35 protein-coding genes, 4 tRNA genes and 1 pseudogene are annotated in these 43,758 nt (G+C 75.4%); 10 read left to right on the top strand and 30 right to left on the bottom strand.

Translation table 11 applies throughout. The annotated features are described in order from the left end of the window. Together ACGFZ2_RS33060 and ACGFZ2_RS33055 are read left to right on the top strand one after the other, a co-directional pair. Positions 1-162 (top strand): annotated as a pseudogene (locus tag ACGFZ2_RS33060) (AAA family ATPase); the annotation flags it as partial. Further along, entirely contained in the window at positions 159-1,697 is a 1,539-nt protein-coding gene (locus tag ACGFZ2_RS33055; protein WP_393460656.1) for an ABC transporter substrate-binding protein, read from the top strand. The pseudogene ACGFZ2_RS33060 and the gene ACGFZ2_RS33055, both read left to right, overlap by 4 nt. Before the next feature lie 213 nt (positions 1,698-1,910). Here ACGFZ2_RS33055 and ACGFZ2_RS33050 read toward each other — a convergent pair whose 3' ends face one another. From ACGFZ2_RS33050 to ACGFZ2_RS33035, 4 genes are all read right to left on the bottom strand, one after another. Then, positions 1,911-3,170, bottom strand: a complete 1,260-nt coding sequence (locus ACGFZ2_RS33050) for an ABC1 kinase family protein (RefSeq protein ID WP_393460653.1) — start codon at positions 3,168-3,170, stop codon at positions 1,911-1,913. Positions 3,171-3,316: 146 nt separating this feature from the next. Next, the gene (locus ACGFZ2_RS33045) at positions 3,317-3,952 is read right to left on the bottom strand and encodes a hypothetical protein (protein ID WP_393460650.1); all 636 of its coding nucleotides are present in this window, start codon (positions 3,950-3,952) and stop codon (positions 3,317-3,319) included. Continuing rightward, positions 3,949-4,842 carry a methyltransferase domain-containing protein gene (locus ACGFZ2_RS33040; protein ID WP_357464251.1) on the bottom strand — a complete coding sequence of 298 codons (894 nt, stop codon included), beginning with the start codon at positions 4,840-4,842 and terminating at the stop codon, positions 3,949-3,951. The genes ACGFZ2_RS33045 and ACGFZ2_RS33040 overlap by 4 nt, the downstream gene beginning before the upstream one ends. Positions 4,843-4,917: 75 nt before the next feature. Further along, a complete protein-coding gene (locus tag ACGFZ2_RS33035; RefSeq protein WP_393460647.1) occupies positions 4,918-6,783 on the bottom strand; it encodes a BTAD domain-containing putative transcriptional regulator in 1,866 nt (621 codons plus the stop codon). A gap of 287 nt (positions 6,784-7,070) precedes the next feature. On the opposite strand from ACGFZ2_RS33035, the gene ACGFZ2_RS33030 reads away from it, so the two are divergent. Beyond that, the gene (locus ACGFZ2_RS33030; protein ID WP_393460644.1) at positions 7,071-7,853 is read left to right on the top strand and encodes an NADPH-dependent F420 reductase; all 783 of its coding nucleotides are present in this window, start codon (positions 7,071-7,073) and stop codon (positions 7,851-7,853) included. Here ACGFZ2_RS33030 and ACGFZ2_RS33025 read toward each other — a convergent pair. After that, a complete protein-coding gene (locus tag ACGFZ2_RS33025; protein WP_393460641.1) occupies positions 7,781-8,494 on the bottom strand; it encodes a winged helix-turn-helix transcriptional regulator in 714 nt (237 codons plus the stop codon). The two genes, ACGFZ2_RS33030 and ACGFZ2_RS33025, sit on opposite strands and share 73 nt — an antisense overlap. 156 nt (positions 8,495-8,650) lie before the next feature. On the opposite strand from ACGFZ2_RS33025, the gene add reads away from it, so the two are divergent. Next, the gene (gene add / locus ACGFZ2_RS33020) at positions 8,651-9,715 is read left to right on the top strand and encodes an adenosine deaminase (RefSeq protein ID WP_393460638.1); all 1,065 of its coding nucleotides are present in this window, start codon (positions 8,651-8,653) and stop codon (positions 9,713-9,715) included. Between the two features lie 10 nt (positions 9,716-9,725). On the opposite strand, the gene ACGFZ2_RS33015 is transcribed toward add, so the two are convergent. The 4 genes from ACGFZ2_RS33015 to rfbD form a co-directional block, all read right to left on the bottom strand. Continuing rightward, positions 9,726-10,640: a homocysteine S-methyltransferase family protein gene (locus ACGFZ2_RS33015; protein WP_393460635.1), complete on the bottom strand. Its 915-nt coding sequence runs from the start codon at positions 10,638-10,640 to the stop codon at positions 9,726-9,728. 173 nt (positions 10,641-10,813) lie between these two features. After that, complete coding sequence (locus tag ACGFZ2_RS33010; protein WP_393460632.1) at positions 10,814-11,983, bottom strand: aminotransferase class V-fold PLP-dependent enzyme; 1,170 nt, start codon at positions 11,981-11,983, stop codon at positions 10,814-10,816. 643 nt (positions 11,984-12,626) lie between these two features. Beyond that, on the bottom strand, positions 12,627-13,655 hold the full coding sequence (gene rfbB, locus ACGFZ2_RS33005; RefSeq protein WP_393460629.1) for a dTDP-glucose 4,6-dehydratase: 1,029 nt from the start codon (positions 13,653-13,655) through the stop codon (positions 12,627-12,629). Next, positions 13,652-14,569, bottom strand: coding sequence for a dTDP-4-dehydrorhamnose reductase (rfbD, locus tag ACGFZ2_RS33000; RefSeq protein WP_393460626.1), 918 nt, complete (start codon positions 14,567-14,569; stop codon positions 13,652-13,654). Before rfbD ends, rfbB (ACGFZ2_RS33005) begins: the two co-directional genes overlap by 4 nt. Before the next feature lie 170 nt (positions 14,570-14,739). Here rfbD and ACGFZ2_RS32995 point away from each other — a divergent pair, with 170 nt between their 5' ends. After that, the gene (locus ACGFZ2_RS32995; RefSeq protein WP_393460623.1) at positions 14,740-15,312 is read left to right on the top strand and encodes a dTDP-4-dehydrorhamnose 3,5-epimerase family protein; all 573 of its coding nucleotides are present in this window, start codon (positions 14,740-14,742) and stop codon (positions 15,310-15,312) included. 221 nt (positions 15,313-15,533) lie between these two features. On the opposite strand, the gene ACGFZ2_RS32990 is transcribed toward ACGFZ2_RS32995, so the two are convergent. Further along, positions 15,534-16,469: a hypothetical protein gene (locus ACGFZ2_RS32990; protein WP_393460620.1), complete on the bottom strand. Its 936-nt coding sequence runs from the start codon at positions 16,467-16,469 to the stop codon at positions 15,534-15,536. A 161-nt stretch (positions 16,470-16,630) separates the two neighbouring features. On the opposite strand from ACGFZ2_RS32990, the gene ACGFZ2_RS32985 reads away from it, so the two are divergent. Next, positions 16,631-17,251, top strand: coding sequence for a TetR family transcriptional regulator (locus ACGFZ2_RS32985; RefSeq protein ID WP_393460617.1), 621 nt, complete (start codon positions 16,631-16,633; stop codon positions 17,249-17,251). Between the two features lie 69 nt (positions 17,252-17,320). Beyond that, positions 17,321-18,910 (top strand): MDR family MFS transporter, encoded by a 1,590-nt coding sequence (locus ACGFZ2_RS32980; RefSeq protein ID WP_393460614.1) that lies wholly within the window; start codon positions 17,321-17,323, stop codon positions 18,908-18,910. A 133-nt stretch (positions 18,911-19,043) separates the two neighbouring features. Here ACGFZ2_RS32980 and ACGFZ2_RS32975 read toward each other — a convergent pair whose 3' ends face one another. From ACGFZ2_RS32975 to ACGFZ2_RS32950, 6 genes are read right to left on the bottom strand one after another with little or no spacing between them, the layout of a single operon-like run. Beyond that, positions 19,044-19,940, bottom strand: coding sequence for an STM4011 family radical SAM protein (locus ACGFZ2_RS32975; RefSeq protein ID WP_393270861.1), 897 nt, complete (start codon positions 19,938-19,940; stop codon positions 19,044-19,046). Next, entirely contained in the window at positions 19,937-21,262 is a 1,326-nt protein-coding gene (locus tag ACGFZ2_RS32970; RefSeq protein WP_393460611.1) for an STM4012 family radical SAM protein, read from the bottom strand. Before ACGFZ2_RS32970 ends, ACGFZ2_RS32975 begins: the two co-directional genes overlap by 4 nt. Continuing rightward, entirely contained in the window at positions 21,259-22,062 is an 804-nt protein-coding gene (locus tag ACGFZ2_RS32965; protein ID WP_393460608.1) for an STM4013/SEN3800 family hydrolase, read from the bottom strand. The genes ACGFZ2_RS32970 and ACGFZ2_RS32965 overlap by 4 nt, the downstream gene beginning before the upstream one ends. Beyond that, on the bottom strand, positions 22,050-23,159 hold the full coding sequence (locus ACGFZ2_RS32960; RefSeq protein WP_393460605.1) for an STM4014 family protein: 1,110 nt from the start codon (positions 23,157-23,159) through the stop codon (positions 22,050-22,052). The genes ACGFZ2_RS32965 and ACGFZ2_RS32960 overlap by 13 nt, the downstream gene beginning before the upstream one ends. Position 23,160: 1 nt before the next feature. Continuing rightward, positions 23,161-24,108 (bottom strand): STM4015 family protein, encoded by a 948-nt coding sequence (locus ACGFZ2_RS32955; RefSeq protein WP_393460602.1) that lies wholly within the window; start codon positions 24,106-24,108, stop codon positions 23,161-23,163. A gap of 6 nt (positions 24,109-24,114) precedes the next feature. After that, a complete protein-coding gene (locus ACGFZ2_RS32950) occupies positions 24,115-25,047 on the bottom strand; it encodes an STM4015 family protein (RefSeq protein WP_393460599.1) in 933 nt (310 codons plus the stop codon). A gap of 292 nt (positions 25,048-25,339) precedes the next feature. Here ACGFZ2_RS32950 and ACGFZ2_RS32945 point away from each other — a divergent pair, with 292 nt between their 5' ends. From ACGFZ2_RS32945 to ACGFZ2_RS32935, 3 genes are all read left to right on the top strand, one after another. After that, a complete protein-coding gene (locus ACGFZ2_RS32945; protein WP_393460596.1) occupies positions 25,340-26,149 on the top strand; it encodes a SigB/SigF/SigG family RNA polymerase sigma factor in 810 nt (269 codons plus the stop codon). Between the two features lie 350 nt (positions 26,150-26,499). Beyond that, positions 26,500-27,510, top strand: a complete 1,011-nt coding sequence (gene rfbB / locus ACGFZ2_RS32940; RefSeq protein ID WP_393460593.1) for a dTDP-glucose 4,6-dehydratase — start codon at positions 26,500-26,502, stop codon at positions 27,508-27,510. Positions 27,511-27,710: 200 nt separating this feature from the next. After that, the gene (locus ACGFZ2_RS32935; RefSeq protein WP_393460590.1) at positions 27,711-29,897 is read left to right on the top strand and encodes a heavy metal translocating P-type ATPase; all 2,187 of its coding nucleotides are present in this window, start codon (positions 27,711-27,713) and stop codon (positions 29,895-29,897) included. Here the strand turns inward: ACGFZ2_RS32935 and ACGFZ2_RS32930 are convergent. From ACGFZ2_RS32930 to ACGFZ2_RS32865, 14 genes are all read right to left on the bottom strand, one after another. Then, positions 29,848-30,525 carry a lysoplasmalogenase gene (locus ACGFZ2_RS32930; protein ID WP_393460587.1) on the bottom strand — a complete coding sequence of 226 codons (678 nt, stop codon included), beginning with the start codon at positions 30,523-30,525 and terminating at the stop codon, positions 29,848-29,850. The genes ACGFZ2_RS32935 and ACGFZ2_RS32930 overlap by 50 nt on opposite strands. After that, positions 30,522-31,373, bottom strand: coding sequence for a sterol desaturase family protein (locus ACGFZ2_RS32925; RefSeq protein WP_393460584.1), 852 nt, complete (start codon positions 31,371-31,373; stop codon positions 30,522-30,524). Before ACGFZ2_RS32925 ends, ACGFZ2_RS32930 begins: the two co-directional genes overlap by 4 nt. Then, positions 31,370-32,095, bottom strand: coding sequence for a FadR/GntR family transcriptional regulator (locus tag ACGFZ2_RS32920; protein WP_393460581.1), 726 nt, complete (start codon positions 32,093-32,095; stop codon positions 31,370-31,372). Before ACGFZ2_RS32920 ends, ACGFZ2_RS32925 begins: the two co-directional genes overlap by 4 nt. A gap of 90 nt (positions 32,096-32,185) precedes the next feature. Next, positions 32,186-33,367 (bottom strand): VWA-like domain-containing protein, encoded by a 1,182-nt coding sequence (locus tag ACGFZ2_RS32915; protein ID WP_393460578.1) that lies wholly within the window; start codon positions 33,365-33,367, stop codon positions 32,186-32,188. Continuing rightward, on the bottom strand, positions 33,364-34,545 hold the full coding sequence (locus ACGFZ2_RS32910; RefSeq protein ID WP_393270891.1) for an AAA family ATPase: 1,182 nt from the start codon (positions 34,543-34,545) through the stop codon (positions 33,364-33,366). Before ACGFZ2_RS32910 ends, ACGFZ2_RS32915 begins: the two co-directional genes overlap by 4 nt. Then, positions 34,542-36,401 carry an ankyrin repeat domain-containing protein gene (locus ACGFZ2_RS32905; protein WP_393460575.1) on the bottom strand — a complete coding sequence of 620 codons (1,860 nt, stop codon included), beginning with the start codon at positions 36,399-36,401 and terminating at the stop codon, positions 34,542-34,544. Before ACGFZ2_RS32905 ends, ACGFZ2_RS32910 begins: the two co-directional genes overlap by 4 nt. Beyond that, on the bottom strand, positions 36,398-37,534 hold the full coding sequence (locus tag ACGFZ2_RS32900; protein ID WP_393460572.1) for a gala protein: 1,137 nt from the start codon (positions 37,532-37,534) through the stop codon (positions 36,398-36,400). Before ACGFZ2_RS32900 ends, ACGFZ2_RS32905 begins: the two co-directional genes overlap by 4 nt. Continuing rightward, positions 37,531-38,907: an SDR family NAD(P)-dependent oxidoreductase gene (locus ACGFZ2_RS32895; RefSeq protein WP_393460569.1), complete on the bottom strand. Its 1,377-nt coding sequence runs from the start codon at positions 38,905-38,907 to the stop codon at positions 37,531-37,533. Before ACGFZ2_RS32895 ends, ACGFZ2_RS32900 begins: the two co-directional genes overlap by 4 nt. 26 nt (positions 38,908-38,933) lie before the next feature. After that, positions 38,934-39,006 (bottom strand) — tRNA-OTHER (locus ACGFZ2_RS32890). Positions 39,007-39,102: 96 nt separating this feature from the next. Further along, positions 39,103-40,692 (bottom strand): ankyrin repeat domain-containing protein, encoded by a 1,590-nt coding sequence (locus ACGFZ2_RS32885; protein ID WP_393270902.1) that lies wholly within the window; start codon positions 40,690-40,692, stop codon positions 39,103-39,105. Between the two features lie 24 nt (positions 40,693-40,716). Continuing rightward, positions 40,717-40,791 (bottom strand) — tRNA-Ser (locus ACGFZ2_RS32880). 20 nt (positions 40,792-40,811) lie between these two features. Then, positions 40,812-40,888, bottom strand: a tRNA-Trp gene (locus tag ACGFZ2_RS32875). Positions 40,889-40,916: 28 nt separating this feature from the next. Next, positions 40,917-40,989 (bottom strand) — tRNA-Ala (locus ACGFZ2_RS32870). A gap of 185 nt (positions 40,990-41,174) precedes the next feature. Then, entirely contained in the window at positions 41,175-42,668 is a 1,494-nt protein-coding gene (locus tag ACGFZ2_RS32865) for a hypothetical protein (RefSeq protein WP_393460567.1), read from the bottom strand. Positions 42,669-43,758 lie beyond the last annotated feature (1,090 nt).

Genomic DNA, 43,758 nt, shown 5'->3' with positions numbered 1-43,758 from the left:
CTGTCCGAGCGGATCCTGTTCAACGAACTGACCCCCGGCCAGATCGTCGTCGTCGACTGCGAAGGCGACCCCAGCAACATCGACAAGTCCAAGCTGGTGTTCCGGGGCGGCGACAAGCCGGCGACAGGGCCGGTCCCCGACGCCGGGGCGGTGACGGCATGACCGGCGTACGCGAGCAGGAGCGCGTCACCGACACGCCCACCGGGACGGACACCCTCCGCTTCCTGGGACCCGTCGACGGCGGGCTGCCCGACGAACCGGCGCCCGGCTGCATCGGGACCGGACAGATCCTCCGGCTGCTCACCCGGCAGCTGTTCGCGTACCCCACCGGCACGGACCCGGCCGTCCGGCCGGTGGCGGACGCTGCCGTGGAACTGCCCACGGTCGACAACGGAGGAATCAGCGCGGACGGGCGCACCTGGCGCATCCGGCTCCGGGACGGCATCCGCTGGGACGCCCAGGCCGCCCGGGAGCTGACCGCCGGCGACGTCGTCCGGGGCCTCAAGCGCACCGCCCACCCCCTTGCCCGCGCGATGCGCCCGTACCTCGGCGAGATCATCGAGGGCATGGCGGACTACTACCGGGCGTACGACGAGGCGCTCGGGCACTGGGAGGCGCACGCCCCCGCCTTCGCCCAGTTCCAGCAGTTCACCCGGATCCCGGGGCTGCGCGCCGAGGGGGACACCGTCGTCCTGCGGCTCACCGCGCCGGCCAACGACCTCGTCGACCTGCTCGCCACGGGATTCACCGCGGCCGCCCCCCGGGAGTACGACTACTACGTGCCCGAGAGCCCCGAGCTGTACCGGTGCACGCCGTCGGCCGGGCCGTACCGCATCGCCAAGCGGCTGTCCCCGGGCGGCGACCTCGTCCTGGAGCCCAACCCCCGGTGGGATCCGGGCACCGACCCGGTACGCCGGCGCACCGCGCGGCGCATCGAGGTCGTCGCGGCGGCGGACGGCCAGCCGGTCGACCCGGCGTCGGGCTTCGGGGTGCTGTCCTGGTCGGCGCCGTCGCCGGCGGCCCGGTTCGCCGGCACGGGGTGCAGCTACTACCTCGCCGCGGGCACCAACGGGGCGGCCGAGCCCCACGCCGTACGGCATGCCCTGTCCTGGGCGCTCGACCGCGCGGCCCTCGCCGAGGCGGCCTGCGCGGCCGGCGCCGACGGCGCCGCCACCCAGCACGGCGTCCTGCAACCCGGGCACCCGGCGGCGGAACGCGGCGCCGACGACGCACCCGACGCCGGTGATCCGGAGCGGGCGAGGCGTCTGCTCGACGCCGCCGGGCTGGGGGAGGGGACCCGGCTGACCCTGGGCGTTCCCGCCGGCTCGCGGCTGGGCGCCGTGGCCGCCGCGCTGGTCGCGGTGTTGGCCCGGTACGGCATCACCCTCGTGCCGGTCCCGCTGGCCCCCTCCGGGGGGCCGGGCGTCGACGTCGTGTTGCACGAGTGGGTGCCGGCCTGGGCCGGCGACGCCGGTCGCGACCTGGTGCACCGGATGTGGCCGTCCGACGGCCGCGCCGGCGACCCGGCCGAGGTGGCCCGGGAGGCGCTGCGGGCCACGGACCCGGGCGAGGCGGCGACGCTGTGGCGTCGCTTCGACCGGCTGGCCACTGCCGACCTGCGGCTCGTGCCCCTGCTCGTGGCCGACTGGCCGCGGGCCCGGGCCGACGGTGTGGCCGCCGGGGCGGCCCGGTGGTAGGGGCCGTCGGGCCGGGCTGACCACGCCGGCAACGTCGCGGGCCGGTCGCGGATGCGACCGGCCCGCGGCACGTCCGGCACCGGTGAGGCGGGCGAGCCCTCGGCCCGGTCCGACGTCGGCGGGGTGGCCGGACCGGGCCGAGGCTGCTTCGACGGGTGGGCGGTCGGGTGATGTGGCCCTGTCGAGCTGCCCCGCCTGTGGGACCGCCTGTCGTCAGCGGATGCCGAACAGCGCCCGGTTGAGCACCGGCTTCGCGGTCTCCTGGAAGTCGATGTCGGGGTCGAGCGACCGCACCGTGCCCTCCACGACGAGCAGCGACAGCAGCGGGAAGACCAGCTCGGGCGACGCGGCCACCCCGTACCGGCGTTGCAGGTCGAACAGCTCGCCGGCGAAGGCGATCAGGCTGAACTCCTTGGCCGACAGGCGGTAGCTGCGGGCCACCAGGTCCTTCACGCCCTCGGTGAAGGCCGGCACGTCCGCGTCGTCGGCGACGCCGATCGCGCTCTCCAGCACGATCGCGGCGCAGCGGTCGCCACGCCCGATCGACATGTTGAGGAAGAAGTCCGCGAAGAGCCCGCGCATCTTGTCCGACAGTTGGACGCTGAAGCCCGCGTCCAGCACCACCACCTGCCCGCTGCGGGTGAAGTAGAGGTTGCCGGGATGCAGGTCGCAGTGGACGAAGCCGTTGATGAACAGCATCTGGTAGACCACGGTCAGCGTCGACGCCGCGAACGTCCGGCGCATCGCGCGGGGGCACCGGGCGCCGGTGTCGACGGCCAGGTCGGGGATGAAGTCCATCACGATGGCCGCCGGCCGGCTCGCCGCGGCGTGCACCCGGGGCACGCGTACCCGCGGGACCCCGCCCAGGTCCTCCCGCAGCCGGTCGAGGTCGCGTCCCTCGCGGCCGAGGTCGAGCTGTCCCAGCACCGACTCGCAGAGGCTGTCCACCACCTCGCGGACCGGCACGCCGCGGAACATCGGCAGCCGGGCGACCACCGAGGCGCCCCGGCGCAGCAGGCCGAGGTCGGCGGCCATCCGGGGACCGATCCCAGGGCGGCGCAGCTTCACCGCGACGGTGGCCCCGTCCGGCAGCGTCGCCCGGTAGACACAGGCGATGCTGCCGCTGGCCACCGGCGTCTCCTCGACCGAGGCGAAGACGCTGTCCAGCCGGTCCCCGTACACCTCGCGCAGCGCGGCCCGGCTCTGCGCGGCGTCCATCGGCGGCACGTCGTCCTGCAACATGGACAGCTCCTCGCAGAGCAGCGCCGGTACGACGTCACGGCGGGTGCCCAGCACCTGCGCCGCCTTGATGAACGTCGGGCCCAGCCGGGCGACCGTCCGCGCGACCTCCCGGGCGAAGCGGCGGCGGCCGGCCGGCCGGCCGTGCCGGAGCGCCGTGCCGGCGGCTGCGGCGAGCCCCGCCGCGAGTGACGCGGTCGCCACCGAACCGATGACGACCGCGCGTGCGCCCAACCCCGCCCCACCGGGTGCGAGCGGTGGACGGCGCGATCCGGAGGGTGGGGCGGCGCGCAGGGCCGCCGAACCGAGGGGGGAGAGGCCGAAGATGAACTTGGACGGAACCATCGTGCGCCTTTCTGCCGAGGGGTCAGCAGGCCGGGTCAGGCGGTCGTCGCGGACAGCCCCGGCACGTCCAGCGCCCGCAGGCGCAGGTTGGCGGCGTCGCCGTACCACAGGCGCAGGCCGTCCCAGGTCAGGCTGGTGGGCCGGCCGTCGACGTGGATCTGCAGCACGTTCCGCCCGGCGCGCAGGTCGAAGACGGTGATCGCCTCGCCGAGCCGGTCGGTGTGGGCGACGTACCGGTCCGTCACCGTCACCCCGGTGACGCCGAGCGGGGCGGGCACGGTGGCCAGGAGCCGCAGGTCCGAGGAGTGCCGGAGCTCCAGCGCGTCGGACCAGCCCAGCCAGATGCCGTCCTTGCCCGCCTCCATCCCGCAGATTGGCACGCCCGGCCGTGGGCTCGGCACGTCCCGCAGGATGTCGCCGGTCTGCGTGTCGCAGAGCCGCAGCGCCCCGTCGGTGGCGTAGAGCAGGGCCCCGCCGAGCGAGGTGAGCCCGGCCACCAGGCCCGGGCAGGACAGCGTGTGCCCGGGGGCGCCGGTGCGTGGGTCGAGGCAGGTGGCCTGCCCGCGGCCCTGGTCGGCGTACCAGAGGGCGTGGCCGGACCAGGTGAGGCCGGCGAGCTGTTCGACGTCGATGGAGAGGTCGTGCACCGACGCCGCGGTGTAGATGATCATCGCTTGTCCGCCCGGTCGAGGTGACAGTCGAGGCGCCACCGGGTCACGTCCCGAGCGGCGGGACCCTCCGGACGTCGGGGGCGCACGTGCACGGTGTCGCCCGCGGCGACCCGCGTGTGCCGGAGCGGCCAGACGAAGACCGCCCAGTTGCAGCCGAGGTAGGAGGGCATGTTGGACAGTTCGATGCCCGGCGCCAGCGTGGCGGTGAAGTACCCGAGCACCGCGTGCAGCGTGCCGTCGCGCTCGAGCGGCAGGGCCAGCGGCCGGGCGGCGCGCAGGCCGGTGTCGCCGCGGCCGGTGTCCACGAGGACGGCCGGCTCGCCCAGCAGGACCGGCTCGCGGCTGAGGAAGTGCAGGTGCGCCGACGGCTCGACCAGCTCCTGGACCACGTCCAGCCGCATGCCGAGGAAGTCGTCGCTCCAGATGCCCCAGCCCTCGTCGTCGAACTGCACGGCGGCGAGCCGGGTGACCACCCGCTCGGGCACGACGACGCCGCCGGGCCGCAGGTTGCGGCGGTTGAACGTGCGCAGGATGCGGGCCATGTCCTCCTCGGGCCCGAGGTTGCCCATCAGCTCGCAGACGGTCACGTCGACCTGGCGCGGCAGCCGGGCGAGGCGCGCGTCCCCGACGACCAGGGTCACCCGGTCGTCCCAGTCGTTGGCCTTGATGATCCGGTCGGCGACGGCGGCGACCTGGGGATCGGCCTCGACGGCGTAGACGTGGGCGGCGCCGTGCCGCAGGGCCAGCGCGGTGAGCGCCAGGGTGCCGGCGCCGACGTCGGCCACCACCGTGTCCTCGTCGACCGCCGCGGCCAGCGCCCGGTCGTACGCCTCGACGCGGCGTCGGTCACCGAGCATCGCCTGGTGCATGAGCAGGTGGCGCTGGTCCATGTGCGATCTCCCGCCCCGTCGACCGGCTGATCTACTGGAGAATCATATAGTAGAAATTGACGCTTGTCCCCTGCCTCAGCGACCCGTGTGGCAGCCGCAGGTGCAGCCGACGGCGGGGGGTTCACCGTCCACGCCGTGCTCGTGCAGGAGCTGCCGGGCCAGGGCGTGCACCGTGCCCAGCATCCGGTAACGCCGGCCCGACGAGCTGTGCCGGACCTCCAGGACCGACTTGTCCACCAGCCGCTCCAGCAGCATCTGCACCGTACGCGGCTCGCCGGCGATCGCCTTGTCGGCGACGGCCGCCGCCTCCAGGCAGAACGCGGCCGGCATCGCGCCGAGCGCGGTGAAGCAGCGTTGCTCGGCCGGATCCAGCAGCTCGATGCTGCGGTGCACCGCGGCGTGCAGCGAGCGGTGGTGACTGGGCACGCCGCGGCGGGGCGGCTGGATCCGGCGCAGCGGGTCGTCGAGCCCGTCGACCAGCGTCTCCAGGCGCTCCGTCCGCAGGCAGGCGGCGGCGAGCTCGATGGCCAGCGGCAGCCCGTCGAGGGCCCGGCACACCGACGCCACCGCCTCGACGTTGGACTCGGTGAGCCGGAAGCCCGGCCGCACCTGCGCCGCCCGCCGGGCGAACAACTGCAGGGCGGGCTGCGCGGCCAGATGGCCCGGCTCCGCGTCCACGCCCAACGGCCGCACCGGGTACACCGCCTCGTAGGGCAGCCCGAGCAGCTCCCGCGAGGTCAGCAGGATGGTGATCTGCGGGCAGTTCCGCAGCACGTCGTCCGCCAGGTCGGCGGCCTCGTCGGTGACCAGCTCGGCGTTGTCGAGCACGAGCAGCAGCTTCCGGTCGTGCAGCCGGTGCACCAGCGGGTCGCAGCGGCCGGCGCCCCGGGCAGGTGGCTCGTCGACGGCGACCTCGACCGCCCGGGTCAGGTCCGGGCCGGTGCGGACGTTCGCCAGGTCGGCCACCGCCACGCCGTCGGCGAACCGCTCGCGCAGCTCCTCCGCCGCCGCCAGGCCGAGCGCCGTCTTGCCGACGCCGGCCGCCCCGGTCAGGCTCACCAGGCGGTACTCGCGCAGCAGGTCGCAGACCGCCGAGAGGTCCGCCGCCCGCCCGATCAGCTCGTCCACCACCGGTGCCGGCCCCCGCCACGGTGGTTGGTGGACGCCGGGCCGGGCGTCCAGCACCTCCCGGTACGCCGCCGTGAGCTCGGGGCCCGGGTCCACGCCCAGGTCGAGCTTGAGTCTCGTGCGCACGTCGGCGTACCGCTCGATGGCCCACGCGCGCTGGCCGATGTGGGTGAGCGCCTGGAGCACCCGGGCCTGCACCCGCTCGTTGAGCGGCTCCGCCTGGGCCAGCCGCTCGGCCAGCGGCAGGACCGCATCCGGCCGGCGCAGCTCGAGGCCGAGCGCGACGTAGTCGAGGGCGGCGGCCAGGAACTCCTGCCGCAGCGGGCCGATGTCGTCCTGCTCGGCCAGCAGCACGGACAGGTCGCCGATCTGGGGATCCTGCCACTGGTCGACGCTCTCGCCGTACCGGGCGAACGCGCTCTCCAGCTCGCCGCTGTCCCGCAGCGCCGCCGCCCGCCGGACGCCGGCGCGGAACACCTGCAGGTCGAGCTGGTCGTCGGCGACGGTCAGCCGGTACCCGCCGGGCACCGACACGATGGCGTTGGTCCGCTGTCGTCGAGGCGTGTCGGGCTCGACCGCGTGGCGCAACCGCGCGACGTAGGTGTGGACCAGGTTGGCGGCCCTCGTCGGTGGCTGTCCCGCCCAGAGTGCGGCGATCAGGTCGTCCAGCGGCACATGTCGTCCGGCCCGCAGGGCCAGCAGGGCGAGGACCGCCCGCTGCTTCGGGGGGCCGAGGTCGACCTCCCTGCCGCGAATCGTCGCTCGGACGGGACCGAGGATCTGAATTCGGAGTCCGATCTCGGTCCGGTTCACACGTCCCCCAGCTGTCGTGGCGCTGTGCTCAGTGCTCCTCCACTTTAAGTGAAGAACTTCCATACTTAAAGAGGCGGAGCTGTCGCACTGGGTAGCCGGGCCGGCGTCATCCCGGCGTCAAGTGGCCGTCAAGAACGGTGCCGGAAACTTGGCTGCGGCAGCCGGCGGCACCCGATCGAATCGTGTCCGGCCCAGGCCGGGCAGCTCTCGACCACGACCCGGAGCGGAGAGATGCGGACGATCGCACCCCACGGTTCGTACCCCCACCTCGCGACGCGGCCCCGCCCATGATCGTCGGCATCATCGGGCGCGGTCGGATGGGATCGGCCCTGGCCAGGGCGCTTGCGGCGCACGGGGGGCCGGTGCTGATCGCCGGTCGCGGCGACCCGGTACGGCCGCCCGACCCCTTCGCCCCGTACCCCGGAATCCGGTCCGTCCCGACGGGCGCCGTCGTCGCCGGGGCTGACCTGGTCGTCCTGATGCTGCCGTTCGCCGCCGCCGTGGAGCTGGCCCTGGCCGGCCGGCTCGACGACGGACGAGGGCGTACGGTCATCGATGCGACGAACCCGCCGCAGGCTGGTGTCGCCCCGCCCGCTCCGGCCGGATCCGGGGGACGGTTGCTAGCGGAACTGTTACCGCAGTGGCGCGTCGTCAAGGCGCTCAACACCGTGCCGGCCGGCATGCTCGACGAGCCCGTCCTCGACGGACGCCCGGTCACCGTGCCCCTGGCCGGCGACCACCCGCCGGCCAAGGCGCAGGTGAGCGCGTTGCTGCGCCGGCTCGGGTTCGCCCCGGTGGACGTCGGCGGCATCGACCGGGCGCCGGCGCTGGAGTCCCTGGCCGACCTGTTGATGGCGATTAGCAGCCGGCACGCCCTCCGGGGCCGGCTCGGTTTCCAGGTCGCCCTCGCGGAGCCACCGGCCGCGGTGGACGGTGGGCTGTCCGGGCCCGCGCACGTCGAGCTGAGCCACCGCGCGCCGGCCGCCGGTGGCGAGCGTCAGCGCCGGCCGGCGCCCGCCGCGGAGAGCGCCCGCTCGCCGGCCGGCCGGCCGCCGAGGCCGAGCAGGTAGAGGCAGCGGGGGAGTGCCGCCGGCGGGCCGGTGACGGAGACCGCCCCGCTGACCACGGCCTCGACCGGCTCGATCGCGCCGCTGCCGAGATCGAAGAAGGTCCGGGCGTCGGTGGCGACCCGCAGCGTGGCGTCCGCGCCGGCCGTCCCCTGCACCGTGCGGGCCTCGCCGTCGGCGATGCGGACGTGGAACACCTCGCCCTCGATGTCGAACTCGTAGACCTCGTCGGCGAGGGCCCGGGCCGGGTCGACCATGGACTCGATGGCCAGCACGGCCCAGGAGGCCCGGGTGACCGAGGCGCCCGTGCGGACGGGCTGCTCGGCGAGCAGCGTCAGCCCGAACCGGGCCAGCACCAGGACCGGCTCCCGCAGCTTCTCGCCCAGCTCGGTGAGCGCGTAGCCCGCGGTGCGCCGTTCGGCGTCCAGCGGCTCGATGATGCCGGCCTCGGTCAGGAAGGCCAGTCGGTCGGCGAGCAGGTTGGTGCCGATGCCCGGCAGGGCGTCCAGCAGGTCGCGGTAGCGGCGAGGCCGGACCAGCAGCTCGCGGATGATGAGCAGCGTCCAGCGTTCACCCACCACATCCAGTGCGAAGGCCAGCCCGCATTGCTGGCCGTACGTCCGACGGTCCCGTTGCTCTTTCACGGCGCTCCTCGATGCCGCAGCGCGGACTCGGCCGCGCTTCTTTACTTAGACATAGTACATGACTGCCTCTTCCAGATTGCCCTCCTGCCTGCGGAAATTCCCGTGCCGCCGATACGCCCCATTTTGTCCATCCGCGACCTGCCTAGAATCGGCCCGGTGACGACCGCCGTACCGGCCGGGCAGGACCTCACCGACGTCCTTGCCCGCCTGCCCAAGGTCGAGTTGCACGTGCACCTCGAAGGGTCGGTGCGGCCCCGCACCCTGCTCCGGATCGCCCGCCGGCACGGCCTCGACCTCGGTCGGCTCGACGAGGCGGCGGTGGTGGAACTCTTCCGCTTCCGCGACTTCCGCCACTTCACAGATCTGTACGAACAGTGCTGCGCGGCGCTGCGCGACCCGGCCGACCTCGAGCTGATCACCGAGGAGCTCGCCGACGAGGCGCACCGGCAGAACGTCCGCCACCTGGAGGTGACGTTCAGCCCCGGCACGCACCGGCGGGGGGCGGGCATCCCGTTCGACGAGCAGCTCGACGCCGTGGCCCGGGGCGCCGAACAGGCCCGCCGCCGCACCGGCGTCACGATGCGCTTCGTCGTCGACCACGTCCGGGGCGGGCCGCCGGAGGAGTGCCAGCAGGTCGCCGAGTGGGCGGTGGCCGGCGCCGGCCGGGGAGTGGTGGCGCTCGGCCTCGGCGGTTTCGAGCCGCGGCGCCCGGCGTCGCTGTTCGGGGAGGCCGTCCGGTGGGCGGCGGCGCGGGGGATGCCGTTCGTGCCGCACGCGGGCGAGGCGGTGGGGCCCGAGGGCGTCTGGGACTGCCTGCCGTTCCGCCCGCCGCGCATCGGGCACGGCATCCGGGCGGTCGAGGACCCGCGGCTGGTGGCGGCGCTGCGGGACCGGGGCGTGGTCCTCGAGGTCTGCCCCACCAGCAACCTGCGTACGGGTGTGGTCTCCGAGCCGGGGGCGCACCCGCTGCGCCGGTTGTGGGACGCCGGGGTGCGGCTCACCCTCAACACCGACGATCCCAGCATGTTCCACACCGACCTGCTCGCCGAGCACCGGCTCGCCGTCGAGTGGCACGGTTTCACCGTGGCCGAACTCGCCGCCATGACGCTGATCGGGGTCGACGCCGCGCTGCTGCCCGCGGCGGAGCGCGCGGCGCTGCGCGAGCGGGTGACGACCGAGCTGGCGGAGCTGGGCGTGACCGCCGCCGGCCTGCCCGCCTGAGCCCGCACGGTCAGCCCGGGCGCGGCGCCAGGCGGGACCGCAGCGCGGCGATGTGCGCCGGGGTGGTGCCGCAGCAACCGCCGACGACGCCCAGCCCGACCGGGCGCCAGGCCGTCCAGAGGTCGGCGAAGGCGTCGGGCGTCAGGCGGGGCGGGAGATAGCGGTCCACCGGGGTGGCCGGCGGCACCCCGCTGCGGTCCTCCACGTTCGGGTACGCGCCGAGCAGGCCCGGCCCCGCAGCGCGGAGCCGTCGCAACGCCCGGTCGGTGCCCGCCGGGTCGGTGCAGTTGACCAGGACCGCCGCCGCGCCGGCCGCCCGTACCGCGTCGGCCGCCGCGGCGACGTCCTCACCGGACAGCAGGCGGGCGTCGCCGGTGCAGACGAAACTCACCCAGGCCGGCAGGCCGTGCTCGCGTACCGCCCGGGTGGCGGCGACCGCCTCCCGGACGGTGTTCATGGTCTCGACCAGCGCCAGGTCGACGCCGGCGCGGGCGAGTCGGTCGGCCAGCCAGCCGTGCTCCCGCCGCAGCACCGCGGCGCCGGGCACCAGGTCCGGCCGGTAGCAGTCCTCGACCGGAGCGACGGAGGCGGCGACGAGCACCCGCCGGCCGGCCACCGCCGGGTCGGCCGCCTGGCGGGCCAGCGCCACGGCGGTACGGACCAGACCGGCGGCCGTGGCCTCGTCCGTCCCGGCCCGGTACGCCGTCCGCAGGGTGGTGCGGAACGTGTCCGCGGTGAGCACGTCCGCTCCCGCCGCCACGTACGCGCCGTGGATGCGGGAGACGAGGCGCCGGCCCTCGGCGTCCAGCAGGCAGCGCGCCGTCCACCACGGGGCGGACACGGAGCGGCCGTGCCGTTGCAACTCGGTGCCCAGCCCGCCGTCGAGGACCAGCGGCCCGGACGTCGACGCCCCCGGTACGTCCACCGGCGCCTCCCCGCCCCCGCCGGCCCCGCTCGCCGTGGCCGGCTGCCCGATCGTGGCACGGTCGGCCCGGCCGGCACGACGTCCGCGCGCCGCCGGAGGGGAACTCCGCAAGCTGTGAGACAGGCGCGGCCGGGCCCCGCCGGCCACGCCGGTGCCGTACCCGGCCGGCGGGGTCAGGCCCGGGGGGAGGCGATCGCCGCGACGCCCCCGAGCAGCGCCCGCACGTCGTCCCGCGTCGTGTAGCGCGCCACCCCCGCGCGCAGGGACTCGGGCGCGTCGGGCGACACGGCCCGCAGCGCCGGCTCCGCGCTGAAGGTGCCGTGCCCCACGGTGATCCCCTCGGCGGCGAGGACCGCCGCCACCTCGGCCGCGGACCGGCCGACGACCTGGAAGGACACGATCGGTATCGGGGACCTGCCGTCCGGACGGCCGAGGACGCGCACCCCGTCGATCATCCGCAGGCCGCGGGCCAGCAGGTTGGCGAGGCGTTCGCCGTGCCGGAACACGGCCGAGCGGTCCCAGCGGAGCAGCACCTCGGCCGCCACTCCCGCGGCGAGGACCGCCTCGATGCCCGGCCCGCGCGCCACCCCCGGCCGGTCGCTGGTCCGGGCGACCACCGACCGGGGCCGCCCGTCGCGGTTCCACAGCACCCCGCACCGGGGGCCGTACCACTTGTCGGCGGAGGTGACGAAGGCGTCGCAGCCCCACGCGGCGACGTCCACGAACCGGTGCGCCGGCGCCTGCACCCCGTCCACGAAGATCCGCGCGCCGGTGGACCGCGCGGCCGCACAGATCGCCGGGATGTCCGGCGCGCTGCCGAGGACGTTGGAGCCGGCGGTGACCGCGACCCACCGGGTACGCGGGCTGAGCTGCTCGGTGACCGCGTCGACGGTCAGCTCGCCGCTCGGCGACAGGTCCGCCACCCGGACGACGGCACCCTGCCGCCGGGCGGACTCGCGCCACGGGTCCACGTTGGCCGCGTGGTCGAGAGCCGTGCACATCACCTCGTCGCCGGGGCGGAGTGCGGGTGCCACGGACCGGACGAACTTCTCGGTCAGGCTCGTCATGTCGGCGCCGAACGACACGATGCCGCCCGGTGCCCCGATCAGCGTACGGAACCGGCCGGCCGCCCAGTCGAGCACCGTGCGGGACCGCGGGTGCGCGACGTCCGCGCCGGCCCGCGCGGGATACCGGGTCATCACGTCGCGGACCGCGTGGTGCACCAGGGTGCCGGCGGGAGCGTCGAACCGGGCGGCGCCCGGCCGCAGGTCGGGGAACTGCTCCGTGACGGGCCGTGTCACCAGGGCGGTGAGGGGCAGCGCGTCCAGCTCGCCGAAGGTCATCTCAACGAGGGGGATCAGATCGGCGCGGCGGTCGTACGGACGCGCGCGGTGGTGCCGGTCGGCAACGGGGAACCAGGCAGAGCACGGTCCCGACAGGGCACCGGCACGGTGTCTCCTCGATGGGCGCATGTGGACATCGCGTTCGTCGCAGCTGCGTGCTATCCCAGAGTCGTACTGACGGGCCGCAGGGGACGGCTCCTCTCAGTTCGGCGAAAAGTATCACATCCGGCGCGTACGGGCGAGCCCGTGACGACGGTGAGTGAGTTTCGCCCGTGGTCGTGGCCGACCACGTGCTCGTACCCGGCGCGATCCCGCCCGGCTACGGCATGAGCCCGGGCCCACCCGGTCCGACGTCGGTCGCCGCCGGGTCGGCGTCCGCGTCGGCACCGTGGGGGTCGCCCCACCACCGCCAGAAGTCCGCGCCGGTGGCCGGCGCCCGTCCGGCGGGTGCGCGACGCCGCGGGCCCGTCCGCGCGTCCGGATCGGCTGCGGTCCACCAGGACAGATGCCGCGGGTCGACCTCGGGCACCTCGGCGCTCCCGTCGGCTCCGGCGACCCGGGGACCCTCCGGCGGGGCTCCACCGTGACAGGCGACGGACACCATCGCGGACCTCCCGTCCGGTGTCGATCGAGGACAGTCAGGCTAACCCGCCGTCCGTCCCGGGCGGTCTCCCAGCTTGCGCAACACCGGGCGGCGCCGGAGCGGCTCCCACCAGGCGCGGTTCGCGCGGTACCAGGCGACCGTCTCGCCGAGCCCGTCGTCGAGGTCCTTGCGCGGCGCGTACCCGAGCTCACATCTGATCTTGCTCCAGTCGACCGCGTAGCGCCGGTCGTGCCCCTTGCGGTCCTCGACGTAGCGGATCCGGTCGGGGCCGGCGCCGCAGGCCGCCAGCAGGCGATCGGCCATCTCCCGATTGGTCAACTGGGTGCCCCCGCCGACGTTGTAGACCTCCCCGGCCCGGCCCCGCGTCCGCACCAGCTCCAGCGCCCGGACGTGGTCGTCGACGTGCAGCCAGTCGCGCACGTGCAGCCCGTCGCCGTAGAGCGGGACGTCCCCGCCGTCGAGCAGGTTCGTGATCGCCAGCGGCACCAGCTTCTCCGGGTGCTGGTGCGGGCCGTAGTTGTTGGCGCAGCGCGTCACCCGCACGTCGAGCCCGTGCGTCCGGACGAAGGCCAGGGCGAGCAGGTCGCTGGCGGCCTTCGCGGCGGCGTACGGCGAACTCGGCAGGACCGGGTCCGTCTCCGGCCACGTGCCGTGCTCGATCGACCCGTATACCTCGTCGGTGGAGACGTGCACGAAGACCGCGCGGTCGCCGTGCCGCCGCCGGACCGCCTCCAGCAGCGTGTAGGTGCCGAGCGTGTTGGTGCGGACGAAGTCACCGCCGTCGGCGATGGACCGGTCCACGTGGGACTCGGCAGCGAAGTGGACGACCTGGTCGTGCTCCGCCACCAGCCGGTCCACCAGGTGGCTGTCGCAGATGTCGCCGCGGACGAAACGGTAGGCCGGGTGGCCGGCGACGGGGCGCAGGTTGGCGAGGTTGCCCGCGTACGTCAACTTGTCCAGCACCGTGATCCGGACGCCGCGCGGTCCCGCCGGCCGCAGCAGGGTGCGGACGTAGTGCGACCCGATGAAGCCGGCGCCGCCGGTGACGAGGATCCTCGTCGCGTTCATGCCGACCTCCGTCGCGTGCGGTCTCCGCCGGCCGGCTCGGCCCGGCCCCGCTCCTCGGCCACGGCCGCCTCGATCATCCGTCGCCACGGCGGCAGCGGGCCGAGGCCGGCCCGCGCCCACCCGTCGTGCCCGAGGACGGAGATCCGTGGCCGCCGGGCGGGCCGGGCGGCGAGCGTCCCGCTGCCCGTCGGGCGCACGCGGTCCGGGTCGAGCCCGTGCAGCGCGAAGACCGTCCGGGCGAAGCCGTACCAGGTGGTCCGGCCGGCCGCCGTGCCGTGGTAGATCCCGGCCGGCGCCCGCCCGGCGGCGGCCAGCCCGGCCAGCGTGACCAGCCGGCCGGCGAGCGCGCGCGCCCAGGTGGGCTGGCCGTGCTGGTCGTCCACGACGTCCACGAACTCCGTCTCGGCGGCCCGGCGCAGCACCGCGCGGACGAAGTTGGGGCCGTGGCGGCCGTACAGCCAGCCGGTGCGGACCACGTAGCCCCCGGCGGGCAGCAGGCCGCGCACGGCCCGCTCGCCGGCGTGCTTGCTGCGGCCGTACGCGTTCAGCGGGGCCGGCGGAGCGTCCTCCGGCCACGGCACGGTGGTCTCGCCGGAGAAGACGTAGTCGCTGGACAGGTGGATCAGGAGCGCCCCGCTGCGCGCACACGCCCGGGCCAGGTTGGCCGGGCCGGCGCCGTTCACCGCGGTCGCGCCGGCCTCGTCCGACTCGGCCCCGTCCACGTCGGTCCAGGCGGCGGCGTTGACGACGACGTCGTGGCCGGGCACCGCGTGCCGGACCGCGGCGGCGTCGGTGATGTCGAGCATGGCCCGGTCGAGGATGGTGTGCCGGCCGCCGGCGAGGACCTCGCCCAACTCGCGGCCCAGCAACCCACCCGCGCCGGTCACGAGCAGTCGTGGCGTCGGCGCGCTCATCGCCGCCTCCGGTGCGTCATCGCCACGCCCACGCCGTCGGCCTTATCGTCCACAATGGATCGATGGTGTCCCGGCGTGGCCGGTGGACGCCGAGTCGGTTTTCCGATTCGCTGGCTCGACGGCCGGCCGTGACCGGCCCGCGAGTTCCGCGACGGGTGAGGAGGACAGTGGTGGACATCCGGGCGCTGACGATCGAGGGTTCGTGGCTGGTCACCCCGGAGCAGCACCACGACGACCGGGGCCTGTTCCTGGAGTGGTACCAGGCGGGCCGCTTCACCGAGGCGGTCGGACGGCCGTTCAGGGTGGCGCAGTCCAACGTCTCCGTCTCGGGACGGGGGGTGATCCGAGGCATCCACCTGGTGGACGTGCCACCCGGCCAGGACAAGTACATCACCTGCGTCTCCGGGGCGGTGCTCGACGTCGTGGTGGACCTGCGGGTGGGCTCGCCGACCTTCGGCCGGTGGGAGGGGGTGCGCCTGGACGACGTCGACCGCCGCGCCGTCCACCTCGACGCCGGGCTCGGTCACGCGTTCTGCGCGCTGACCGAGCCGGCCACCGTCGTCTACCTCTGCTCGTCGCCGTACGACCCGGCGGCCGAACGCACCGTCAACCCCCTCGACGCGGAGCTCGGGATCGCCTGGCCGGAGGGGCCGCGTCGGCTGTCGCCCCGCGACGCCGCCGCCCAGACCGTGGCGCAGGCGCTGGCCGGCGGAGTGCTGCCGGCCTACGTGCCGCGCGGGTAGCGCGGCGCGGCGCCGGCCGGGCGTCACCCGCCGCACCCGGGCGGCGTGCCGGCGGCCGGGTGCAGCGCGTCGGCGGCCGGCCCGGGTCGGGGTCGGGCCGGCGCGGGGACACCGACGGCGGTGCCGCCGGCCGTGGCCGGCGGCACCGTTGCGCGGGCGGCGTGGTCGCGGCGACCGGCCGCCGCCGCGGGTCCGGCGCCGGCCGGCCCGCCCGGCATCGCTCACCTGCTGTTGTACGGCATGGTCGGGAACCATCCGTAGTCGAACATCGCCGGTAGCCGGACGTCCCAGTAGACGACCATGAACACGCCCAGCGCGATCAGCATCCCGCCGGTCAGCGCGGCGGTCCGGGACGGGCTCGCCGCCAGCCAGCTCACGAAGCGGCCACGGGTGAGCACCACGATCAGGGCGAACAGCGCCGTCACGACGGCCACGTTGCCAATGGACTGCAGGACGAACGCGCCGGCGCCGTAGAGCGGGTTGCCGGAATCGACGGCCCAGTGGAAGAGCTTGTTGAACAGGGGGTACGGCCGGCCGATCAGGAAACCGCCGACGAGGGCGCCGAGCACCACGACCCGGGCCGCCGGCCGGTGCGCGAACGGGTCCCGCAGCACCCCGAGCGCGGCCAGGCCCAGGTAGACGAAGGTCAGCCCGATCAGCCCGAACACGACCATGGACTGGACCAGCCGTACCGGGAGACCGCCGACCGTGGCCGTGGAGAGCTGCGGCAGACCGTCGCCGACCAGTACGCCGACGAAGCCGTAGACCGCGGCGACGGCGACCATGCCGGCCGTGAGCCAGCCCACCGGCCGTACCAGGCTGCGCAGCCCGGCCCTCGTCGCCCCGCCCGCACCGGCCTGGCTCATCGGGCCGATGGACGCCGCCATGGCGATGTTGCAGGCGGTGAACGTGCCGGCCAGACCGGAGACGAAGGCGAAGACGAGACCGGCCAGGGTGCCCCCGATCGCGGTCGCCTTGGCGTCGCGGCCGAGCATCGCGTTGGCCACCGAGTCGCCGATGACGTGGTCGACGAATTCGTAGGACCACAGCACCGACAGCAGCACGCCGGCGGCCGTGGCGCCCAGCACGATCCGTCCCCGCCCGGCCGGTGTCGCCCGGGGGGCGACGGCGGCGGCTCCTTGCTCAGTGACAGTCATGACTGGATTTTGGGCGACCGGCCGCCGGTCGGTGTTCTCGCAGGTTGCCCGATGCCCCGCGGGCCCGACTGCGCCCGGTGACCCGCCGGTCGGCCAATGGTCCGCGTCACGTCGGGGATAATTTCTTGCACAAAGTGCAAGATCGCTTGTAGCGTTCCCGCGTGCACACCGCCGAGACCGAACCCGGCCCCGGCCGGCGCGACCGCAGGAAGCGCCGGACCCGGGCCGCGCTGACCGAGGCGGCGCTCCGCCTGGTGGCCGAGCGCGGCCTGGCCCAGGTGACGGTGGAGGAGATCAGCGAGGCGGCCGGCGTCTCCCCGCGCACCTTCTTCAACTACTTCGCCTGCAAGGACGACGCGCTGGTCGGCGACCACGCGGGCGACGCGGCGCGGCTGGTCGCGCGCCTGGCGGCCGTGCCGCCGGAGGTGCCGGTGCTGGCCGCGCTGCGGGCCGCGCTCGCCGACGTGGTCGACGAGGTGCGCACCGAGCGCGAGCTGTGGTGCCTGCGGATGGAGGTGGTGACGCGCAACCCGTCGTTGCTGCCCCGCCTGGTCGCCGGCAACGTCGAGACCGAGCGGGCCATCGCCGAGGTCGTCGCGGCGCGGGTCGGGGTCGACCCCGACCACGGCTACCCGGCACTCGTCACCGCCGTGGCCGGCGCGGCGGTGCGAACCGCGATGACCCGGTGGGCCGCACACCCCGACGGACCGGACCTGGCCGACCTCGTCGACGAGGCGTTCGCCGCGCTCGCCGCGGGCCTGCCGCGGCCCGACCCGTCCTGACCCTGCAAGCCTCCTTCCGGGGAACGGTCCCCGGACGGCCCGTGAACCCGCACCCGTGAGGAAGCGTCAATGACCGCCACCGTGCCCGCCGAGACCCCCGAGGTCAGCGCCGGCCGCATGTCCCGCCGAGAGGTGCTCCAGGCACTCTCCGGCCTGATGGTCGGCATGTTCGTGTCGATCCTCGCCTCCACGGTCGTGGCGAACGCGTTGCCGCGCATCATCGCCGACCTGGACGGCTCCCAGACCGTCTACACGTGGATCGTCACCACCGAGCTGCTGGCCATGACGGCGACCGTGCCGCTGTGGGGCAAGATGGCCGACCTCTACAGCAAGAAGCTGCTCATCCAGCTCTCCCTCGGCCTCTTCGTGGTCGGCTCGCTGATCGCCGGGCTGACGCCGAACGTCGAGGTGCTGCTGATCAGCCGCATCGTGCAGGGGGTCGGCGCGGGTGGCATGACCGCCCTGGCCACCATCGTGATGGCGGCGATGATCCCGCCCCGCGAACTGGGTCGCTACGCCGGCATCTTCGGCGCCGTGTTCGGCGTCGGCACCATCGCCGGCCCGCTCATCGGCGGCGTGCTGGTCGACACCTCCTGGCTCGGCTGGCGGTGGTGCTTCCTGATCGGGGTGCCGTTCACCCTGCTCTCGATCTTCCTCCTCCAGCGCACCCTGCACCTGCCGGTGACCCGCCGCAAGGTGCGGATCGACTGGCTCGGGGCGCTGCTCATCACCTCCGGGGTCTCCACCCTGCTGATCTGGTCGTCCCTGGCCGGAAACTCCTTCGCCTGGGCGTCCGGCTGGACCGCCCTGATGGTCGGCGGCGGGATCGCCCTGCTGGCGCTGGCCGTCGCGGTGGAGGCCCGCGCGGAGGAGCCGATCGTGCCGCTGGGCATCTTCCGTAACCGGACGGTCTCGTTGACCACCATCGCCAGCGTGCTGGTCGGCGTGGCGATGTTCGGCGGCACGGTGTTCCTGTCCCAGTACTTCCAGATCTCGCTGGGCAAGTCGCCGACGGTGGCGGGGCTGATGAGTCTGCCGATGATCTTCGGCCTGCTGGTCTCGTCGACGATCGCCGGCCAACTGATCACCAAGACCGGCCGGTGGAAGCGCTACCTGGTCGCCGGCGCGGTGGTGATGTCGGTCGGCATGCTGCTGCTGGCCACCATCGACGCGCACACCAGCGGGCTGCTGCTCGGCGTCTACATGGCGGTACTCGGCGTCGGGGTCGGCATGCTGATGCAGAACCTGGTGCTCGCCGCGCAGAACGACGTGCCCGCGCAGGAACTGGGCGCCGCCACCTCCGTGCTGACCTTCTTCCGCAGCATGGGCGGCGCGATCGGGGTCAGCGCGCTCGGCGCGGTCATGGCCAACCGGGTCGCCTCGCTGACCGCCGAGAAGCTCGGCCCGCTGGCCGGCGGCGCCGCGGGGGAGGGCTCCGCCGAGGTGCCCGACCTCTCCACCCTGCCGCCGCCGGTGCTGCGGATCGTCCAGGACGTGTACGGGACCGCCACCGCCGAGCTGTTCCTGATCGGCGCCCCGTTCGCGCTGCTCGCCGTGGTGGTCGTGCTGTTCATCCGGGAGAAGCCGCTGCACACCCTCAGCGGTGAGGAGCGGCGCGCCCAAGAGGAGGCGGCGGCCGCCATGCCCGGCGCGCACTGAGGTTCGCCCGATCGACGGAGGGGGCGGCCCGGCCTGCGCCGGTCGCCCCCTCGCCGGGTGGCGACGGCCCGGCCCGCGCCGGTCGCCCCCTCGCCGGGTGGCAAGGGCCCGCCCGCCCGGGCCGGCGCGTCGCTCAGGACGGGCGGAGCCGGGGCGGGGCGACCGGCACCGGCGGGCGCGCCGACGGCCAGGCCGCCGGGATGCGTTCCAGCAGCCCACCGGCGAAGACGTCCCGCAGGCCGAGCGGCTTGAGGTGCACGTACCCGATGTGGCAGTCGCAGGTCGCGTTGGCGCACGGGCGGGGCCGCAGGGCCGGCCGCCACGAGCCGTCGTACAGGTTGCCGATCGGTTCGGCGATGAAGTGACACCGGCGCACCGTGCCGTCTCCGAGCACGGAGACGGCGGTCTCGCCCGCGTGGCAGGGCCGGTCGAGCGACACGTGCGGGCGGACGCTGAAGCCGAAGAGCGGATCCAGCTCCGTCCAGACCGCCTCCTCGGCGGCGTCGTAGCGCCGGCCCTCGGCGGCGTTCACCCACAGGTAGACCTCGGCGGGCAGGGCGGCCCGCAGCGCCCGTGCCTCGCCGAGGTGCTCCGGCAGGCCGACCACGCCGACCGAGTATCGGATGCCCAGCTCGGACAGTCGCAGGCAGCGGCGCAGGAAGCGGTCCCGGTCGACCTGGCCGGGGTGGTAGGTGGTCCACAGGGCGGCGGCGCGGGGGTCGGCGTCGGCCAGCCAGTCCACCCGGGCGGCGAGGTTGGTCTGGATGACGACCCGGTCGACGTGCGGCAGGTGCGACAGCGACACCATCGCGTCCCGGTACCAGCTGCGGGTCAGCCCCTCGCCCCACGGGGTGAACAGCACCGACAGCCGCACGTCGGTGGTGGCCGCGACCCAGCCGGCGAAGCGGTCCAGGGCGGCCCGGTCGGCGCGCAGCAGCTCCGGCGGGTCGTGCCGCTTGGCGAAGGGGCAGTACGGGCAGTCGTAGTTGCAGCTCGCCAGCGGGCCCCGGTAGAGGATCGCCAGGTTCACCTCGGCACGTACCCGGTCATCGCGTCGCGGACCCGGGCCGAGGTCAGCCACGGGCCGACGGCGTCGGAGCGGGCCAGCCCGGCCGGGGTCAGCCGCAGCCCGCCGTGGGTGGCCCAGCCCCGGTCGACCAGGCGGCCCAGCTCCGGGAAGTCGTCGCCGGGCGGGCGGCCGAACCGGGCCCGGTAGGCGGCCGGGTCGACGCCGTCGACGCGCAGCAACGACTTGAGCAGCCACCGGCGGCGCTGCTCGGCGCCGTCGAGGGTGAACCCGAACTCGGCGTGCCGGAAGTCGTCGGCCGGGCGGGTCACGTAGTCGTCGAGCACCGCCCGCACCTGCGACACGCCGACCGCGTAGTCGAACGAGTAGTGCAGGCTCGTGGTGTAGGAGCGGGCGCCGCAGCCCAGCCCGACCATGCCGTCGTCCTGGCAGCAGTAGTCCGGCCCGTCCGGCGCCGGCACGTCGGTGCGGCGGAACTGCCGCATCGACTCCTGGCGGTACCCGGCCGCGCCCAGCGTCGCCACCGCCTGCTCGTAGAGGGCGAGCCGCTGGGCGTCCCAGTCCGCCCGGTCGTGCGCCCGCCGCCCGAGCCCGGTCAGCGGCCGCACGTACAGCGGGTAGAGGTAGAGCTCCTCGGGGCGCCACGCCAGCGCCGCGTCGAGGCTTTCCCGCCAGGTGTCGGCGGTCTGTCCGTCGATGCCGTAGATCAGGTCGATGTTGAGCACCGGGATCCGGGCGTCGCGGATCGCGGCCAGGGCCGCCTCCACCTCGGTGCGGCGCTGCGGCCGGCCGGCGGCGCGGGCCTCGGCGTCGAGGAAGCTCTGCACGCCGATGCTCACCCGGGTGGTGCCGTGCGCGGCGAGCACCGCGAGCCGGTCCGGCGTCGCGGTGGCCGGCGAGGTCTCCACCGACAGCGGTACGCCGGGCAGCCGTGCCCCCGTCGTGGTGGTGGCGACGTCGAACAGCTCGGCCAGCTCGTCGGCGTTCAGGTAGGTGGGGGTGCCGCCGCCGAACGCCGCGCGGGCGTATCCGGCGTCGGCGCCGAGCGCGTCGGTGACCCGTTCGGCTTGCCGGCGCAGCTGCCGAAGGTAGCCGGTCACCTGCTCGGCGGGGGCGTTGGCGCGGGTGAACAGGTTGCAGAACCCGCAGCGCATCTCGCAGAACGGCACGTGCACGTAGAGGAAGAGCGCGTCGCGCGCCTCGGCCCGCCACACGTCCGCCAGCAACGGCCGGGGCCGCAACGGCCGGTACGAGGTCTTGTGCGGGTACGCGTACAGGTACTGCTGGTACGGCGAGCCGTCGAGGCCCGTGTCGGTGCTGGTCACCATTCTCCCGGGTGCAGGGTGAAGTGGGCGTACGGGACGGTCCACACCACGTCGTGGCCGATCCGGTGGCCGGTGTGGCCGTCCTCCCCGTACGCGGTGCCGTGGTCGGCGCAGACGATCGCGAACACCGGCCGGCCCCGGCTGGTGAGCAGGGCGAACAGCCGGTCGATCCGGCCGTCGACGTACTCCAGGGCGGCGGCGTGGCTGGCGAGGTCGTCGGCCCGCGCGCCGGGCAGGTGGTGCCGGTTGGGCTGGTGCAGCGCCGCGACGTTGAGGAACGTGAACAGCGGCTGCCCCGCCGGCACCCGCGGCAGCACCTCGGTCAGCCGGTCGAGCTGGGCGTCCAGGCAGGTGGGGGAGGTGACCCCGAACTCCGGCTCCCAGTGCGCCTCGGCGAACAGGCCGGGCAGCACCGCGCCGAGCGGGCTGCGCCGGTTGAAGAACCCGACCCCGCCCAGACAGAGCGTGTGGTAGCCGACGCCGGCCAGTGCGGTCGGCAGGTCCGGCGCGTCGAACACCCACGTGTCGCTGCCCGCGGTCTCGCTGCCGGGGAAGGCCGCCGCGTACAGCCGCTCGTGCCGGCCGGGAGCGACCGGGGTCGGCAGGAAGCCGGCGAAGAACGCGTGGTGCGCGGCGTAGGTGAAGCTGGCGGGGGAGTGCCGGCGCTCCCACCGACCGCCGGGCAACGCCCGGGCGAGGTGCGGCGTCCGCCCCCGCTCCGCCAGCTCGGCGGCGACGTCGTAGCGGAGCGTGTCGAGGGTGAGCAGGAGCAGGTCGTGGCTGCCGATCAGACTCCGCACGGCAGCACCTCCGCCCCGGCGGGGGCGCGACCGGCCGCCGCCGACCGCCAGCGCTGCCACCGGCCGTCGGTCAGGGCGTGCACCTGCTCGGCGTAGGTGTCCCGGCCGTCGGCCAGCACCCCCGGCAGCAGGTCGCCGAACGCGTTGACCTCCGCCACTGCGTGCCGCCGCCAGCCGACGAGGAACATCAGGTCGATCCCCACCTGGAGCGTGCGGGGAAAACACCCGGCGACCCGCTCGCAGGTCTCCATCGCCGCCGCCCACGCCGCCGGCCCGGCGGCCGCCCGCAGCGCGGCGAGGTCGCCGCGGGCGTTGCCCAGGTGCAGGTTGGTCAGCGGACCCCGGGCGGCCCGCACCACGGCGTGGGTGGGTCGCCCGGCGACCACCACCACCCGCAGGTCGACCACCCGGTCGCCGAGCCCCGCCTTGGGCAGCCACCGCTCCACGTGCAGGCCCTCGGGCGCGATCCGGTCGACGATCGCGGCGACCTGCGCCTCGTCGGTGTAGCGGCGGGGCCGCAGCGAGTTGAACAGCCCGTCGGGGGTCGTCTCGACGGTGGTGACCGCCTGCACCCGGCGCCCGGCGACCGCCAGCGCGAGCACCCCGGCGGCGGACGAGCCGTGCGCGGGCTTGACGAACACCCGGCCCCAGCCGGCCGCCGCCATCGCCGCCCGCAGCTGCGCCCAGCCGTGCACCGGGGGCAGCGCGGCGGGCACCGGCACCCCGGCGGCGGACAGCCGCGCGTGGCAGCGCCGCTTGTCGCACATGACCGCGACGTCCGCCGGGTCGTTGAGCAGCTCCGCGCCGCCGGCGGCGACCCGGCCCAGGCCCCTGAGCAGCCCGGCGTACGTGTCGGCCAGGCCGACCAGCTCGCCGTGCCGGGCCGGGACGGCGGCCCGGCGCAGCAGCCGGTCCACCTCGGCGTCCTCCCCGGGCGAGTCGACCCGCACCAGTGCGCCCGGCGCCGGCGGGGCCGCCCCGGTCAGCACGTCGGCCCAGGGCAGCACCGCGGGCCGGGGCAGGCCGGCATCGAGGACCGCCCGGGTGAACAGGCCGACCCGACGGTTGTCGGGGTTGCCGACGACGGTCAGGCGCATGTCACTCCGACACCGCCGTGTAGCGGTAGCTCTCGCCGTCGTACTCGTCGGCCTCCTGCGGGTCGGACACGTCGACCCGGACGCCTGGCAGCGCGGCGACCACCGAGGCGGCCATCTCCTCCGAGAGGTAGTGGTGGTGCAGGTCCAGCTCCGCCAGGTGGCTCAGCGGCTGCCCAGTGGCCAGCCCCGCCGCGCCCCGGTCGCCGAGCGTGCCCAGCGACAGGTCCAGGCGTTCCAGACGCGGCACCACCGCCGCCCTCGCCAGGGCCTCGGCGAGGTCGTCGGCGATCTCCGCGTTGCGCAGCCCGAGCCGGCGCAGCGCGCCGAACCGCTCCCCGGCCAGCAGCGGGGCCAGGTTGGACACCTGCGCGTCGCCGCCGTAGTCGGAGGTGCCGAGCCACAGCTCCAGGTCGGTCAGGGCGGGCAGGTCGGAGTCGAGCACCGCGCCGACGAACGCCCGCGACAGCCCGCCGGTCTCCACCGCCAGCTCCCGCAGCCGCGCGTGCCGCACGGGAGAGAACGCGAGGTCCTCGCCGCCGCGGACGCGCAGCACCTCCAGCTCCGGGTACGCCGTGAGCAGCGGGCTGACGTCGCCCACCCTCATCCAGGAGACCTCGCACTCCTCGCTGGTCATGTCACCGAGGAAGAGGGCCCGCAGGGCGGGCAGCCGGGGCGCCGCCGCGCAGAGCTGCGCGATCGGGGCGGGGTTGAACGCCGCGTACCCCCACGCGCCGACGACCAGGGACTCCACGGACGGCCCGGCCTGCGCGACGAACCGGTCGAACGCCACCCGGAACTCGTCCGAGAGCTTGTAGTCGGCGGTCTCGTCGAAGTGCCACAGGGAGAACCGCCACGAGACCGGACCGTCCACCGTGGGCAGCGGCCCGTCGACCGGGACGTCGACGACCGGTCGACCGGCGAAGGTCCGCGCGTGGGAACCGAAGGCCACGGCCGGTCACTCCCCGACGGCGGTGTAGCGGTAGCGGGTGCCGTCGTACTCGTCGGCGGTCTGCGGGTCCGACACGTCGACGCGTACGCCCGGCAGCGCGGCGACCACCGCCGCGGCCATCTCCTCGGAGAGGTAGTGGTGGTGCAGGTCGAGCCGCGTCAGGTGGGTCAGCGGCTGGCCGGCCAGCAGCGCCTTCGCGCCCTCGTCGGTGAGCGTGCCCATCGACAGGTCGAGGACCTCCAGCCGCGGGACGACCGGCGCCGCGGCGACGGCCGCCGCCACCACGTCGGCGATCTCGGCGTTGCACGGTGCCAGGTGCCGCAGCGCGGGCAGGCCGGCGCCGGCCAGCACGCCGGCCAGGTCGTCGACGGTCGCGTCGCCGCCGTAGTCGGACCGGCCGAGCCACAGGTCCAGCCGGTGCAGGGCCGGCAGCTCGCAGGCGCCGACGGCCCGCACCACCCCGGCCGGCAGCCCGCCGGACTCGAACCGCAGTTCGCGCAGCGCGTCGTGCCGGACCGGCTCCAGCCGCAGGTCCTGCGCGCCGCGCACCCACAGCACCTCCAGCGACGGGTACGCCGCGAGCAGCGGGGTGATGTCGCCGTGCCTGAGCCAGGAGATCTCGCACTGCTCGTAGGTCAGGTCGGCGAGGAAGACCGCCCGCAGCGCGGTCCACTCGCCGGCCGCCGCCACCAACGCCTCCACCGGCAGCGGCCGCTCGTACGCCTCGCCCCACTCGCCGATCACCAGGGCGCGCACCGCGTCGGCCGGCACCTGCTCGCGCAGCGCCTGCACGAGGCCGGCGAACTCCTCGGGCTCCGCGTCGAAGTCCTCGACCTCCAGCCGCCAGGCGACCGCCGACGGGTCGTCGGGGAGGGGCATTCCCGGTGTGAACGGCAGCACCGGCAACCCGGCGAACGACGACACGTGCGAACTGATCACGCCTACCTCCGGTCGACTGGTGCAGCGGCGGCGAGACCGTAACAGGTGTGCCCGACAAGATGATCAGCGGCGGCCGGTGGCAGGCGCGCGCGGTCCGCTGCCGCCGGCGGCGGTGCGCCACGGTGGCGGGGGCGGACGACGACGGCGAGACGCCCACCTCCCTTTTCTACCTATTGAGGCTTTCGTCCATCAGCCGTTCGGTTGATGTGGCTACAGCCTTTGGTCTAGGGTGGGCTGCACTGCGGTCGACGCCCCCGGGTGCCGCCGCGCCGTGCGGGACAGGAAGGCCAACATGATCACCACGACCACCGCGCCGACGACCACCACCGACGCCAGCACCACGGCGGCCGGGGACGAGTCCCGCGCGAGCGAGCTGATCGCCGCCCTCGCCGCACTGCCCGAGGGGCACCCCGACCGGCCGGCGGTGCGGGAGCGGGCGATCGAGGCGTGGCTGCCGCTGGCCCACCACCTCGCCTACCGCTACAGCGGGCGCGGCGAGCCCACCGGCGACCTGGCCCAGACCGCCGCCCTCGGGCTGATCAAGGCGGTGGACCGGTTCGACGCCTCCCGGGGCGTCGACTTCGCCGGCTTCGCCATCCCGACGATCCTCGGCGAGATCAAGCGCCACTTCCGCGACCGCACCTGGAACATCCGCGTCCCCCGACGGCTGCAGGAGCTGCGGCTGCGCATCTCCGAGGCCAACGGCACCCTCACGCAGACGCTCAACCGGGCCCCGACGGTCGCCGACATCGCCGCTTACCTCGACATCACCGAGGAAGAGGTCCTGGAGGGCCTCGAGGGCGCCCGGGCCTACAACGCCGTCTCCCTGTCCACCCCCATCGGTGACGGCGACAGCGCCACCGAGCTGGCCGACACGCTGGGCGCCGAGGACGGCGAGTTCGAGCTGGCGGAGCTGCGGGTGGCCCTCGGCCCGGCGCTCGCCACCCTCGACGAGCGGGAGCAGAAGATCCTCACCCTGCGCTTCTACGGCAACCTCACCCAGAGCGAGATCGCCGCCCGGGTCGGCGTCTCCCAGATGCACGTCTCCCGGCTGCTCGCCCGCGCCCTCGGCAAGCTGCGGGGGCAGCTCGCCGACTGCTGAGTCGGGCTTTCCGCCGCACCGGCCTCCATACGTCAGCGAGGGGCCCTTCCGTACGCCTCCGACAGAGGAAGGGCTCCTCGCTGACGCTGCGCACCGGCGGCCCGCCACCGGGCCCGGGCCGCTTCGGGGCACCGGGCACGCCTGCGACGGCCACCCTCCGCGGCGACGCTGCTGGCATACGGCGCAACGGCCGGCCGTCCGTTCCACCGGGCGGCCGGGCACACTCGTCCGGGTGAACCACCCACGCGGGCCCGCCGACGGCGGGTCGCGTCGCATGGACTGGCCGGACGTCGCCGACGGACCCTCCGGTGCCACCTCGGAGGCCCGCCGGGCGAAGGTAGGAGAGATCAATGAGCACGATTCTCGTGACGGGCGCGGCGGGCTTCATCGGCTCCAACTTCGTCCGCCACTGGCACCGCGCCCACCCGCGCGACCGGGTGGTCGCCTTCGACCTGCTGACGTACTCCGGCACGCTGGCCAACCTCGCGGACCTCGGTGACGCGGTCACCTTCGTCCAGGGCGACATCCGGGACGAGCCGGCCGTGGCGCGGGCGCTGCGCGAGCACGGGGTCGACGTCGTGGTCAACTTCGCCGCCGAGTCGCACAACTCCCGCGCGGTGCTGGGCCCGACGGCCTTCTTCGAGACGAACGTGCTCGGCCCGGTCGCCCTGATGGAGGCCGTCCGGCGGATCGGCCGCGACGGCATCCGCTTCCACCAGATCTCCACCTGCGAGGTGTACGGGGACATGGCGCTGGACGACCCCGGCGCTTTCACGGAGGACTCGCCCTACCTGCCGCGTACCCCGTACAACGCGGCGAAGGCCGGGGGCGACCACGCCGTGCGGGCCTTCGGGCACACCTACGGGATCCCCTTCACGATCACCACCTGCTCCAACAACTACGGCCCGTACCAGTTCCCGGAGAAGGTGATCCCCCTGTTCGTCACGCACGCGTTGCGGGGCATGCCGCTGCCGGTCTACGCCTCCAGCCGCAACCGCCGCGAGTGGCTGCACGTGGCCGACCACTGCCGCGCGGTCGAGGCGGTGCTGCTGCACGGCCGGCTGGGGGAGACGTACAACGTGGGCAGCGGCGTCGAGGTCGACGTCGAGACGCTCGCCGACGCCGTGCTGCGGGAGCTGGGTCTCGGCGCGGAGCTGAAGCGACGGGTGCCCGACCGGCCCTCGCACGACCGGCGCTACCTGCTCGACTCCGGCAAGCTGCGCCGTGAACTGGCCTGGGAGCCGAGGATCGGGTTCGGCGACGGGCTGAAGGCGACGATCGCCTGGTACCGGGAGCACGAGAGCTGGTGGCGGCCGCTGCTCGACCGCGTACAGGTGGCGGAGGAGACCGCGTGGCGGTGAGCCGGCGCTGAACCCGTCCGCCGGGCGGCGCGCGGCCCGGCCTCCCGCCGATCGCGGTGATCCCCGGCCCGGCGACCCCCGGTTCTCCTACAGTGGTTCGTGCGTCCGGTCGCACGCGGGCCGCCCGCCCCGGCGCCCGAACGCGGTGGCGGCGGCCGGTGGGCCCGGGCCCGGTGTGGCCGCGGGAACGGGGGTTCGGGTTGTTCGCACGGGCGTTCCGCCCGCACCGTGACGCGGCCCGTTCGCCGGGCGGCCACGGCCAGGGCCACGACCGAGCCGCGCACGGCGGGCCCGACGACCACGGCGGGCCCGGCCGGCACGGCGGATCCGGCGAGCAGGCGGGGCACGGCGGGCACGACAAGCACGCCGGTCACGACCCGGAGCAGTTCCGCCGCAAGTTCTGGCTGTGCCTCGCCCTCACCGTGCCGATCGTGCTGACCAGTCACCTGGTGCTGGACTGGTTCGGCTACGCCCTGGACTTCCCCGGCAGGAGCTGGGTGGGCCCGGTCCTCGGCTCGGTGGTCTTCCTCTACGGCGGCTGGCCGTTCCTGGTGGGCGCCGTACGGGAGGTCCGCGACCGCGCCCCGGGGATGATGCTGCTGGTCTCGATGGCGATCACGGTCGCGTACGCCGCGTCGCTGGCGACCAGCCTCGGCGCGTTCGACCTGGACTTCTGGTGGGAGCTGGCGGCGCTGGTGACCATCATGTTGTTGGGGCACTGGCAGGAGATGAAGGCGATCGGCCAGGCGCAGGGCGCCCTCGCCGCGCTGGCGGCGTTGCTCCCGGATGACGCCGAACGGCTCGACGACGGCACCCCGCACCGCGTGCCGCTGGCCGAGCTGCGGGTGGGTGACGTGGTGCTGGTCCGCTCCGGTGGCCGGGTGCCGGCGGACGGCTCGATCGTCGACGGGTCCGCCGAGTTGGACGAGTCGATGATCACGGGGGAGTCGCGGCCGGTGCCGCGCGGCGTGGGGGACCGGGTGGTGGCCGGCACGGTGGCCACCGACTCCGCGTTGCGGGTCCGGGTCGACGCGGTCGGCGAGGACACGGCGCTGGCTGGCATCGGCCGGCTCGTCGCCCAGGCTCAGGCGTCCAGTGGCCGGGCGCAGGTCCTGGCTGACCGGTTCGCCGCGATGCTGTTCTACGTCGCGACCGCCGCCGCGTTGGTCACCTTCGCCGCCTGGTGGGCGCTGGACGACCCGGTCCAGTCCGTGGTCCGGTCGGTGACGGTGTTGGTGATCGCCTGCCCGCACGCCCTCGGGCTGGCCATTCCGCTGGTGATCGCGTTGTCCACCGCGGTGTCGGCCAAGGCCGGCATCCTGGTCAAGGACCGCCTCGCGTTGGAGCGGATGCGCACCGTCGACGCGGTGCTGTTCGACAAGACCGGCACCCTGACCAAGGGCGCCCACACCGTCACCGCCACGGCCGCCGCCAGCGGCACCACCGAGGACGAGGTGCTGCGGATCGCCGGCGCGGTCGAGGCTGACAGCGAACACCCCCTGGCCAAGGCTCTGGTCAAGGTCGCGCAGGACCGGGGGCTGCGGGCGACCGCCCGGGACTTCCGGTCCCTGCCCGGCCGGGGGGTCCGGGCCGTCGTCGACGGCACCACCTGGGCGGTCGGCGGCCCCGCCCTGGTGCGCGAGGTCGGGGCGGCCGTGCCGGACGACCTCGCCACCGTGACCCGGGGCTGGTCGTCACGCGGTGCGGCGGTGCTGCACCTCGTCCGGCTGCCCGCCGACGGGCGACCCGAGGCGGTGGGCGCCTTCGCCCTGGAGGACGAGGTCCGCCCGGAGGCCCGCGCGGCCATCGCCGAACTACGCGAGCACGGCGTACGGACGATCGCGATGATCACCGGCGACGCCCGGCCGGTCGCCGAGGCGGTCGCCGCAGACCTGGGCTTCCGGCCGGGCGTCGACGAGGTCTTCGCCGAGGTGCTACCCGCCGACAAGGACCGGGCCGTCGCCGACCTGCAGGCCCGCGGGCTGACCGTCGCGATGGTCGGCGACGGGGTCAACGACGCCCCGGCCCTGGCCCGCGCCGACGTCGGCCTGGCCATCGGCGCCGGCACCGACGTCGCCATCGAGTCCGCGGGGGTCATCCTGGCCTCCTCCGACCCGCGCGGCGTCATCGGCGTGCTCCGGCTGTCCCGCGCGTCGTACCGGAAGATGATCCAGAACCTGGCCTGGGCCGCCGGCTACAACGTGGTGGCGATCCCGCTGGCCGCCGGCGTCCTGGCCTGGGCCGGGGTCGCGCTCAGCCCGGCCGTCGCGGCGGTGCTGATGTCCGCCTCCACCGTCGTGGTGGCGGTCAACGCGCAACTGCTGCGCCGGGTGCGGCTCACCCCCGGACAACCGGCCGGCGGGAGGGCGGCACGGCCGGGGCGGTGACCGCCTGTGCGCGGTCGCCGGCGCCGCGCGTGCGGCCGGTCGCCTCGGCCCATCCGGCGGTGATGAGCAGCAGGGCCGCGATGTAGGTGGTCATCACGGCCAGGCTGTGGCCGGGCAGCGTGGTGCCCGCGGCGTCCAGCCCGATCAGCAGGTCGGAGACGAGGAACAACGCCCCGCCCACGGCCACCCGGCGGGAGACGCCGGTCGCGGCGGCGGCCATCAGGCTGAGCGCGAGGCTGTAGCCGAGGACCGGCAGCCGCAGCGGGCCGAGGGCGTTCCACAGCGCGACGTTGGCCGCCGCCCAGCAGACGAGGTAGCCGACGACCGCCGCGACGGGCGGCCGCCGGTGCCGCAGGAAGGCAGTCAGGAAGCCGACCTGGGCGCCGAGGAAGCACCCCATGCCGACGAGGAACGCGGTGCGGCCGGAGAGCAGCAGCGCGACGTCCCCGGCGGTGGCGAAGACCAGCCCGACGGCGACCCCGTCGACGCGCCGGCGCGCCCGCAGCAGGTACGCCAGCAGCACCGGCGCGAGCAGGGGCTTGGCCAGCCACTGCAGGGCGGTCACGTCGGCCGCGACGCCGATCAGTTCGACGGCGGCCACCACGCCGAACGGCCAGAGCCGCCTCATCGGACGGCGACCGGCTGCGCGTGCGGGACGGGCTGCCAGCCGGGCCGGCCGAGCACGTAGCCGAGCCGGTGCCGCCAGGACGAGGCGGCCCGCGCGTCGGCCCAGATGGCCCGGTACTCGTGGGTCGCCACCCGCAGCGGGTTGTACGTGTCGATGTTCTTCGTCAGGCCGTACCGGACGGGGGCGCGCTCCGGCTCGAAGGTGCCGAACAGCCGGTCCCAGACGATCAGGATGCCGCCGTAGTTGCGGTCCAGGTACTCGGCGTTGGCGCCGTGGTGGACCCGGTGGTGCGACGGCGTGTTGAAGATCCACTCGACGGGGCGAGGCAGCACGGTGATCCGCTCGGTGTGCAGGAAGAACTGGTACAGCAGGCTGACCGACTGCTGGAGGAAGATCATCCACGGCGGGATGCCGAGCAGCGCCAGCCCGAGCCAGAACGGGATCGACGTTATCGGCGTCCAGCTCTGCCGCAGCGCGGTCGAGAGGTTGAAGAAGACGCTGGAGTGGTGCACCACGTGCCCGGCCCAGAGCAGCCGCACCTCGTGGTGGGACCGGTGGAACCAGTAGTAGGCCAGGTCGTCGGCGAAGAACAGCAGGACCCAGGTCCAGACGCTGGTGGGGGAGAGCTGGATCGGCGCGACCGTGTACGCGGCGGCGTAGAGGCCGATCGTCAGCAGCTTCCACGGCACGCCGATGACCTGGCTGCCGGCGCCCATGGTCAGGCTGGTGGCGGTGTCGCGCAGTTCGTACCCGCGTTCGTCGTCGTCGGGCGCGAAGCGGTAGGAGAGCGCCTCGACGGCGATGAGGAGCAGGAACGCCGGTACGGCGTAGAGCACGGCGGGGATCATGCCCGGGCTTCCCTTCTCGGCGGTGCGGCGGGGGTGGCGAGGGGGGCGGTGAGCAGGGCGCGTGCCTCGCGGGCGGCGTCGGAGGCCCGGCCGGCGACGATGGCGTCGGCGAGCCGGCGGTGGCCCGCGACGTCGAGCAGTTCCGCGGCGCGCCGCTCCGGTGGCACCTCGCCGACGGCGAGCGCGCCGGCCACCAGGCTGTTGAAGGCCAGCAGGTAGGCGGTGTTGCCGGAGCCGGCGACGATGTGCCGCCAGAGCACGATGGTCGCCTCGCCCATTCCGGCCAGGTCCGGCGCGAGCCCCGCGTACTCCTCGACGGCCCGCGGGATCGCGGCCCGGGCCGCCGGGTCGCCGCGCTCGGCGCAGAGCCGGGCCGCGTCGACCCCGACGCAGGCCCGCATCTCCAGCATGTCCCGGACGAGGGTGTCGACCGGGAGGGTGTCGTGGAAGCGGGTGAGGGAGAGCGCGAGGTCGAGCCCGGCGTGCACCCGCCAGTCCAGCACCCGGGTCGCGCCGCCCTGGCTGACCCGGACCAGCCCGAGCTGCTGCAACCGGCGCAGCGCCTCGCGGACGGCGTGCCGGTTGACCCCGAAGGTGGCGGCCAGCTCCCGCTCCCCGGGCAGGGCGTCGTCGGGGCGGTAGGAGCCGCTGACGATCGCGTCGCGGATCTGGCCGAAGACGTGGTCGGAGACGGAGGAGCGGGGGACGGGGGCGAAGTCCATGCCGAGGAGTGTGGCGCAGCGCACATCAACCCGTCAACTGGTTGGACCAGATCGGCTTGCGGCCGTGCCGGCGCGCGGGACCGGGCCGGGTCAGTCGTCGATCGTGACGCTGGTGATCCAGGACGGCGGCAGCGGCGCGCCCGCCCCGACCAGCCCCGCGACGACCCGGGTGGCCTCGAGCGGCGCCGCCGGCCACGGCGTCAACCCGTCGGTCAGCACCACCACGATGTGCGGTCGGTCGCGCAGCGCGGCCTCGATCCCGACCCGCATGTCGGTGCCGCCGCCCCCGGCCAGCCGCACCTCGCCCACGGTGTGCACCCGCCGTACGACGTGCACGGCCGCGTCGCAGGAGAGCACGGTGACCCGGTTACCGCCGACGCCGACCGCCCGGAGCACCCCGGCGACCTCGGCGAGCGCCGCGGCGAGCTGCGGCTCGCCCATCGACCCCGACGTGTCCACCACGACCGCCACCCGGGGCACCGGTCGGCGCAGGCTGGGCAGCACCACCCCGCGGGTCGCCGCGGCGCGCCGGGAGGGCCGGTGGTAGGTGTAGTCGACCGCGCCGCCGGCCCAGGCGGCCGCCTCGCGTACCGCGCCGGTGAGCGCCCGCCGCCAGTCCACCCGGGGTTCGAGCACCTGGGCGGCCCAGCGTTCCCACCCGGCCGGGACGGTGCCCCGGGAGCGGACGTGCGCGCGGACCGCGTGGGCCGTCTCCCGGCGGATCGCCCCCGCCTCCACCGCGCTGACGCCGCCCACGCCGTCGCGCTCCCACGGCCGGTCGACGCCGTGCGCCCCGGATCCGCAGTCGTGCGCCCCGGCCTCGCACACCTGCGGCGGCAGCATCGGCAGGTACGCCTCGAACAGCAGGCCCGCCGGCAGCCCGAAGGTCTTCGGCTCGATCCGGTCCGGCGGCAGCGGCAGCCGGTCGGCCACCAGGTCGTCGTTGATCTCGCAGTCCTGCGCGACGTTGATCCGGTGGTGGTCGCGCCGCTGCCCGACGGGGAGCCGGTCGGCCCGGCCGTGGTGGTCGCGGAGCAGGTGGGCCACCTCGTGGATCCACACCGCCGCGAGCTGGGCCACGGGCAGCCGGTCGACGAACCCCGGCGAGACGTAGCAGCGCCAGTGCCGGTCGACGCCCATGGTCGGCACGTCCGGCGACTCCACCACCGTGACGCTGTAGAGCGCGGTGGCCAGGTAGGGACGGTCCTGCGCCGCCCGGAACCGGGCGGCGAGCAGCTTCGTGCGGTCCAGCCGGCCGCCGCCGGCACTCATCCGGCCAGGCGTCCCGACAACCGCAGCACGTCCGCGAAGGCGTGGATGGCCGGCGGCACCGGCCACGAGGTGTCGCGCAGCGCCGCCAGGTCCATCGCGGCGCGCGCCGCGACGTCCGGCACGCCCGCCTCGACCGCCTTGCCCAGCACCACCCAGCCGGCCTCCCAGCGGGACCGGTCGACCTTCGCCTGCACCGCGGAGATCACAGCGGTGAGGAACGCCAACTGCCGGTCGCCCCGCTCCGGCAGCCGGAACGCCGCCGGGTCGGCGAGCACCCGCTCCGGGTCGGGCAGGTCCAGGTTCTCCAGGTAGGTGACGAACTCCAACCCCGCGCCGTCGCCCACGGCGCCGATCACCGCCAGCGCCAGCGCCTCCGCCCCGGTCCCCGCCGCGTGATGGACGGTGAGCAGCCGCAGCACCATCTCCCAGGTGCGCGGCGACGGCCACGCGCCGCCGCGGGCCTCGGCGTCGGCGGGCAGGTGGTGGGTCAGCCCCGGCCGGGCGGTGAGGAAACCCGCGATCGCGCCGCGCGCCCTGGCCAGCGCCGTAGCGGTGCGCCCGGGCCGGACCTCCGGCACGGTCACCGCCGGCCACGTGCCGGCCAGCCCCCGCGCGACCGTGCGCGCGTCGTGCGTCCAGTGCAGGTGCACGAACCGGTTCGCCAGCGGCGGGGCGAGGTGCCAGCCGTCCGCCGCGCTGGTCGGCGGGTTCGCGGCCGCCACGATCCGCACCGACGCCGGCAGCGCGAGGCTGCCGACCCGACGCTCCAGCACCACCCGCAACAGCGCCGCCTGCACCGCCGGCGGCGCGGAGGAGAGCTCGTCGAAGAAGAGCAACCCCGATCCGGTACGCGCCAGCCGGACCGCCCAGTCCGGCGGAGCCATCGGCACCCCGTCGGTGGCCGGGGAGTCCCCGACGATCGGCAACCCGGCGAAGTCCGACGGCTCGTGCACGCTGGCGATGACCGTCTCCAGCGGCAGGCCCAACCCGTCGGCGAGCTGCTGGAGGGTGGCGGACTTGCCGATGCCCGGCTCGCCCCACAGCAGCACCGGCAGGTTCGCCGACACCGCCAGGGCCAGCGCCTCGACCTTCGGGTCGGCGGCCGGCTCCGTCCGCCACGCGCGGGTGGCGGCGACGAGATCGTCGGCGGCGGCCAGCGCCGGCACGGCCGCCGTCATCCGTCGACCCATTCCGCCAGCACGTCCCGGATCCGGAACACCGGCTGCACGTCCTCGCCGTCGTCGTCGTACATGCTCGCCTTCCCCTCCGCCAGGTCGCGGGGGCTGTAGTCGTCCTCGTCGGGGGCGTGCGGGTCGGCGCCGGCGGCCAGCAGCGCGCGGACCAGCTCCGGGCTGCCGCCGTCGCCGACGGCAACGTGCAGCGCCGTACGGCCCCGACGGTCCCCGGCCCCGATCGGCACGCCGGCGTCGAGCAGCCGCCGGACCAGCGAGACGTCCTCCACCGCGCGCAGGTGGTGCAGCAGAGTGCCGCCCCGGCCGTCGCCCATCCTCGGGTCGAGCCCCGCGTCCAGCAGCGCGGCCAACGTCGCCGCGCCGCCGTGCTGGATCCGCAGCAGCACGTCGCGCCGCAGCTCGCGCAGGGGCCGGGGCAGCCGGCCGGTCCCGCCGCGCCACGCCTGCACGGCGGCGAAGCAGCCCGCCGACTGCCCGCCGAGGGCGCGCAGCAGCTCCTCCCCGGCGACCTCCTCGGCGGTGTGCGACACCGGGTCGAGCCGGCCGTCGCCGTGGACGAGGAGGTGCCACCCGCCCCCGCACCGCACCGGCACCTCCACCCGCAGACCGGCCACCCCCGGCCGCGCCGTTCCGGCCCGCGCCGTGATGTCCACGCCCGCGCCGAGCCGGTCCACCGTTGTCTGCGGCTGTTCGGCGTGCGCCGTCTCGCCCTGCGCGGTCTCCGAGGTGGCCGTCCCCGGCCGCGCCGTCCCGCCCTGCGCCGCGCGCAGGAGTACCGCCGGCGCCGGTGGGCTGTCTACCGGTGACGGGGCGCCATCCGGCGTGGACGGTGCCGACGGGAACAGGGCCCGGCGCACGAGGGGGTGCAGCTCGGCGGGGCGGAGCAGGCCGTGCCGCAGCAGGTCCAGGTCGGCGGGTCGCTCGTGGACCACGCCGGCGAAGCGGGGACGGGTGAAGTGCTCCCGCTCGTACCCGACGAACGCGGCGGCCGGCGTGCCGTCGCCCCGCCGGTGCACCTCGGCCACCGGCCGCCCCCCGGACCAGATCATGACCCGGTCGACGCCGTAGCGGTCCTCCAGCCGGGCCAGCTCGGCGTCCAGCCCGAGCGGGACCAGGCAGCCGCGGGCGGCGCTCGCGACCTCGCGGTTGAGGTAGTAGGTCTCCGGGGCCTCCGGGTCGAGGTCGACACCGGCCGCCGCCCACGCTTCGACCAGCTCGCCGCCGGCGACCAGCCGGTCGAAGACCTCGGCCCGGCTCGGTGGGGCGCCCGGGTCGACCACCGTCGCGTACGACCCGAACGGCCGGACCGTGCCGTCGGCCGCCAGGCCGGGCAGCCGGCCCGGCGAGCCGCCGTACGCGCCGGCGAGTCCGTCGACGTGCGCGGCGCTCCAGTACACCGGCGGCAGGTCCTGCCGGGGGTAGCCCTCGCACAGTGTGGGGCGGACGGTCAGCCGCAGCCGCTGCGACCCGTCGACCGTCTTCGGCGTGTCCACCGTCAGCGCGACGTCGCGGTCGTCGAACCGCCCGTCCCCGGCGGACAGCACGAACCGTTGGTGGGTGGCGACGCTGGTGCGGCCGCCGAGCACGCGCGGCAGGTGCCAGCGCAGCAGGTCCGGGGCGAGCACGCCGAGGTCCGCCTCGATCCGGTCGGCACGGGCCCGGCCGTGCTCCCGGGCCACCTCGGCCAGGTCGAACGCCACGTCCACGCGTCCGGCCGCGCAGGCGGCCCGCCAGTCACCTGCCTCCCGGGCCGCGGCGCACGCCTCGACCATCGCGGCCGGCACGGCGTACCGCCGGACGCGCTGCCAGGTGCGGATCTCGTCGACGACGGGCGGGCTCACCGGTAGACGCTCGCGATCGCCCGGATGTCCTCGTGCGGCGCGGTGACCGGCCGCTCGGCGAGCAGGGCCGAGGCCCGGCGACGCTGCCGGCGCGGCACGCCCCCGTTGATGCCCAGGTACTCCAGCGTCGGGTGGCCCTCGACGGCCTCGACGAGCCGCTTCGCGCCCCGCCCCCCGACCTCCGTACGCCGCAGGTCCAGCCGGCGCAGCCGGGCGGCGGGCAGCGCGTCGGCGAGCGCCGCCGCACCCTCGTCGCCGACCACGTTGCCGCGCGCCCCGAGAGCCCGCTCCGAAGGCGGCCGGGCCAGGTCCAGCGCCCGCCAGGCGCCCAGGTGCCGGGCCAGCGCGGTCACCCCGGCCGGGGTGATCCCGTTGCCGCCCAGACCGAGCGTCACCTCCACCCCGTCGGCCAGCTCGGCGAGGGCGGCGGCGCCGGCGTTCCCGAGGTGGTTCGCCGCCAGGTAGAGCTCCCGGACCCCGGCGGCGTGGACCAGCGCGCCGAGCACCGGCACCGCGTCCGGGCCGAAGCCGTTGCCGCCGAGGAAGAGCCGCTGCACCGGCCGCTCCCGGTCGGCCAGCGCCTCGGCCAGGGCGGCCAGCCCGCGTACGCTCATCCCGACGTTGACCAGGTCCAGCGTGCGGATGGTGGAGTTCACCGCGAGCGCGGCGGCGAGCCGCCGGACGCCCTCGTCGCCGACCGGGTTGCGCTTGAGCCACAGCGCCCGCACCGTGTGGTCGCCGGCCAGCCGGGCGGCGAGCGCGTCGACCCCGGCCGGGTCGATCCGGTTGCAGCCCAGGTAGAGCGTCTCGAGGTGGTGCCCCGGGCGCAGCGCCTCGGCGACCGCCCGGGCGCCCTCCGCGCCGAGGCCGTTGGTGCCCAGCAGCAGGTGCCGCACCAGCGGCGAGTCGACCGCGGCGGCCACGATCCGGGCGGTCTGCGCCGGGCCGACGCCCTGCTTGCACAGGTCGAGCCGGCCGTCGGGCTGCACCGTGCCGCGCGGGAACTCCTCGGGCGCGACCACCGCGTCCGGCACGGAGAGGCGGACCAGCAGCGGGTCGAAGTCGGCCGGGTCGGCGAGCCGGGCGTCGGGGTCGGCGATGGCCGGGCACCGCACCGGCGTGGGATCGGTCACCAGGGCACGCTCCGGTAGTCCTTGAGGAACTGGCCGCTCACCGGCGCGCCGCGGACGCCCCGGACGATCGGGTCGTAGACCCGGGCGGCGCCGTCGACCACGTCGAGCGGCGGCCGGAACCCGAGGTCACGCTGGGCGGTCTTGCCGGGGTGCGGCCGCTCGTCGGTGACCCAGCCGGTGTCCACACTGTTCATGTGGATGCCGCTGGTCAGGTAGTCGGGGGCGACCGTGCGGACCAGCATGTTCAGCGACGCCTTGGCCATGTTGGTGTGCGGGTGCCGGGTGGTCTTGCCGGAGCGGCTGTAGCTGCCCTCCATCGCCGAGACCTGCACGACGTGCCGCTGCGAGTGGGCGGCCGCCTGCATCAGCGGGCGCAGCCGGGAGGTGAGCAGGAAGGGCGCGAAGGCGTTGACCACGTGCACCTGCAACCACTCGTGCGGGCTCACGTCGGCGTCGCTGAGCACCCACGAGTTGACCTCGCGCAGGTCGAGCGGCTGGCCCGTCTCGTCGACCTGCCCGGCCGGGAAGAACGCGTCCAGCCCGGCGGGCAGCCGCCGCGCCGTGGTGGCGGCGGGCGCGGCGCCGATCGCGATCCGCGCCGCCGGCCCCTCCAGCGCCGTCGACTCGGCCGCCCGGACCTCCCGGTGGTACGCCTCCGGCCGGTACAGCGTCTGCGCCGCGTTGTTGACCAGGATGTCCAGCCCGGCGAAGCGCCGGCCGACCAGCGTGACGAAGTCGAGCGTGCCGGCCAGGTCGAGCAGGTCCAGCCCGTGCACGTAGAGCCGGTCGGCCCAGTCGTCCGCGTCCGGCACGGCGGCGAAACGGCGGGCGGCGTCCCGGGGGAACCGGGTCGTCACGATCACGTCGGCGCCGTCGCGGAGCAGCTTGAGCGCGGTGTGGAAGCCGATCTTCACCCGGCCGCCGGTCACCACGGCGGTGCGGCCGGTCAGGTCGCAGCGGGCGTGCCGCCGCTCGCGGTTCTCCGCCGCGCACGGCGGGCACATCTGGTGGTAGTCGACGTCGACCCGGCGGTAGGGCAGCTTGCACACATAGCAGTGCCGCTCCCGACGCAACGACCCGCGTTCTGCCGCGTCGTGGCCGGCGCCGCCCCGACCCGGGTCGGCGGGCCGGTCGGAGACGGGCGGCGCGACGTCGGGGATCTCGGTGTGGAAGCGGGTGGCGCCGGCCAGCAGCGCCCGGTCCGCCGCCCGGGTCGCGGCGTCCCGGCGGGCCTTGGCGCGCTTCTTCACCCCCCGATGGGCGGCCGTGACCGCCCGCTCCAACTCCTGCCGCGTCGCCTCGTCGAGGTCGGCGTCGTCGAGCCGGGCCAGGACGGCCAGGCAGGCCGCCAACTCGGCGCGGTCGACGGACACGGTGCTCCTTCGCGAAGGGGTGGCGGCGAGACCGGCCGGATTCGAACCGGCGTCCTCCAGCTTGCTGTCAAGGCGCGTCGACCTCTGCGCTACGGCCTCGCCGCGCGGGAGCATACCGAAGGCCACCGACAAACCGCCGGCTACCGTCGCGTCGGCTTCCGTCGCGTCAGCTTCCGCGCGTCGACTACCGTCGCATCAGTTTCGGCGCGTCAGCTTCCGCGCGGCGGCGAGCAGCCCGGCGGGGGTGCGGCCCTGCGCGTCCCCGGCGTCCGGGTCGGCGCCGGCCGCGAGCAGAGCCGCCATCACCTCGGTGTCCAGTGCGACCGCGGCGGCGTGCAGCGGGGTGCGGCCGTCCCGGTCGCGTTCGTCGACGTCGAGACCGGCGGCGGCGAGCGCCGGCAGCATCCTCGCGTGGTCCAGGTGGGACAGCCAGTGCAGCAGGGTGCCGCCCGTGCCGTCGCGCAGCCCTGGGTCGAGGCCGTCGGCGAGCAGGGCGAGCAGACCGTCGGTGTCGCCGTGCAACGCGCGGGCGAAGACGTCCTGCCGGAGCCTGCGGATCTCCTTCGGCACCGGTCTCGCCCCGGTACGCCAGGCCCGCACCGCCGCCGCACAGCCCAGGAGCGGGCCGCCCAGCCCGGCGAGCAGGAACTCCCGGCGCAGTTCCTCGTCGCTGTGGTGCGGGGTGACGAGGCGCCCGTCGGCGGGGCGGACGACGTGCCAGTCGGGCCCGCACCGGATCCGGATCGGCGTGGGTGGCGCCGGTGCCGCGGCCCGCCACGCCTGCGTCCGACCCGGGAACAACGCCTCGTGCACCAGCGGGTGCAGCTCGTCCGGCGTCAGGTCGCCCCGGCGCAGCAGCGCCACGTCCGTCGGCCCCGGCATCCCGAAGGCGCACGGCCCGACGGCGGGATCGCGCCAGCTCGCCCTGCGGACGGTCGGTCGGCCGTCGGCGGCGACCTCGACGGCGAGCCGACGGTCCACGCTGACCTGTGTCGTCGCCCCGTAGCGGTGGGCGAGGCGGCGGGCCTCGTCGGCGAGTACGGGCAGCGCCGGCGCGTGGGCGGCGAGCGGGGCCGCGAACCAGGCGGCGTGCTGCCGGGCCTCGTCGGGGTCGACGGTGAACCCGGCCGCCTCGTACGCCGCCACCGGCCGTCCCGCCGACAGCAGCGCGGCGAGGGCTTCCACCTCCGCGGCCCGGTCGCCGGTGAGCGCCGGCCCACCCGTGCCGCCGGACGGGTACGGGTGGCCGTCGGGCGAGTGCCAGGCGAGCCGGGCGGCCGAGGCGCCGTACGCCCAACGGCGCGCGCCGACCGCCGCCGCGTCCCAGCACCAGCCCGGCAGGTCGTGCCACCGGGGCGGCAGGCGCCGGCTGTCGGTGACCCGCAGCCCGATCCGCTGCGGGGCGCGGTCGGTGAACGGCAGCGTCGCCACCAGCAGCGGAACGCCCGAGTCGGACGGCTCGGTGCCCGTCGGGACCGGGCCGGGCAGCCGGGTCAGCACGACGACGGCCCGCGGCAGGAGGGCCAGCGAGTCGGTGCGGGGCAGGAAGCGGCGCAGCAGGTCCGGGGCGAGGCCGCGCAGCTCGCCCTCGATCCGGGCGGCCTCGCCGCCGCCGTACCGGGAGGCCACGTCCGGCAGGTCGATGTGCGCGTCGACCAACGCCGCCCGGCACGCGCCCCGCCAGTCTCCGGCGCGGCGGCGGGCGGTGGCGGCGGCGACCATGCCCGGCGGCGAGGCGTACCGCAGGAGCCGCAGCTGCCGCTCCCGCTCGCGTCGGCGCTCCATGTCGGCGTCCCCGTTCCCGTCGGGAGCGGGCCGGCCGGGATCGAACCGGCGTCCTCCCGATTAGCAGTCGGGCGCGACGACCGCTGCGCTACGACCCGCTCGCCGGGGAGTGTAGGGCGTGCGGACCGGCCGGATTCGAACCGGCGTCCTCCCGGTTTTGGAGACCGGGCGCGACGACCGCTGCGCTACGGCCCGCACGGATCGGGCGGGGCGACGCCCGGGCGGCGGACGGGCCGGAATCGAACCGGCGTCCTCCTCCCTGCCAAGGAGACGCGACGACCTCTGCGCTACCGCCCGCCGCGAGCGAGTGTAGGGCACCGTTGGGGGCGACCTCGCTGGGCAACGAGTCCTGGTCGGTGGCGCCGCCCAGCCGCTGTGCGCCCACGGGGGACACGCTCGCCCGCGACCTGACCAGCGGGTGCCGGAGCGTCCCCGGCCCGCCGGGCTCGACGCCGGCCAGGGGCCCAGCACGTCGTGCCGCGTCAGCCCGGGGCGACCACCGACTCCGCCGGCGGCTGCGCCACGGTGCCGCCCGGGGACCGCCCCTCCTCGCCGGCCGCTGCCCGCCCCGCGTCGCCGGCCGGGTTTCCCGCCGCGCCGCCGGCCCCGCCCGCCCCGGCCTCGACGCCGCCCGCCGCGTAGCCGGCCCCGCCGCCCACGGCCTCGACGGCGGATGCCGCCGGCCGGTCACCGCGGGCGCGGGCGCCGACCTGCGGGTACTCGGCGGTCTCCGCGCCACCCGTGGCCGCCGCCATGACCGCCGCCGCGGCCAGGTCCGCCACCCGCTTCGCCTCCCGCTTCACCCGGGCACGGACCTCCTTGGCGTGCTGCTCGGCGGAATCCGCGGCCCGGCGCACCTCGTCGAGCCGGTGCAGCTCGTCGGCCAGCTCCTGCCGGGTCTCGGCGAGGCGCTGCTGCAGGTCGGTGAACTCCCGCTCGGCGCTGGCGCTGTCCTGCCGTGCCTGGGCGAGCTGTTGCTGCGCCGTCTCCAGCTCGGACTGCAACCGGGCCAGCGCCTCCCGCCGGTCCCGGAGGCCCTGCTGCGCCGCGGCGAGCTGCTGCTGGTGGGCCGCGGCCTGCTCGTCGGCGCGCTGGCGGAACGTGGCCGCGTACTGCTGCGCCTCGGCGATCAGCGTCGCGATCTCCTGCTCGGCCGCCGTGCGCTGGCCGGCCAGCTCCCGCTCCGCCGCCGCGCGCTGCTCGGTGACCTCCTGCTCGGCGGCGGACCGCCGTTCGTTGATCTCCCGCTCCACGCTGGCCTGCCACTGGCCCAGCTCCTGCTGGGTCTTCGCGCGCGCCGCCTGCACTTCCTGCTGGATCTGGGTACGGGCCGCGGTCAGGAACGCCTCGGCCTCGGCGCGGGACTGTTCGAGCTGCTGGGCGCTCTGCTCGTCGATCCGCTTGGCCTCCTGGAGCGCGTGGTCGTGGGCCGCCTCGCCGGCCGCCCGCAGGCGCTCCGCCGCCTCGCGGATCCGGGCCAGCTCGGCCTGGGCGTTGGCGCGGCGTTCCTCGTGTTCCTGCTCGTCCTGGGCGCGCCGGGCCTGCGCCTCCTCCGCCAGCTCCCGCAGCGTCGTGGCGGCGTGCTCCCGGGCCTCGGTGAGCGCCCGCTCCGCTTCGGCCCGCAGCTCGGCAGCCTCCTGACCGGCGGCGTCGGTGATCACCCCGGCCTGCTTCTCCGCCAGGGCCAGGATCTGGTCGACCATCGGCCCCAGGTCACGGAATGACGCCCGGTCCGGCTGCGCCGGCCGCTCGCGCAGCTCGGCGACTTCCGCGTGCAGCCGGTGCAGTTCGGCGGTCAGCTCCCGCAGCTGGCCCGAGGCCCGCTCCCGCTCGGCGGCCAGCGCCGACCGCTCGCCGTCGACCTGTTCGACGTACCGGTCGACCTGTCGTTTGTCGTAGCCCCGCAGTGCGAGGTCAAAGCTCGGCCGCGAGGTCGCGTCCTCGCGTGCCGCGAACGGCTCCTCGCCGTGGGACATGCACCCTCCTCCGTACGATCGCGAGCGCCACACCGGCGGGGAGTCCGCGCCACGGGCCGTGATGTGGCGCCACGCTACCGCCGCCGCACAGGCCCGTGGAACGGGGTGACCCCCGCCCGGCCGCCCCGCGGGACGGATCGTGCCGGCCGCGGAGCCCTCGTAGGTGTCGACTACTTCCGGGTGATGTCCACGCGGCGTACAGGCAGGTGACGCCAACGCGTCTGGTGTGGACGCACGTCAGGCGGGCCGGCTCACGGTGCCCGCGCGTAGTAGGCGTCGGGGCGCTGCCAGGCCGCGACCGTCGCGATGCCGGTGACGACACCCGCGCGGCCCGGCCCCGACTGTCGGTCGGCTCGCGAGGCCGCCGAGCCGAGGGCTGGAAGCCGACCTGGCACGCCCGGCCCGTCGCCGCAGGGGGGCGGCGGCCTCACGGTGCTCGGCGGTGGACAGTGCCGGCGGCTGCTCCGGCAGCAGGTCGGCCGCCGGTGGCGAGGCAGCCCAGGGCGATCGGCAGCCGGGTGTGCGGCGGGGTGCAGACCACCATCACGTCCGGCCCCCCGCCCACAGCATCTCCCCATGGCCGGCCTGGACTGGCGTACGGCCTTCCGACCGCCTCGATCGCGCGTCGGAAGGCTGCGGTCCCGGATGTGACGCGCGACGCCGACCGCCGATTTGACGATCTTCCCGCGGGACGCGTAGCTTTCTCTCTGCCAGCGCGGAACGGACGAAACGGGCGAAAGTCCTGGAGGCCGGAGCGCGGGAACAACCCCCAGCTCGGATGGGTTAGCACTCATCGGAACCTGGACCGGGCGGTGCCCCGGATTCGCCGCGAGGCGGATTTGGCGAGGCGAAACCGACCGGGTATGGTTGACGACCGGCAGGGCACCGGGCGAGCTTGCGGGAGACCGTGGCGGCCGGCCTGCTGAATCCATGATCGGTCCGGCGAATTCCGGCTTCGTTCGTGGTGCCCGGAAATTGGGTTGAAGTGGTGCGGATCGCGACAGAGCGGTTTGACACGGCGGAAACCGCCGGGTAACGTAGTAAAAGTGCCCGGCGCGAGAGCGGCGGGGATGTGAACGAAATGCCCCGG

Origin of the sequence: Micromonospora sp. NPDC048063 (assembly GCF_043202855.1) — a bacterium.
Classification (GTDB): domain Bacteria; phylum Actinomycetota; class Actinomycetes; order Mycobacteriales; family Micromonosporaceae; genus Micromonospora.
This window is presented reverse-complemented; position numbering and strand designations above follow the sequence as displayed.

Excerpts from the sequence above, each read along its gene's own strand:
- ACGFZ2_RS33055 (WP_393460656.1), top strand. The coding sequence starts at position 159 with ATGACCGGCGTACGCGAGCAGGAGCGCGTCACCGACACGCCCACCGGG.
- ACGFZ2_RS32960 (WP_393460605.1), bottom strand. The coding sequence starts at position 23,159 with ATGCGCCTGACCGTCGTCGGCAACCCCGACAACCGTCGGGTCGGCCTG.
- ACGFZ2_RS33040 (WP_357464251.1), bottom strand. The coding sequence starts at position 4,842 with ATGGACCAGCGCCACCTGCTCATGCACCAGGCGATGCTCGGTGACCGA.
- ACGFZ2_RS32910 (WP_393270891.1), bottom strand. The coding sequence starts at position 34,545 with ATGACGGCGGCCGTGCCGGCGCTGGCCGCCGCCGACGATCTCGTCGCC.
- rfbD (WP_393460626.1), bottom strand. The coding sequence starts at position 14,569 with ATGAGCGCGCCGACGCCACGACTGCTCGTGACCGGCGCGGGTGGGTTG.
- ACGFZ2_RS33010 (WP_393460632.1), bottom strand. The coding sequence starts at position 11,983 with ATGACCTTCGGCGAGCTGGACGCGCTGCCCCTCACCGCCCTGGTGACA.
- rfbB (WP_393460629.1), bottom strand. The coding sequence starts at position 13,655 with ATGAACGCGACGAGGATCCTCGTCACCGGCGGCGCCGGCTTCATCGGG.
- ACGFZ2_RS32885 (WP_393270902.1), bottom strand. The coding sequence starts at position 40,692 with ATGGAGCGCCGACGCGAGCGGGAGCGGCAGCTGCGGCTCCTGCGGTAC.
- rfbB (WP_393460593.1), top strand. The coding sequence starts at position 26,500 with ATGAGCACGATTCTCGTGACGGGCGCGGCGGGCTTCATCGGCTCCAAC.
- ACGFZ2_RS32945 (WP_393460596.1), top strand. The coding sequence starts at position 25,340 with ATGATCACCACGACCACCGCGCCGACGACCACCACCGACGCCAGCACC.
- ACGFZ2_RS32915 (WP_393460578.1), bottom strand. The coding sequence starts at position 33,367 with ATGAGTGCCGGCGGCGGCCGGCTGGACCGCACGAAGCTGCTCGCCGCC.
- ACGFZ2_RS32865 (WP_393460567.1), bottom strand. The coding sequence starts at position 42,668 with ATGTCCCACGGCGAGGAGCCGTTCGCGGCACGCGAGGACGCGACCTCG.
- ACGFZ2_RS32980 (WP_393460614.1), top strand. The coding sequence starts at position 17,321 with ATGACCGCCACCGTGCCCGCCGAGACCCCCGAGGTCAGCGCCGGCCGC.
- ACGFZ2_RS32930 (WP_393460587.1), bottom strand. The coding sequence starts at position 30,525 with ATGAGGCGGCTCTGGCCGTTCGGCGTGGTGGCCGCCGTCGAACTGATC.
- ACGFZ2_RS32925 (WP_393460584.1), bottom strand. The coding sequence starts at position 31,373 with ATGATCCCCGCCGTGCTCTACGCCGTACCGGCGTTCCTGCTCCTCATC.
- ACGFZ2_RS33030 (WP_393460644.1), top strand. The coding sequence starts at position 7,071 with ATGATCGTCGGCATCATCGGGCGCGGTCGGATGGGATCGGCCCTGGCC.
- ACGFZ2_RS32920 (WP_393460581.1), bottom strand. The coding sequence starts at position 32,095 with ATGGACTTCGCCCCCGTCCCCCGCTCCTCCGTCTCCGACCACGTCTTC.
- ACGFZ2_RS33045 (WP_393460650.1), bottom strand. The coding sequence starts at position 3,952 with ATGATCATCTACACCGCGGCGTCGGTGCACGACCTCTCCATCGACGTC.
- ACGFZ2_RS32990 (WP_393460620.1), bottom strand. The coding sequence starts at position 16,469 with ATGACTGTCACTGAGCAAGGAGCCGCCGCCGTCGCCCCCCGGGCGACA.